The sequence below is a fragment of the Streptomyces sp. NPDC045022 genome (genome assembly GCF_056432605.1).
In genome coordinates this window covers 1-57671 of sequence record NZ_JBWKIR010000011.1, presented here as the reverse complement: position 1 = coordinate 57671, position 57671 = coordinate 1, and the positions used below count along the sequence as shown (strand labels likewise).

The following is a 57671-nucleotide window of genomic DNA, read 5'->3' as shown; positions in this document are numbered from 1 at the left end:
CGGGAAGTAGGCGGGATAGCGGATCACGAGGTGCCCGACGCGCCCGCCGTCGTCGAACTCGTGCGTCAGGAAGACCTTCTGCCACTCCCCGCCGTGCGCGTACAGCGGCGCAGGGTCATCGGGGCCGGAGAAGTACGGCACCAGGGCCTCGTACAGCGCCTGGAGCCGTTCGGCCTGGGACTCGTCGGGCCCCTCGGGCGCCGGCGGAGTGCGGTCGCGGCCCTGCCAGGCCGCCGCCGCCATCACGGTGATGACGGCGAGCAGCGGCCCGTACGGCATCAGCGCCACCACCAGGATCAGGGAGGCCACCAGGAACAGCAGCGGCCCGCGTTTGTCCTTGGGCGTGTCCGCCCACTTGCGCCGCCCGGCCGAGGCCAGCCGGCGCAGCCCGCGCGAGACGGTGATCAACGGGTGGAGGACGTCGGTGGCGCTGTCGGCCGCCGTCCGGGCCAGCTCCCGGCTCCGGGCGATCTGTGTCCGGGCGATCTGGGCGCTGTCTTTGCTCAGAATGCGGGGGAGAGGGCGCCGGACCACTGCTGTCTCCTGTGGGTGCGTACGGGCGGGACGGGCGGGACGATCAGAACTTGATGCCGCCGAGGAGGCTCGCCAGGCTCTCGCCGCCGGCCTTGATGCTGGGGGCGATGCCCGTGCTGGCGAGGTAGAAGCCGAACAGTGCCGAGGTGCATGCGTGCGAGCCCTTGAGACCGTCCTTCCTGAAGAAGAGGAAGACGATGATGCCGAGCAGCAGGACGCCTGACAGGGAGAGGATCATTTCGGGTCTCCTGGTGTCGAGAGGGGACAGTCACCATGAGTACTTCCAGGATCACAGGATGTATCCATACGATTAAAGGTGCAACTGGGTGAAATCTGGTCGATTTCGCCCGCTCGGCGGAGCCGTTCCGACCCAATTGACCAGGCATGTTGCCCCCGGTGGGGCCTGCTGCTGATCTTTACCTCGGGCACATCGGGTCATGTGCCGCGGAAGCCAGTACGCTGGCGATTCACTCGTACGGCCGCGTCCCGCTCACTGCCGTACGCTCCCAGACGTCACCGAAGTTCCGAGGAGAGGTGGTTCGGCCGATGAGTGAAGCCCCCGACCCCGAGGTCGTGGAGCTGGCGACCAAGATCTTCGATCTGGCCCGTAAGGGCGAGACCGAGGCGCTCGTGGCGTACGTCGACGCGGGTGTTCCGGCCAACCTCACCAACGACCGCGGCGACTCCCTGGTGATGCTCGCGGCCTACCACGGCCACGCCGACGCGGTGCGCGCGCTGCTTGCCCGCGGCGCGGAGGCGAACCGGATCAACGACCGCGGCCAGACCCCCCTCGCGGGAGCCGTCTTCAAGGGCGAGGCCGATGTGATCAAGGCCCTCCTGGAGGGCGGAGCCGACCCCTCCGCGGGAACGCCGTCGGCCGTCGACACGGCCCGGATGTTCGGCAAGACAGAACTTTTGGAACTGTTCGGCGTCAGCTGATCCGAACGTCCTGACCAGGTACGACACAGAAAACGGGGGAGGCGGTAAAGGGCCGCCGGAAATACGGTCGCGGCAGCACACACCGCGGGTCATCATGACGTCGTGATTCACGGACGCGATGGCCGGGCAGGTGTTGCCGCGCCGCGCGGACCGTGATGCGGCCCGCATGGGCCACCGACGAGAGGCAGAGAGAGATGGTCTACAGCAAGCAAGAGACGGCGGGCACTCCGACGTTGTGTCACGCGGCCAGGTAATCCGTGTTCCCCGGTTGCGTCGACGCTTGATGTGAGGCTGTTTCCCATGTTCGATCCGGTCATAGCGCCCAGCGGTACGCTGCTCGGGCTGCTCCAGCGCGGCCGTGGCGACGGCACGCTGCACGCGCTCACCGCCCCGCGCGCCGAAGCGCTCGCGGCCCTCAACCACTGTGTGCTGCGCGACCCCCGCCACGACTGGCAGGTGGAGAACCGCTCCCTCTACTACGCCCGGCTCTACCTCGACCTGAACGGCGAGCTGGACGCCGTCGAGGCGCACCTCTTCGACCCCGAGGACGTCCTCGACACCGACGAGTCCCGTACCGGCCTCACCCTGGCCGTTCTCGGGCACCTCGCCTCCTACGGCAGGCGGGACGCGCTCGAACTGCTGCGCAGGTACGCCGCCCACGGCTCCAACTGGGCCTGGGCCCTGGACGAGCTGGCCCTGAGGGACGACGACGCCGGCATGCGCGCCCTGGCCGCCCCCGTCCTGGCCCGATTCCCCGCCGATCCCGAGGGCGAGGCCGAGCTGGCCGCCGCCGTGCGCGACGCCTTCGAACCGCGGCCCTGGCGGCTGTGGGCCGAGGATCCGCGGGAATCGATCGCCACGCGCGTGCGTGCCGCCCACGAGACCGGCTGCTTCGACCGCTGGCAGCGGCAGATGCGGCCCACCGGCCCACGCCCCGGCTGGAGCGTACGCGCCGTGTTCGAGTGGGCCCAGCAGGGCATGGAGCGCGGCGCCGCCCTCCATGTCCCGGCCGCCCGCTGCCTGGTCGCCGTGGCCGGCCCCGAGGACCGGCCGGAGATCCTCCAGGCCGCGAGGAACGGCATGGACGGGGCCCGCTGCACCGCCCTGCGCTACCTCGCCGACAGCAACGACCCCGAGGCCCTCCTCCTGATCGAGACCGCCGTCACCGATGGAACGGCGCCCGTCGTGGAGGCGGCCGTCGACGCCTTCGAACGGATGCGCAGCGTCACCGCCGTCGACCGCGCACGCGGCTGGGCCCAGCGCCCCGACGCGCTCGGCGCCGCCGCCGGACGCATGCTCGCCTGCCGCGGCGGCACCCAGGACAGCGACCTCGTCCTCGGCGCCCTCCGTGAGGCCGTACGCGGCGAGGGCCCCGACGCACCCACCCTCTGGACCCTCGTCGACGGCGCCGGCCGCCTCGGTATCGTCTGTGCGGCGCCCGTGCTGCGCCACGTCTACCGCGAGACGGCCTCCTCCCATCTCCGCGGCCGCGCAGCCCGCGCCCTGGCCGCCACCGACCCCTCCTTCGCCACCGGCTTCGCCGTCGAATGCCTGTGGGACTGCGAGGAGACCACCCGCGAACTCGCCGCCCGGCACGCCGAGACCGGTGACACCCGGGTCGTGGAGCGACTCCGCCGCCTGGCCGCCGACCCGGCCGAGGAAGCCGAGGTACAGACAGCGGTACGCAGTCGCTTCGGACCGGACCTCGCCACCGGCTGACCGTTCGCCCGCACTCGCCGGGGCGGACGACCGCCCGTCGGGTGAACACCGGGTGACCCGCGGGTCAGGCGGCCATGACGGCCGTCTGACCTGCTCGGGTGTGCAGCGCAACGCTCATGGGACGTTCCCCGCGCGGAAAGATCGAAGTTGACGCGGCCACGTCCAGCACGGCGACAACACCCGTATGCGTGTCGTCATCGTGACCGAATCCTTTCCCCCCGATGTGAACGGCGTCGCCCACTGCGCGCTCCAGACCGCCCGGCATCTCGTAGAACGCGGTCACCTCCCGCTCGTCGTCGCGCCGGCCACAGCACCCGGCGGCACACCGGACACGGACGCCCCGTGCCCGGTCGTGCGTGTCCCCTCCCTTCCCCTCCCCGGCTACTCCCAGGTCCGCGTCGCCCTCCCCAGCCGACGCCTCGCCGCGGCGCTCACCGAGCACCGCGCGGATGTCGTCCACCTGGCCAGTCCCTTCGTCCTCGGGGTCCGCGGCATGGCGGCCGCCGCCCGCCTCGGTGTCCCCGCCGTCGCCGTCTACCAGACCGACCTGGCCGGTTACGCCCGCACCTACGTGGGCGCCGGAGAGGCGGCCGCCTGGCGGCGGATCCGCTCCGTGCACGCCGCCGCCGACCGCACCCTCGCCCCGTCCAGCGCCGCCCTCAACGATCTGCGGGCCCACGGCGTGCCCCGGGTGCGGCTGTGGCCCCGCGGCGTGGACACCGCACGTTTCCGGCCAGAGCACCGTGACGAGGCCCTGCGCCGCGAACTGGCCCCGAACGGCGAGGTGATCGTCGGCTACGTCGGCCGGCTCGCCCCCGAGAAACACGTCGAACTCCTCGCCGGGGCCTGCCGCCTGGCGGGCGTGCGGGTCGTGGTCGTCGGCGACGGACCGAGCCAGGCGCACCTCACCGAGGCCCTGCCCGGCGCGGCCTTCCTCGGCCGCCGCACCGGCGACGACCTCGCCCGGATCTTCGCCTCACTGGACCTGTTCGTGCACACAGGCCCCTTGGAGACGTTCTGCCAGACCGTCCAGGAGGCCATGGCCAGTGGCATCCCGGTCGTCGCGCCGGCCGCCGGCGGACCACTCGACCTGGTCGCCCATGGCCGCACCGGCCTGCTCGTCCCGCCGCGCGACGCCCTCGCCGTACGGGAGGCCGTCCACGCCCTGGTCGCCGACCCCGCGCGGCGCGCCGCGTACGGCGCCGCCGCCCGAACCATGGTCGAGGGCCGCACCTGGGACACCGTGGGCGACCAGCTCATCACCCACTACGACGACGTGCTCGTGGCACGGAAGACGGCGGTGGCGGCATGACCGGCCGGCCCCTGCGCATCGTCCGGCTCGCCAACTTCGTCGCCCCGGCCTCCGGCGGCCTGCGCACCGCCCTGTGGGAACTGGGCAAGGGATTCCGGGCGGCGGGCCACGAACCCGTGCTGATCGTGCCCGGCGAACGGCACACCGACCGCGACACCGAGCAGGGCCGGGTCATCACCCTGCCCGGACCGCCCCTGCCCGGCACCGGCGGCTACCGCGTGCTCACCGACAAGCGGCGCGTGGCCGCCCTCCTGGAGGAACTGGCCCCGGACCGCCTGGAGGTCTCCGACCGCACGACCCTGCGCTGGACCGGCCGCTGGGCCCGCCGCGCGCGCGTGCCCGCTGTGATGGTCTCCCACGAGACCGCCGACGGCGTGCTGCGCACCTGGGGCCTGTCCGGGAACCTGTCCCGCCGGGCCGCCGACGCCCTCAACACCCGCAGCGCGCACGCGTACTCGCGGGTGGTGTGCACGACGGAGTTCGCCGAGCGCGAGTTCCTGCGCATCGGCGCGCGGAACGTCGTACGCGCACCCCTGGGTGTCGACCTCATGGAACGCCGTCCCGCGCTGCGCGACCCGGGACTGCGTGCACGGCACGCGCGCGTGGACGAGGCGCTGCTCGTGATGTGCTCCCGGCTGTCCGTGGAGAAGCGTCCCGGCACGGCTCTGGACGCGTTGGAGACACTGTTGCGGCGTGGCCGCCGGGCGGTGCTCGTGGTGGCCGGGGACGGGCCGCTGCGGGCCCGGCTGGAGGGGCGTGCGCGGGAGCGCGGGCTGCCGGTGACCTTCCTGGGGCACGTCTTCGACCGGGCGGCCCTCGGTGCGCTCCAGGCGTCCGCCGACGTCTGCCTCGCTCCCGGGCCCGCCGAGACCTTCGGGCTCGCCGCCCTGGAGGCCATGGCGTGCGGCACGCCCGTGGTGGCGAGCGCGTCGTCCGCGCTGCCCGAGGTCATCGGGTCCGCCGGGGCGATCGCGGCCGGCCATGACGGGGCGTTCGCGGACGCCGTGGAGCTGCTCCTGGAACGCGGCGAGCACGAGCGGCGGGAGGCCGCACGCGCGCGTGCGGAGTGCTTCGGCTGGGGAACGGCCGTGGAGGCGTTCCTGGCGGCCCACGGAGCCCAGGTGCTGCGCCGCACGGACTCCCACCGCACTGTGCCCGAGGCGGACTCCCACCGCACCGTGCCGGAGGAGGTGGCATGAGACCGGTCCGGTTCGTCGCCCTCGGGGACTCACTGACCGAGGGCGTGGGTGACCCCGCCGGGGACGGCCGGCGTGGCTGGGCCGCGCTGCTGGCGGCCTCGCTCGCCCCGAACTCCGTGGACTCGGACAACGCCCCGAACTCCGTGGACTCGGACAACGCCCCGAACTCCGTGGACTCGGACAACGCCCCGAACTCCGTGGACTCGGACAACGCCCCGAACCCCGTGGACCCGGAAAGCACCGCGAACTTCGTGGACCCGGCCAGCACCGCGTCCGTGATCGCAGAGGCCGCGGAGACCGCCGTGACCGTCGAGTTCATCAACCTCGCGGTCAGTGGGGCGCAGACCCGGGACGTGCTGGAGCGGCAGGCCCCGGCCGCCCTCGACCTGCGTCCCGACCTGGCGTCGGTGGTCGTCGGCGTCAACGACACACTGCGCCACACCTTCGACATCCCACGGTGGCCGCCAACCTCGACCGGATCTACGCCGGCCTCACCGGCCGGGGCGCCACCCTGCTCACCGCCTGCCTGCCCGACCCCGGCGCGATGCTCGGGCTTCCGGGCGCACTGGCCCGCCCGCTGGCCCGTCGGCAGCGGGCGGTCAACACCGTCGTCCACGAGCTGTCCGACCGGTACGGCGCCGTCCACCTGCACGCGGCGGGCGGTGACTGGGTCAGGGACCGCACCCTGTGGAGCGCCGACCGGCTGCACCCGGGCGAGCGCGGCCACCGGCAGCTCGCCGTCCGCTTCCACGCGCTGCTCACCGAGGCGGGACACGCGACGGGGCAGCCACCCTCGCCCGCACCGGAGTTCCCCGCGCCCACCCGGGCGGCGAACCTGTGGTGGCTCGCCACCGCCGGCACCGGCTGGGTGGCCCGGCGGTGCACGGACCTGCTGCCGCAACTGCTGCGCCTCGCCGCCGACGAACTGCACCACCACGCCCGGGGTACCGGCGCCCGCCTCGACCTGCGCGCGTCGGCGGCCGTCTCAGCCGCCCTGGCGGACCTGCCGGAAGCCACCTTCGACGGCGCCGAGGCTCAGCTCCGCCGTACCGGCACGAACCGGACCGGGGTTCCCGGAACCGCCTGCCCGGCCGCCGGGAGGTCGGCGGCGCGGACCACCGCGATCACCGGGTAGCCCCCGGTGGTCGGATGGTCCGCCAGGAAGACCACCGGGCGCCCGTCCGGAGGGACCTGGACCGCACCGAGGACCACGCCCTCGCTGGGCAGCTCACCCGGCCGGGCCCGCTCCAGCGCAGGCCCCTCGGTGCGCAGCCCGATGCGGTTGCTCGCCGAGGAGACCCGGTACGCGCGCGTGGTGAGATCCCGGACCGCCCCGGCCGTGAACCAGTCGGCGCGCGGCCCCAGGGTCACCCGCAGCACGAGATCGGCCGGCGGCCGCGGCTGCGGGACGCCGTCCACGCGCGAGGGCGGCCCGGCCGGGGGGCCGAGCGGCAGCACCATGCCGTCGGCAAGCGGTGCCGGCCCCAGCCCGGACAGCAGGTCCGTGGCACGGCTGCCGAGGACCGGCTCCACGGCGATGCCGCCCGAGACGGCCAGGTAACCGCGCACGCCGGCCGTGGCCGCCCCCACCTCCAGCAGCTCACCGGCCGGCACCACGACGGGGGCGCCCCACGCGGCCGGCCGGCCGCCCACCGCGACCGGAGAGGGCGCGCCGCCGACCGCAACGGTCACCGTGGAACGGGGGCGCAGCGCGCAGCCGCTGAGGGTCGTCTCCAGGACGGCGGCGTCCGGTGGGTTGCCGACGAGCCGGTTGACGAGCGCAGCGGCGGGCGGGTCGAGCGCCCCGGAGCGGGGCACGCCGAGATGCGCGTACCCCGGCCGCCCGCGGTCCTGCACGGTGGTCAGCGCCCCGGCGCGGACGACGACGAGCGCACGGTCGGTCATGCGCCCTCCACAGGTGCGATGTCCGCGCGCGCGGTGCAGGCGATCCGGGCCCCGTTCATGCGCCCTCCGTGGACACGACGCCTACGCGCGCGTGGCCGGTCGTGCGCAGCACGGCTTCGCCGCGCACGCACGGGTGGCCCGCTCATGCGCCCTCCACCGGTACGAACCGCACGCGTACCCCCGGTGACAGCAGGGCGGCCGGTGCCCGTGCGTGGTCCCACAGCACCACGTCGGTCGTGCCGATCAGCTGCCAGCCGCCGGGCGACGAGCGCGGGTACACGCCCGTGTAGGGGCCCGCCAGGGCCACCGCACCGGCCGGTACCGCCGTGCGCGGGGTGGCCCGGCGCGGGACCTCGTAGCGTGGCGGCAACCCGGTGAGGTAGCCGAATCCCGGCGCGAAGCCGCAGAAGGCCACCGTGAACTCGGTGCCCGCGTGGATACGGGCCACCTCGGGCTCGGGCACCTTCCAGTGCGCGGCGACCTCCGCGAGGTCTGGGCCGTCGTAGCGCACGGGCAGTTCGATCAGTTCACGCGCGCGTCGAGGCGACGGCGGCACGTCGGAGGAGGTCAGTTCGGACATCCAGCGGGCCGGGTCGGCCAGGCCGTCGAGCAGGACCGTCCGTGCCGCCGGGACGATCTCGCGGACGGTCAGCGAGCCCTCCGCCCGGCGCCGCAGCAGCTCCGCGTGCAGGGCCTGCGCCTCCTGGCCCGAGGAGACCTCGACGAGCAGCGCGTCGTCACCGACGGGAAGCGCCCTCACGCGAAGGCCTCCACCCGCACTCCCGCGGCCACCAGCCGCTCGCGCACCCGGCGGGCCAGTTCCACCGCGCCGGGCGTGTCGCCGTGCAGACACAGCGAGCGGGCGCGCACCTGGATGCGCGCTCCGGAGTGTGTGGTGACCGCGCCCGAGCGCGCGAGGCTCACCGAGCGCTCCACCACGGTGTCCGGATCGGTCACCACGGCACCGTCCCGGCCGCGGGGCACCAGCGTGCCCTCGTCGGTGTACGCGCGGTCCGCGAACGCCTCCGTCACGGCCGGCAGTCCGGCCTGCGCCGCCAGTTCCAGCAGACGCGAGCCGGGCAGGCCCAGCACGGGCAGCGAGGCGTCCGCCAGGAGCACGCCGTCGATCACCGCGCGGGCCTGCTCCGCGTCATGCACGACCCGGTTGTAGAGCGCGCCGTGCGGCTTGACGTACGCCACGCGCGCACCGGCGGCCCGCGCGAACACCTCCAAGGCACCGATCTGGTAGGCCACTTCGGCCGCCAGCTCGGCAGCCGGCACGTCCATCGCGCGCCGTCCGAACCCGGCGAGGTCCCGGTAGGACACCTGCGCGCCGATCGTCACCCCACGCCCGGCCGCCAGTTCGCACACCCGGCGCATCGTGGCCGCGTCCCCGGCGTGGAATCCGCAGGCCACGTTGGCGCTGGTGACGACGGACAGCAGCTGTTCGTCGTCGGTCAGCCGCCAGCGGCCGAAGCCCTCGCCGAGGTCGGCGTTCAGATCGATCGCGGTCATGGTGTTCTCGTGTCTCCGGTTCTCGTGTCGTCCGCCGGGATCACCGGCATCAGTCGATGCCGACCAGGCGGCACTCTTCGTCGCGGGCGCCGGTCAGGAACATCCGACTCCGCGCGCGGGTGAGGCGAACGGCGGCTGGAGGCCGTCACCGCCGCCCGCGGGGCCACTGCGGCGCTGGGACCGGTCAGGCCCTCGCGGAAACGGGCGCGCGCGGTTTTCGGGTGCCACGCGTGCGCGTGCTCGTCGGTCGTGCTGACGGGCCGGTCCTCGGTACGGGGCGACCGCGTCACGCCAGCTCCCTTCCACGCGTCTCCGGAAGTCCGAGCAGCGCCAGCGCCGCGAGGCCGTAGCCGATCGCCCCGAAGACCAGCGCGCCGCCCACGCCCCAGCTGTCCGCGAGGAAACCCACCAGGGTCGGGAAGACCGCGCCCACCGCGCGGCCCGTGTTGTACGTGAACCCCTGACCGGTGCCGCGCACCGCCGTCGGGTACAGCTCGCTCAGGTAGGAGCCGAAGCCACTGAAGATCGCCGACATGCAGAAGCCGAGCGGGAATCCGAGCACCAGCAGCAGGGTGTCGGATCCGGGCGGAATGTTCGCGTACGCCAGGATGCAGATGGCCGACAGCAGGGCGAACAGCCAGATGTTGTTCCGCCGGCCGAGCCGGTCGGTGAGGTGGCCGCCGGTCAGATAGCCGAGGAACGCGCCGGAGATCAGGAAGGCCAGATAGCCACCGGTGCCGACGACCGACAGGCCGCGCTCGGACTTCAGGTACGTCGGCACCCACGTGGCCAGGGTGTAGTAGCCGCCCTGCACACCCGTGGAGAGCAGCCCCGCGAAGACCGTGGTGCGCAGCAGGCCGGGGGCGCCGTCCCGGCCCGGCCGGAAGATCGCCGCGAACGAGCCCCGCCCCGGGTCCTGTTCGCGGGCCGCCGTCGCCGTGGGCGCGTCGTGCACCCGGCGGCGCAGCCACACCACGAGCAGCGCGGGCAGCGCGCCGGTCCAGAACATCACCCGCCAGGCCAGGTCGTCGCCGACGAAGGAGAACACCAGCGTGTAGACGATCGCCGCCAGTGCCCAGCCAACCGCCCAGGCACTCTGGATCGCGCCGAGCGTACGCCCCCGGTGCCGCGCGCTCGCGTACTCGGCCACCAGGATGGCCCCGACCGCCCACTCACCGCCGAAACCGAGCCCCTGCAGCGCGCGGAAGACCAGCAGCGTCTCGTACGTGGGCGCGAAGCCGCAGGCCACGGTGAAGACCGCGTACGTGACCACTGTGATCATCAGGGCCCGGACCCGGCCCACCCGGTCCGCGACCACGCCGGCCACGGCACCGCCGACCGCGGAGACCACCAGCGTGACGGTGGTGAACAGGCCGGTCTGGGCTCTGTCCAGACCGAAGTACGCCGCGAGCGCCACCATGCTCAGGGGCAGCGTGAAGTAGTCGTAGGAATCCAGGGCATATCCGCCGAAAGCACCGGCGAAGGCGTGCCGGCCGCGCGGACCGAGGGCGCGCAGCCAGCCGAACGCGCCGTCCTCGGTGGCGTGTTCGGCCGGAGCCGGTCGTACGCCGGAGGGCGCGGACCGTCGCGGTGGGGTCGTGCTCATGGGCACCTCGCAGAAGGGAGACGGAGGGTGCTGGGACGTGAGCCGTGCGGAGCACCGTAGAGGATCGTTCAACGATCCTTCAATACCCACGTTGTTTCGTCCCGGTGTCTGCGATTGAATTCCGGGCATGGCAGAGCAGCTGGCGGGACTGGCCGACGACCGCGCCCTCCTGGGGCGTACGAGCACGGCGGAGCGCGTTTCGGACATCCTGAGGAGCCGCATCGCCGACGGGTACTTCCCGCCCGGCACCCGGTTGTCGGAGGACGGCATCGGCGGGGCGCTCGGGGTCTCGCGCAACACCCTGCGCGAGGCGTTCCGGCTGCTCACGCACGAACGCCTGCTGGTCCACGAACTCAACCGGGGCGTGTTCGTCCGGGTGCTGACCGTCGAGGACGTGCAGGACATCTACCGCACGCGCTCCCTCGTCGAGTGCGCCGTCGTCCGTGGTCTCGGCGAGCCGCCCTACCCGCTCCAGGGACTGGTCTCGGCGGTCGCCGAGGGCGACACGGCGGCCGTCGGGAATGACTGGAAGGCGATGGGTACCGCCAACATCCACTTCCACCAGGAACTGGTCGCCCTCGCCGGCAGCGAGCGCACCGGCGAGCTGATGCGCAGCGTCTTCGCCGAACTGCGGCTGGCCTTCCACGTCGTCGACGATCCGCGCCGGCTGCACGAGCCGTACCTCGCCCGCAACCGGCAGATCCTGCAGGCCCTCCAGGCCGGGGACCGGACGGAGGCGGAACGGTTGCTGGAGACCTACCTCGCCGACTCCCTGGAACGGGTCGCCGAGGTGTACCGGCGGCGAGTCGGTGACGAGGGCGGCCTCTGAGGGGAACGCCCCTGGGGGACCGGGACACGTCCCTGTGCGGCACCGCGTCCCCGTGCGGCACCGCGTCCCCGTCCGGCACCGCGTCCCCGTGCGGCACCGCGTCCCTGTGCGGCACCGCGTCCCCGTGCGGCACCGCGTCCCCGTCCGGCACCGCGTCCCTGTGCGGCACCGCGTCCTCCGCCACAGGGCGGCCAGCCCCGGACGGCCCGCACCCGAGGAGCATGCCCGACGTCCGGTCAACCCGGCACAGCCGCTCGTTTGGGACGATGTCAGACCAAGGACCTAGTCTGTGCACCGTGACTTCGCCTGCATCGACGGACAGCGTTCCGCCCCAGCTCAGCGCGGTGCCGCGCCCGGCTCCGGGTCCGGCCGCCGACGAGGGGCTGGCGCGTCGGCTGCGCGCGCTCGCCTGCACGGCGCCGCTGCACGACCTCGATGCGCGCAAGGCGAACCTGGCCGGTGAGTACTCGGTGTACGGGATGGCCGAGGTGGCACTGGCCGCCATCGACCTGGTCACGCTCAACATGGACTTCGACACCGGCGCCGACCACGAGCAGATCGTGGCCCGGCTCGTCCCGCGCATCGCCGCCCAGGCCCCGCACCGGCCCACCGCCGAGCACGAACGCGTGGCCCGCTGGGTCCTGGAGAACCTGATCAACGTCGGCAGCGTCGACCGCGGCTTCCGCGCCGTCTACGGCACCTTCGCGCCGGACGGCACCTACGTCCGCCGGGACTACGACTTCAAGCTGATCGAGGAGGTCCCCGGCCCCGGCGCCACGGTCTACCTGCGGACCACCGACGAGGCGGTCAACGTCCTGGTCGGCGCCCTCGACACCGACGTCACCAGCGCTCAGATCGCCGCCGAGGTCAAGCTCGAGGTGCTGATCAACCGCGGCCGTCTCGCCGACGCCCAGCTCGCCGCCGAACAGGCCCGCTACCGCACGGTGCAGTACTCCGAGACCCTGCGCCGCGCCCTGGACGCCACCCGGCGCAACGTCCGCGCGGTCGACTGGCTCAACACCGTGCCCGACATGATCGCCGAGGCCCTCGACCACGTGGCCGAGCGCTACCGCCACGAGAACGCCATCCTCACCAACATCCGCAAGGCCCGCGACGAGACCGAGGACCCCGAGCACAAGCGCCGCGCCGCCGAACTGGTCGACATCGTCAAGGACTGCATCCGGCGCCACACCCAGCTCCAGTCGCGCCTGCTTGAGGCCGGCCCGCTGTTCCGCGCCGAACAGGACCGCCAGGCCTTCGCCACGCCGGCGACGACGTCCGGCATAGACCTGTACGGCCATCTCGTCGCCCCTCTCCTGCCGTTGCCGCTCGAGCAGGCGATCCGGGTCACGGACGCGTTCTTCGCGAACGGCACGGGGCTGCGGACGCCGGTGTCCGTCCGGGTGACCGATCTCGTCGACCTACTGCTGACGCCGCCCGTGGAGCGGGAGCACCTGGGCGCGGAGATGCCCGAACCCGATCTCATCGCCACTCCGGACGACAGCCGCTTCAGCGAGGAGCAACTGGCTGCCGCCAGGGAGCTGCTGGACCTGCCGGCGGACGCGCCGAGGAGGTTGTCGGGGCTGCTCGCCGAGGCGCGGCGGACCGGAGACCCCGACCTGGCTTACCTCGTGGCGCTGCTGGCCGTCCACGCGGCCAGCCCCGCCGTGGGCACCGCCTACCGGCAGGGCGAGGAGAAACTGCTGTTCGCCGTGGACGACGGGACCGAGCTGGACGATCCCGAGTTCGGCGGGGCCGATCTGATCGTGGGGACCGCGTTGCTGGACGCGGCGGGGATGGCGGCGGACCGGACAGAAGCGGCATGAGTGAGCAAGAACGCGACAGGGAGTCGAAACCGTGAGCGAGCACGTCGAGTGGAGTGACACGGAGGCCCCGGCCCCGTCGGCATCCGCCGCCGTCACCCCTGCCGACGCCGCCGACGCGGCGCGGCTCGTCGCCTTCGGGCTGCAGCCCAAGCTGCAACCGGCGCGCGACCAGGAGTACGCGGAGCTGCTGCGCCGCTACCGCGACGATCCGGCGTTCGCGCGCCTCGCGGACGCCGTCGCCACCGGTCTGGGGCTCGTCGTGCTCGAGGTGTCCCCGCGCGCGGGGATGGCCGTGACCGCTGCCGAGGACTCGGTTTTCGCGGTCCGCATGGGCGACTACGCGCGTCGCACCGCCGCCGACTCCGGCGACCGGTTCCTGCACGGGCTGGCCCATCTCGCCGTCGCCGCGCTGGCGTTCCCCCGCCCGGAGGACCTGGCCGACGACACCTACTTCGGCCGGGTCACGGTCAACGGCGTCGACGCCTTCGTACGGCAGGCCTGCCGTCGCCTGGAGGAGCGAGCCGAGGAACAGGGCGAGAACACCGACCCGGCGACCGACGCGCCCGGCCTGGAGGCCGCCTGGCGGATCTGGGCCAGACGCAGCGCCACCGGTGCCACCAAGGACGCCCGCCGCCCGGCCGCCTCCACCACCGGCATCGTGGCGAAGGCCCTGGCCTTCCTCACCGACTCGGGTTTCCTGCAGCGCACCGGAGACGACAACGGCGGCACGTATCGCACCACCGCCCGCTATCAGCTCCAGGTCCGCGACATGGCCGGCAGCGCCGCCCTGGCCGAGCTGCTGGAGCTGGGCGTCGTCCCGGTCACCGACGGCACGGCGAGCCTGCTGCCCGCCGAGGAGACCGACGACCTGGAGCTGGTGGCCGACGCCGGGCTGCCCTTCCACGCGCCTTCGCATCCCTGAGAACCCCCCCGATCTGCCAGAAGACTGACGAGAGTCCGCCATGTACGAGCTGTCCCGGGTCCGCCTCTACTCCATCGGGCCCGCCGGTGCGCGCTACGCCGACACCGTGCTTGACCTGCGGGGTGTGGGCGATCCCGTGCCCGACCCGGCGCCCACGCAGGCGGAGTTCTTCGCGGAGGAGCCGTCCGGGCCGCCGCGCCGGCCCGCGCCCGCCGGCGTGCTGTTCCTGGAGAACGGCGGCGGCAAGTCCGTCCTGCTCAAGCTGATCTTCTCGGTGATGCTGCCCGGTCACCGCAACACCCTCGGTGGCGCCAGCTCCGGCGTGCTGCGCAAGTTCCTGCTCGCCGACGACTGCGGGCACGTGGCCCTCGAGTGGCAGCACGTGCTGACCGGCGAGTGCGTCGTCGTCGGCAAGGCCAGCGAGTGGCGCGGACGTCAGGTCTCCAACGACCCGCGCAAGTTCGCCGAGGCCTGGTACTCCTTCCGGCCCGGTCCCGGGCTCAGTCTGGACAACCTGCCCGTCGCCGAGTCCACCGCCGTCCGGCCGGCCGTCGAGGGCACCTCCGGTGCCCAGGGCCGCCGCCGCACCATGAAGGGCTTCCGTGACGCCCTCACGGAGGCGGGCAAGGCCTACCCGCATCTGGAGGTGCACTGGGAGGAGATCCACGACCGCTGGATCGAGCACCTCGGCGACCTCGGCCTGGACCCCGAACTCTTCCGCTACCAGCGGGAGATGAACGCCGACGAGGGGGAGGCGGCCGGTCTCTTCGCGGTCAAGAAGGACTCCGACTTCACCGACCTGCTGCTGCGCGCGGTCACCGACACCCGCGACACCGACGGCCTTGCCGACCTCGTCAGCGGCTTCGGCAACAAGCTCGGCCGACGCGCCGAACTGATCGCCGAACGCGACTTCACCGCGGGCTCCGTCGACCTGCTCGGGCGGATCGTCGAGGCCGCCGAGGCCCGTTCACGCGCACGTGACATCCACGTCGGCGCCGAGCGCCGTACCCGGACGCTGGCCCGGCGGCTGTCCGCGCGGGCCGTGCGGGAGCGGGTGCGGGCCGCCGACCTCGCCCAGCGGGTCACGGCCGCCGCGTACGCCGTCACGCATTCGGAGGGCGCGCGGGAGCGGAGCGCGCTGATCGCCGCCGAACTCGCCTACCGGCACGCCTCCCTGGCGCTCGCCGCCGCCGAGAAGTCCGCCGCCGCGCAGAAACGCGAGCTGGCCGACGCCCGCACCCTGCACTCCGCCTGGCAGGCGGCCGAGGCCGTGCTGCGCCACCGCGCCGCCGCCGACCGCGTCGCACGCGTGTCCGCCGCCATCCAGGAGGCCGAACGGGACGCGGCCCCCGCGCTCGCCGCCCGCGCCAAGGCCGCCGTGGACCTCGTACGGGCCCTGCACGCGGCCGCCGAGAGCGCCGAGGTCCTCGCCGACGAGGAGGAGGAGCGTTCCGCCGCCCTGCAGGACGTCAGCGACTGCGCGTACCGGGACTCCACCGCCGCCGCCACCGAGGCGCAGCGCGCCCGCAGCGAGACCGGGCATCTGCGCCAGCGCCTCGCCGAGGTCGAGCAGGAGACCGCCGAGGCCGTCCGGGCGGGCTGGCTCGACGACAGCTCCCCGGACGCCGACCCCGCGCGTGCCGCGCTCGCCGCCAGCGACGCCGAGAAGACCACCGTCGCCGCCTGGGACGCGGCACGCGAGGCCGCCCGCAAGGCCACCGAGCACGCGCGCGAGGCGGCCTCCGCCGAGTCCCGCGCGGAGCTGACGGCGGCCCGCGCGGCCGACGCGGCGACCGCGGCCGAGCGCACCCACGACGCCGAGCGGCGCCTGGCCGAGTCGCTGGCCACCGAGGAGCGGCTCGCGGAGCTGCTGAGCCTGCCCGGCGCACCCGTTGTGGCACGCGTGGGCGTGCCCGCACCCCGGTCGGGAGCGGACGACGGCACACGCGGCGGATCGGCCACGGACGCCGCAGCCCTGGCCGAAGGCCCGCTCACCCCGGAGGAACTCGACCGGTACGCCGACGAGTTGCGCGAACTGCTCGACGACGCCGTGTCGACCGCCGAACGGCACCTCTTCGAACTCCGCACGGCCGCCGCGGACGACGCCCGCATCCTCGGCGCCCTCGGTGACGGCGGACTGCTGCCGCCCGGCCCCGACGTGCTGGCCACCGTCGAGTTCCTCGGCGAGCACGGCATCCCCGCACTGCCCGGCTGGCGCTACCTCGCACAGGCCGTCGACCCCGCCGACCACGCGCGCGTGCTCGCCGCCCGCCCCGAACTGGTCGACGGTGTGATCATCACCGACCCGGACACGCACGCGCGTGCCCGCGAGGCCCTCGGCGACGCCGCCCTTTTGCCCCGCTCCGCCGTCGCCGTCGGCACGGCCGCCGCCCTGCTCGCCCCGCCCCCCGCCGCCGACGCCACTCCCGGTGACGTCTTCCTCGTGCCGCCGAACCCGGCCATGCACGACGAGCACGCCGCCGACGAGGAACGACAGGCCCTGCGCGCGCGGGCCAGCGAGCGCGACGAGGAGATCCGCGGCCTCGCCGCCCGGCTCGGCAAGGACCGCGAACTCGCCGCCCGGCTCGCCTCCTGGCGCACCGGCTGCCCCGCCGGGCGCCTCACCGAACTGGCCCGGGCCGCCCAGGAGGCCCGCGCGTTCGCCGAGGAGACCGAGGCCGAACTCGCCGAGGCACGGACCGTGCGCGCGGAGGCCGACGAGTCCGCCGCCGAGGCCGCACGGGTCCGCGACGAGCGGCAGGAGGCCGCGCAGAAGGCCCGCCGGGCCGCCGACGCCCTGGCCGGCCTCGCCTACCGGCTGCGCGAGCGCGCCGGCTGGCAGGTGCGACTGCGCGAACTCGCCGACGAGGCCGCCGAGTCCGAGGCCCGGGCCCAGGCCTGCCTGGAGCGGGCCCGCGCCGCCGACGAGGACCGCCGTGCCGCCCAGCGCGCCGCCGACGACGCCCGCCGCACCGCGCGCGCCCTGCGCGCCGAGCGCTCCGAGATCGCCGGCGCCCCCGACGACGTACCGGCCGGGGAAGAGAACGCCACCAAGACGTCCCTGCCCGCCCTCCGGGAGGCCTACCGGGCCGCCTCCCAGCTGTACGAGAAGGTCGGCGTCGGCGCCGACCTGCGCGCCGAACAGGCCCGCGCGGAGAGCGACGAGAGCGCCGCCCGGGCCGATCTGGACCGGCTCAGCAACAAGGTCCGCACCCGGGCCGAGCAGCTGCTGGAGTCGCCCGACGGTTCCGACGGGCCCTCCCGGCAGGCGGCGGCCGCGCGCGCCGAGGAACTGGTGCAGCTCCTGGAGACCCGCGTGTCCACCGCGAGCGAGCAGCTCGGCCGGCTGCGCGGCGAGGCCGAGCGGCACGCGCCCGAGGACGGCGGGGCGCACACCGAGCTGCCCGGGGAACTCGTCCCGCGCGACGCCGAGCACGCCCAGGCACTGCTGCGTACGGCATCGACCGAGCTAGCCGCCCGTACCGGGGCGCTGGCCGAGGCCCGCGAGGCGCACACGGAGCTGCTGGAGGCCCATCGCGCCGCCGAGGACGCGGCAGGCGGCTTCGACGAGATCGCCGCGATGCTCCGCGACCTGCTGCGCGAGCACGCCCCCGAGGAAGAGCCGGAGGAGCCGGAGCCGTACCCCGGCAGCCTGGAGGAGGCCCGGCACTCCGCCGCCGAGGCCCGCCGCTCGCTGCGTGGCTGTTCCGCCGACCTGTCCACCGCGGAGGCGGCCGTGCGCGAGGCGAGCGACGTCCTCGTCCGGCACGCCAACTCCACCCGCTACGAGCAGGTCCGCACCCCCGCCCGGCAGCAGATCCGCGAACTCCCCGCCTCCGCGCTGCCCGAGCACGCCCAGAAGTGGGCGGACGCCTTCGCGCCCCGCCTGCGCGTCCTGACCGACGAGCTGGCCCAGCTGGAGCGCAACCGGGACTCGATCGTGGACCGGCTGCGCGGTCTCGTGGAGTCGGCCCTGGCGACGCTCAGGTCCGCGCAGCGGCTCTCCCGGCTCCCGGAAGGGCTGGGCGAGTGGTCCGGGCAGGAGTTCCTGCGCATCCGCTTCGAGGAGCCCGACCAGGCCACGCTCACCGAACGGCTCGGCGAGGTCATCGACGAGGCCACGCGCGCGGCCGTGAAGAAGAACTCCGATCTGCGCCGCGACGGCATGTCCCTGCTGCTGCGGGGGGTCGCGGCAGCGCTTCAGCCCAAGGGCGTGGCCGTGGAGATCCTCAAGCCCGACGCGGTACTGCGCGCCGAGCGCGTCCCCGTCGGCCAGATGGGCGATGTGTTCTCCGGCGGCCAGCTGCTCACCGCGGCCATCGCCCTGTACTGCACGATGGCCGCGCTGCGCTCGAACGACCGGGGCCGGGACAAGCACCGGTACGCGGGCACACTGTTCCTGGACAACCCGATCGGCCGCGCCAACGCGACCTATCTGCTGGAGCTGCAGCGGGCCGTGTCCGACGCCTTGGGCGTGCAGCTGCTGTACACCACGGGCCTGTTCGACACGACGGCGCTGGCGGAGTTCCCGTTGGTCATCCGCCTGCGCAACGACGCCGACCTCAGGGCGGGCCTGAAGTACATCAGCGTGGAGGAACACCTCCGGCCCGGACTGCCCCAGCAGCCCCAGGCCGGAGCAGCGGGGCACAGCGAGATCACGGCGACACGGATGTTCAAGAAGCCGGCATAGCCGTCAGGCGTCCTCCCTCAGGAGATCCGCGCACTTCTCGCCGATCATCATGGTCGTGATGCACGGGTTGACCGCGATCAGGTCCGGCATCACCGACCCGTCGGCGACCCGCAGCCCCTCGACCCCCTTGACCCGCAGCCGCGCGTCGAGCGGGGCCGAGGGGTCGTCGTCCGCGCCCATCTTCACGGTGCAGGACGGGTGGTAGACGGTGTTGTGCGTCTTGTGGATGTAGTCGAGGAGTTCGTCGTCGGTACGGACATCCGGTCCGGGCGCCAGCTCGGCTCCCGCCCAGCCGCTCAGGGCCGGCTGCGAGGCGATCCGCCGCGCGAGCCTCAGCCCGAACGTCATCACCCGCGCATCGTGCTCGTGCGTGAAGTACCGCGGGTCCACCTTCGGCTTGTCCCGGTAGTCCCGGGTCCGCAGCCGTACCGTGCCACGTGACCTGGCCTTCGTCACGTTCGGCGTCAGGCAGAACGCGTTCTCCGAGGTGGGATAGCCCCAGCGCGCGGTGTTCATGTCGAACGGCACCGACCCGTAGTGGAACATCAGGTCGGGCCGGTCCAGGCCGGGCTCGGTGTCGTAGAAGACGCCCGCCTCCCACCACTGGCTGGAGGTGGTCGCCATGGGCCGCTCGGCCTGCCACATGATGACGCCCTCGGGGTGGTCCTGGAGGTTCTCGCCGACGCCGGGCGAGTCGACGGCGACCTCGACGCCGACCTCCCGCAGGTGCCCGGCCGGGCCGATGCCGGACAGCATCAGCAGTTTGGGGGTGTCGATCGAACCGCACGAGACGATCACCTCGCGACGGGCCCGCACCGTGCGGGTGTGCACCAGGTCGGGGCCCAGGTATGCGGCGCCCACGCACCGGCGCCCCTCCAGCACGAGCTTCTTGGCCCGCACCCCCGTCCGGACGTCCAGATTCGGACGTTTGCCGAGCACCGGGTGCAGATAGGCCACGGACGAGGACTGGCGCATGTTGTTCTCGTCGGAGTTGATCTGGAACCAGTTGGCCCCGCGCACCACCGTCTTCCCGGTGTTGAACGGGACCGTGGGTATCCCGGCCTGCGCGCACGCCTCCAGCAGCGCCACGCCGCACGGGTCCCCGCCCTTCAGCGTGCGCAGCTTCACCGGGCCGGTGCGGCCATGGTGGTCGCCGGGCGCGTCGTTGTTCTCCAGCCGCCGGTACAGCGGGAACAGGTCGGCCGCGCTCCAGCCCGTACAGCCCTGGGCCGCCCAGTCGTCCAGATCCTCCGCGGGCGCCCAGAAGGCGATACAGGAGTTGTGCGACGAACAGCCGCCCAGGACCTTCGCACGCGCGTGCCGCATGAAACTGTTGCCGGTGGCCTGCGGCTCGACCGGATAGTCCCAGTCGTAGCCGGACTCCAGCAGGCCCATCCAGCGCTCCAGTCTGAGCACGTCGTCGTCGCCGACGTCGCTCGGGCCCGCCTCCAGGACGCACACCGTCACCGAGGGGTCCTCGGAGAGCCGTGCCGCCACGACGTTGCCCGCGGTGCCGCCGCCGACCACCACGTAGTCGAACTCGTCGATGCTCATGAGCAGTGACCTCCTTGCCAGCCGGAATCGGCGGAATCAGTCGGCCGCCGGAGCGGCGAGCGGAGCGGTCGGGGCGGTGGCCGCGGCCTCCAGGCGGTGCTCGGCGAGGACGCCGGTGCGATGGCGCTGGACGAACCAGTAGTAGGCGAAGCCGCCGCCTGCGATGACGGCCACGAACAGCACCGCGCCCCAGCGCAGATACCAGTGGTAGGGCGCTGCCGCGTTGTAGACGGCTGCGCGCGGCCAGATCAGGTTGACCGTCATGACGGCGCCCCACACCACCGCGACGATGTTGACGGGCAGCCCCCAGCGGCCCAGCGAGAACCTGCCCTCGCCCGCGGGCCGCCACTTCCCGCGCAGCCGGGCCACCAGCATCGGCGCGGTGACGCCGAGGTAGGCGAGGTAGATCATGATGATGCCGATGCTGGTGACGACCGTGAAGATCTGTGGCTGGCGGATGTTGACCACGAGTATCGCCAGTGCCAGCACACCGATGATCACGGCCGGCAGTACCGGGGTCCGGAAGCGCGGGCTGACCCGGGCCATCAGCGAGGACGCGGGCAGGTTGTTGTCCCGGGCCATCGCGAACGCCAGCCGGATCGCCGCCGTGTGCACGGCCAGCGCGCACACCGTGACCGCGATCAGCACGCACCACAGCATCGCCTTGCCGGCCGTCGGGCCGAGCACGTCGAGCACGGCGTACTGCAGACCGTCCGTGGACAGCTTGTCGCCCTTGAGGCTGGAGACGCTCATCAGGGCGAGCAGCAGCACCAGGCCGCCCAGGACGAACGAGGCGACGATCGCGCGAATGATGGCGCGAGGCGCGTTGCGGGACGGGTCGAGCGACTCCTCGCCGAGCGAGGCGGCGGTGTCGAAGCCGTACATGACATACGCGGACGCCAGCGAGGCCACCAGGAAGGCGCCGAGATAGCCGGTGGAGTAACCGGCGCCGGTGTGGTTCGTCTGCATGACGACTTGAGGGCCGCGCGTGATGTGGACGGCGAACAGGATGATCAGTACAACGGTCGCGATCAACTCGATGAAGACGCCCGCCGTGTTGATCGTGGCCATCAACTTGACGCCGAAAGCATTGACGAGCGTGGTGAACAGGATCAACACGGCCGCGAGGACCACCGCGTTCGTCGCCACGTCGTACTTGCCGGTGCCGTCCCCGATGAACTGGAAGGCGGACGAGATCTGCGGCAGGGTCAGCTGATAGGCCAGCGCGACCGCCGAGATGGACACGATGGACGCGATCAACATCATCCACCCGGCGAGCCAGCCGAGATGCGGATTGCCGATCTTCTTGGACCAGTTGTAGACCGACCCCGCCACGGGGTAGCGGGCGGCCAGTTCCGCGAAGCACAGGGCCACCGTGAACTGGCCGGCGAACACCATCGGCCACGACCACCAGTAGGCGGGGCCCCCGCTGCCGTAGCCGAAGTAGAACAACTGGAAGGTGCCGGTCAGGATCGAGATGTAGCTGATCCCTGCGGCGAAGGTGTGGAAGTTGCCGAGGGTGCGCTTGAGTTCGGGCTTGTAGCCGAACTCGGCGAGTTCGGCGTCGTCGTGGTGGTGCGGTCCTGGTGATTGCTCGGTGGTCGTCATGAGCGACTCCTCTGGCTGTCAGTCGAACCAGCCCTGTGGTGCCGGCGCGGTGTTGCGCCAGATGTGCTTCGTCTCGCGGTACTCGGCGAGCCCCGCCGGTCCGAGTTCGCGCCCGAACCCGGACTGCTTGTAACCACCCCATTCGGCCTGCGGCACGTAGGGGTGGTAGTCGTTGATCCAGACCGTGCCGAGGCGCAGCCCCGCCGCGACCCGGGCGGCCTTGCCCTCGTCGCGGGTCCATACGGCGCCCGCCAGGCCGTAGATCGTGTCGTTGGCGAGCCGGACGGCCTCCGCCTCCCCGGTGAACCGCTCGACGGTCAGCACCGGTCCGAAGGACTCCTCGCGGACCACCGACATCTCACTCGTGCACTCGTCCAGGACGGTCGGCAGGTAGTAGAAGCCCGCGTCATGGCCGGGACCGGAGGGCCGGCCGCCGCCGCAGCGCAGCACCGCGCCCTCCTGGAGCCCCGTCGCGACATAGGCCTCGACCTTGTCGCGGTGGGCCGCCGAGATCAGCGGGCCGGTCTGCGCCCGTTCGTCGAACGGCCCGCCCAGCCGGATGGACCGCGCCCGCCGGACGACCTCGTCCACGAACCGGTCGTGCAGCGCGTCCTCGACCAGCAGCCGGGCCCCGGCGGAACACACCTGCCCGGAATGCAGGAACACGGCGGTCAGCGCCATGTCGGCCGCCGCCTCGAAGTCGGCGTCCGCGAAGACGATGTTCGGGTTCTTCCCGCCGAGTTCGAGCGCGACCTTCTTCACCGTGCCGGCCGCCGCCGCCATCAGCCGGCGGCCGGTCCGCAGCCCGCCGGTGAAGGAGACCAGGTCGACGTCCGGATGGTCGCCGAGCGGGGCGCCCGCCTCCGGGCCGGCGCCCAGCACCAGATTGGCCACGCCGGGCGGCAGACCGGCCTCCGCCAGCAGCCGGACCAGATGGATCGCCGTGTGGGGGGTCAGCTCGCTCGGCTTCAGCACGAAGGTGTTCCCGGCCGCGAGCGCCGGCGCGACCTTCCACGCGGTCTGCAGCAGCGGATAGTTCCACGGTGTGATCAGGGCGCAGACGCCGACGGGCTCGTACACCACCCGGCTCTCGACGCCCTCCCGGCCGGTGTCGATCACCCGCCCGGCCTCGCTCCTGATCAGCCGCCCGAAGTAGCGGAAGCAGTTGACGACGTCCTCGATGTCGTACGCGCTCTCCACCAGCCGCTTGCCCGTGTCCAGGGACTCGGCGCGGGCCATGGTGTCCTGGTCGCGGACCAGCAGGTCGGCGATCCGCAGGAGCAGGTCGCCGCGCCGCTGGGGAGACGTACGCGGCCAGTCACCGGTGTCGAAGGCGCGCCGGGCCGCCGTGATGGCCTGCACGGTGTCCTTGCCGCCCGCCTCGTCCACGACGCCGACCAGGGAGCCGTCGGCGGGACAGCGGATCTCGCGGGTGCGCTCGTCCAGGGCGCCGCGCCACGCGCCGTCGATGAAGAGGTCAGGCACGGGCGTCTCCCAGCTGGGTCAGCAGCCACTCGTGGAAGATCCCGATGTGGTGTTCGCTGGGGACCAGCACGCCGCCCCCGCGGTAGGCGCGTGAGGACATCGCCGGCTGGGTGCGCTCGCACGCCTCGAAGTCCTGGACGTTGACGCGGTGGAACAGCTCCGCGGACTTCGACACGTCCGCGCCCGACGCCACCACCTCCGGCGCGTACAGCCAGTCGCACTCCACGACCGTGCGGTCCTCGGCGAGCGGGAACATGCGGTGCAGTATGACGTGATCGGGGACGAGGTTGACGAACACGGCCGGCTTGATGGTGATGGCGTAGTAGCGGCGGTCCTGGTCGGCGCCGACCTCGGGCAGCCTGGCGAAGCCGGCGCTGCCGTCCACCGTGAAGCCCTTGATCTCCTCGCCGAACTCCGCGCCGTGGCCCACGTAGTACTGGGCCGCGTACCCGTCCGCGAACTCCGGGAGCACCTCCGTGAGTTCGGGGTGGATCGTCGCGCAGTGGTAGCACTCCATGAAGTTCTCGACGATCAGCTTCCAGTTGGCCCGCACGTCGTAGCTGATGCGCTTGCCGAGGGCCAGTCTCTCGGTGCCGTAGCGCTCGATGGCCGCCGCGTCGCCGAGCCGCTCCACGGCCGCATGCATCACCGTGTCCGCGAAGGAGGGCGGTTCGTCGGCGAGGCACACCCAGGCGTAGCCGAGCCATTCGCGCAGGGCCACCTTGATCAACCCGAACTCGACTCGATCAATGTCCGGCATCTTGATCAAGTTGGGCGCGGCGATCAACTTGCCGTCAAGGTCGTACGTCCATGCGTGGTACGGGCACTGCAGGCTGCGCCGCACCTCACCGGACTCCTCGGTGCACAGCCGGGCCCCGCGGTGGCGGCACACATTGAGGAAGGCACGCAGTGCTCCGGCGCGGGTACGGGTGATGATGACGCTCTCCCGGCCCACCTGGACGGTACGGAAGGTGCCCGGCTTGTCCAGATCCGCGCTGCGGACCGCGCAGAACCACAGGGACTCGAAGAGCTTCTCCTGCTCCAGCCGGAAGACGTCCGGGTCGGTGTAGTAGTGGCCCGGAAGCGTCGCGATGAGGCTCGGGGAGATCGGTGTCGTCGTCACGGGCGTGCTCCTGGTTCGATTGCGGCTCAGGCGGGCGCGGCGGCGAGGCGGGCGGGGTCGAACAGGCCGATCGGGTGCGCGGTGGAGCCGGTCAGCGCGAGGTCGGCCAGGATCTCGCCGACCACCGGCACGAACTTGAAACCGTGCCCGGAGAACCCGCAGGCCACGGTCACCGACTCCGGGTGGTCGGGGTGCCGGGCGATCACGAAGTGCTCGTCCGGGGTGTTGGAGTACATACAGGTGGCGGCCTTGAGGAAGGTGCCGGGCAGGTCCGGGACGCAGCGGGACATGTGGTCGGCCATGGCCCGGACCTCGTCCTCGTGTACGGTCCGGTCGATGGTCTCCGGCGTGGTGATCCGGCCCTTCCGGAAGAAGGCGACCTTGGCACCCAGCTCGGGCCCGTCGATGGCCGGGAAGCCGTACACCTGGACACCGGCCGCGTCCTCCCAGATGTAGATCGGGTGGTTGCGGGGGACGAACCGCTCGATGCCGCCGTTCGGCTGGAACCAGTACATGACCTGCCGCTCGATCGTGAACGGCACCCCGAGACCGGTGAGCAGCCGCGGCGCCCACGCGCCCGGGCAGATCACCAGCTGGGCGGCCGTGTAGGTGTTCTCGGCCGTATGGACGCGCACCCCGTCCCGGTACGGTTCCCAGCGCAGCATCGGCTCCTCGAAGTGCAGCTCGGCCCCCTGCCGGGTGGCCAGCTGCAGATGCGCGGCGACGGTGTTCTCGGGCCGGAGCAGACCGGCCTTCCTCTCGTACAGCGCCACCTCGTCGTCGTCCGGGTTCAGCGTCGGGAAACGGCGGCGGATCTCCTTGGCGTCGAGCATCTCGTGCGGCAGATCCCACTGCTGCGCCGAGCACAGCGAGCCGGAGACGGTACGTGACTCCGGGCGCCCGACCATCACACCACCACTGAGGACGGCGATCTCCCGGCCGGTGGCCCGCGCCAGGTCCTCGTACAGCTCGTAGGCGCGCAGCAGCAGCGGTACGTAGGCCGGGTCCTCGAAGTACGACTGCCGGGTGATCCGTGAACCACCGTGGCTGGAACCCCGGTTGTGCACCGGGCCGTACTTCTCCAGGCCGAGCACCCGGGCGCCGCGCGCGGACAGGTGGTGCGCGGCGGCGCCGCCCATGCCGCCGAGACCGATGACGATGACGTCGTAAGACGGTGACACGGGCGCCTCCTAGCGGCGGATGCGGGTCATCTCCGGGTCGAACAGGGGCTCGTCGGCGACCGTGGCCGGGACCTTCTCGCCGAAGTACTCGATGTACACGCCGGTGCCGGTGGCGAGGCCGGCCGGCAGCCAGGCGTAGGCGACGCAGCGGCCGAGCGTGTAGCCGTACGACGCGCTGGTCACGTAGCCGGCGGGGGCGCCGTCGACGTACACGGGCTCCTTGCCGAGGACCACGGCCGCGGGGTCGTCCAGGAGGAGCGGGGTGAGCCGGCGGGCGGGCCCGGTCAGGCTCCGCAGGGCCTCCTGGCCGATGAAGCCGTCCTTGTCCATGCGGACCGCGAAGCCGACGCCGGCCTCGAAGGGAGTGTGCTCGTCGGTCATGTCGGTGCCCCAGGCCCGGTAACCCTTCTCCAGCCGCAGGGAGTTGAAGGCGGAGCGGCCGGCGGCGACCACGCCGAGCCTCCGCCCGGCCTCCCACAGCGTGTCCCAGAGCCGGAGCCCCAGGTCGGCGGTGGTGTACACCTCCCAGCCCAGCTCGCCGACGTAGCTCAGCCGCATCGCCGTCACCGGGACGTGGCCGAGATGGGTCTGCTTCGCCCGGAAGTAGCCGAAGCCCTCATGAGAGAAGTCGTCGCTGGTCAGCGGCTGCACGAGGTCGCGGGCCAGCGGCCCCCAGACGCCGATGCAGCAGGTGCCGGAGGTGATGTCCCGGATCCGGACGTCCGCCGGCGCGTGGCGCAGCAGCCAGTCGAGGTCCGCGGGGGAGTTGGCGCCGACCTGGAAGCGGTCGGGGGCCAGGCGGGCCACGGTGAGATCGGAGCGGATGCCTCCGGTCTCGTCCAGGAGCAGGGTGTAGGTGACCGCGCCGGGCTTCTTGCGGAGGTTGTTGCTGGTCATCCGGTCGAGGAAGGCGAGGGCGCCGGGGCCGGTGACCTCCAGCCGGCGCAGCGGGGTCATGTCGTACAGCGCTACCTTCTCGCGGGTCGCCTTCGCCTCGGCCGCGGCGATCGGGGACCAGTAGCGCGCGGACCAGGCGTCGCGCTCGGGCAGGTCGCCGAGAGCGTCCACGAGCGGGGCGTTGGCCTCGTACCAGTGCGGGCGCTCCCAGCCGGTGCCCTCCAGGAAGAAGCCGCCGAGTTGCTGCTGGCGGGCGTAGAAGGGGCTGACGCGCAGGGGCCGCGGCTGCGCCATCGGCTGCAGGGGGTGGAGCACGTCGTACACCTCGACGAACTGCTGTGCACCACGTTCACGGACGTACGACGGTGAACGCTGCGCCTCCTCGAAGCGGGTGAGGTCGCACTCGTGCACGTCGAGGGACGGCCGCCCGTCGACCATCCACTCGGCCACCGCCTTCGCCACACCCGCGGAATGGGTCACCCAGACCGCCTCGGCCAGCCAGAACCCGCGCAGCTGCCGGGTCTCCCCGAGGACCGGCATGCCGTCCGGGGTGAAGGAGAAGATCCCGTTGAATCCGGACTCGATCTCCGTCTCCCGCAGGGCGGGCAGCAGCCGCCGGCAGTCCTCCCAGCTCGGCGCCCAGTCCTCGGCGGTGAACGGGTACGAGGACGGCATCTCCATGTCCTGGGCGCGCGCCTCGTCGTACGCCGGGACGGCGAACGGGTCGACCGGCATGGGCCGGTGCGCGTACGAGCCGATGCCGATGCGGTCATTGTGCTCGCGGAAGTACAGATCGCGGTCCTGGAAACGGAGGATCGGTCTGGCGGCCTCGGCCGTCGCACCGCCCAGCCCGGGAACCGGCCCCGTCTTCGCGTACTGGTGCGCGAGGGGCTGCAGCGGTACGTCGACTCCGGCCATGCGGCCGATGACGGGACCCCAGAAACCGGCCGCGGAGACGATGTGGTCCGCCGGGAAGGCGCCCCGGTCGGTGACGACCGCGGTGACCCGGCCGTTCTCCTGCTCGATGCCGGTGACCGTGTGCCGGTCCAGGAAGCGGGCGCCGCGCGCGGTGGCCCGGTCCAGCTGGGCGCGGGCCGCGAGCAGGGCCCGGGCCAGGCCGTCGTCGGGGGTGTGGAAGCCGCAGAGGACGACCGACTCGTTTAGCAGGGGCCAGAGTTCCTTGCAGCGGGCGGTGGTCACGATCTCGCCGCGGATGCCCCAGGCGGCGGCGTAACCGGCCCTGCGGTGCAGCTCGGCCAGGCGTTCGGGGGTGGTCGCGAGTTCCAGGCCGCCTACCTGGTGGAAGCAGGAGACACCGTCGACTTCGAGGGAACGGAACTTCTCGACCGTGTACCCGGCGAACTCCGCGAGCGTCTTCGAGGGGCTGGTCCGGAAGACGAGTCCGGGCGCGTGGGAGGTGGAGCCGCCCGGGGCCGGCAGGGGGCCCTGTTCGAGGACGGTGACGTCGGTCCAGCCGCGGGCGGTCAGCTCGTCGGCCAGGGAGCAGCCGACGATGCCGGCGCCGATGACGACGACACGCGGGCCCTGGGGCCGGTTCTCGACGGTACGGGGGTGGTCTTCGGGCGTGCGGGGGTCGTCTTCCGGTGCGCGGTGGTGCTCTTGGGCCGTAGTCGGGTCTTCGGGTGTGCTGGACATGCCCCTCCTTGTGGTGGCGGGGATGGCAGGTGCGGGGGAGCCGTTCAGACAGCGGGGACGCTCGGCCGCTCGGCGGCGATCGTCGTGTCCTGTCCATGCCCGGTGTGGACGAGGGTGGCGCCCGGCAGGGTGAGCAGCCGGTCCCGGACGGAGGCCTCGATGGCCGGGCGGTCGGAGTGCGAGCGGCCGGTGGCGCCCGGGCCGCCGTGGAAGAGGGTGTCGCCGGTGAAGACGGCGTCGAGGAACGGGGCGTACAAGGAGCAGCTGCCCCGGGTGTGACCGGGCGTGTGGAGGACCCTCAGCTCGATGCCCGCGACCGAGAGGACACGGCCGTCGAACAGCCGGCCGTCCGGCTTGCGGGCCGGGTGCGTGTGCGACCACAGCTCGTGGTCGCCGGGGTGCAGCAGGACGGGCGCCCCGGTCAGGAGGGAGAGACCCGGCGCCGCGTCGATGTGGTCGTCGTGGGCGTGGGTGCAGACGATGGCGGTGACCTGGCGGCCGGCGGTGGCGCGGTGGATGGCCTCGGCGTCGTGTGCGGCGTCCACGACCAGCACTTCCGCGTCGTCACCGATCAGCCAGACATTGTTGTCCACGTCGAAGGTCTGACCGTCGAGGCTGAAGGTGCCGGAGGTGACGACACGCTCCACGCGGACGGAGCCGTGCACGCCCGTGCCGTCGGCGCTCGCTCTCTGTGTCCTCACAGGACCACCACCGAGCGCAGCACCTCACCGCGGTGCATCTTGCCGAACGCCTCCTCCACTTGGTCCAGGGCGATCGTCTCGGAGACGAACGCGTTGAGGTCGAGCAGGCCGTACAGGTACTGGTCGATCAGGAACGGGAAGTCCCGGCTCGGCAGACAGTCGCCGTACCACGAGGACTTGATGGCGCCGCCCCGCGAGAAGACGTCGATCAGCGGGAGTTCGACCTTCATCTCGGGAGACGGCACCCCCACCTGGACCAGCAGGCCCGCGTGGTCGCGCATGTGGAAGGCCTGCAGAAACGTCTCGGGCCGGCCCACCGCGTCGATGGCGATGTCCACGCCGTGGCCGTCGGTGAGTTCCCGGACCGCCTCGACCGGGTCGGCACCCCGGGAGTTGACGGTGTGGGTGGCGCCGAACTTCTCCGCCTGGTCGAGTTTCCTGTCGTCGATGTCGACGGCGATGACCTTCATGGCGCCGTTCAGGCAGGCGCCCGCGATGGCCGCGTTGCCGACGCCGCCACAGCCGATGACGGCGACCGAGTCGCCCCGGCCTACGTTGCCGGTGTTGACCGCCGCGCCGTAGCCGGCCATCACCCCGCAGCCGACGAGACCGGCCGCCTCGGGGCGCGCGGCCGGGTCGATCTTCACCGCCTGGCCCGCCGCGACCAGCGTCTTCTCGGCGAAGGCACCGATGCCGAGGGCGTTGCTGAGCGGGGTACCGTCCCGCAGGGTCATGGGCTGCGCGGCGTTGCGGGAGTCGAAGCAGTACCAGGGCCGGCCACGCCGACAGGAGCGACAGCTGCCACAGGGCGCCCGCCAGGCGAGCACCACGTAGTCGCCGGGCTTCAAGTCCGTGACGCCGGGGCCGACCGCCTCGATCGTGCCGGCCGCCTCATGGCCCAGCAGGAACGGGAAGTCGTCGTTGATCGCGCCCTCCCGGTAGTGGAGATCCGTGTGGCACACCCCGCAGGCCTGCACGTCGACGAGGACCTCGCCGGGCCCCGGATCGGGGACGACGATCGTCCGCACCTCCACGGGGGCGCCCTTCTTCACAGCGACTACGGCACGGACCTCGTGTGGCACGACAAGCTCCTCTGCTGTTGCGCATTGCACGATGGGTTGCGTGATGGGGAACATACTGAGAACGGCGTCATGGGGCCGTCAAGGGGTGCGCGTTAACCCTTGGCAAAGGGAACCCGCGGGGGCGAAACCTCTCGGACACACGACGGCGCGGGGCCGGGAACGTCCCGGTCCCGCGCCGCTGTCCGTGTGCGGTGGCCGCTGCGCGCGCGTCTGGCTGCCGCCCGGTCAGAAGCCGTAGCCCATACGACGGGACAACTCGGCGGCCGCCGCCACCGTCCGCTTCGCCACCTCCGGCAGCCGCTCCGGGTTCAGCCGGTACACCGGACCCGAGACGCTGATCGCGGCGATCACCTTGCCGTCGTGCGCCCGCACCGGCGCCGCGACGGCCGCGAGCCCCAGTTCCAGCTCTTCGACGGTGACGCCGTAGCCCTGTTCGACCACGGCCTCCAGTTCCGCGCGCAGCATCGTCGCGCCGGTGACCGTTCGGTCCGTGAACCGCGGCAACTGCCGCGCCAGCAGGCCCTCGCGCAGGGTGGGCGGCATGTGCGCGAGCAGCACCTTTCCGCTGGAGGTGGCGTGCAGCGGGGTGCGTCTGCCGAGCCAGTTCTGCGCGGTGACCGACGCGGTGCCGCGAGCCTGCATGATGTTGACCGCCGCATCGTCGTCGAGCACGGCGATGTTCACCGTCTCGCCCAGCTCGTCGGCGACCTCCCGGCAGACCGGGACGCCCTCCTGGGAGATGTCCAGACGCACTGCCGCCGCCCCCGCCAGGCGCAGTACGCCGGCCCCCAGGTAGTACTTGCCGCGGTCCTTCGCCTGGGCCACCAGGCCGCGGTTCTCCAGGACGCCGAGCAGCCGGAACGCCGTGGACTTGTGCACGTCCAGCTCCTCGGCGATCTCGGTGACGCCCGCTTCGCCGTGCCGGGCAAGGATCTCCAGCACGCTCACGGCGCGGTCCACCGACTGCACCGCACTGGCCGTTCCGCGGCCGTTCTGTCTCTCCGTGGCCCTTGGGATCTCCGTGGTCTCCTCGTTGCGGTCAGGCTGCTTCTGCGTGCGGGTCATGGCTCAACTCTCACCACCTGTGGGCCCGGTTCGGGCCGCATCTGCGGGAAGCCCTTGACGCGACGGTCGTCCCGCCCGGATTCTGTTGCGCATAGCGCTAGATCGTGCGCCATGCGAAACATCATGTTACCGAAGCGTCCGGATGCCGGAAGGGTGCCGGACCACCCGGACCGATGACGGTCCGCCGCTCCCGTATCGCTTCACCAGCCCGGACCCCTTGGGTCCGGACTCCCGCCTGCATCCCTGACGCCTGCATCGAGCAGGTCCCGGACCGAGTGTCCCGGACCGAGAGGGGGGCCCGTGATTCCCGTCTGCCGCCTCGAAGACCTCCCCGAGGGCGAGTCCATCCGCGTCGAGACCACGCCACCGATCGCCGTGTTCCGCACCGAGCACGGCGAGCTGTACGCCATCGACGACACCTGCACCCACCAGGACGCGTCCCTCTCCGAGGGCTGGCTGGAGGGCTGCCTGGTCGAATGCCCCCTGCACGCCGCGTCCTTCGACCTGCGCACCGGCGAGCCGACCTGCCTCCCGGCCCGCCGCCCCGTCCGTACCCACCGCGTCACCGTCGAGGACGGCGTCGTCCACGTCCACCTCACGGCGGAGGAGGGCACGGCCGCATGAACGCCACCAAGGGCCGGTTCGGCCGGCCCGGCCGTACGGACACCCCCTGGTTCGTCACCCCCTGTCCGATCACTGCGGCATCCACCGGTCCCCACCGTCCGACCCGCGTCGCGAGGAGCCGTGCCGTATGAGGACCGTGACCATCGTCGGTGCCTCCCTCTCCGGGCTCTACGCCGCCCGTGAGCTGCGCGCCCAGGGCTTCGACGGCCGACTGGTGATCGTCGGCGAGGAGAGCCACCGGCCCTACGACCGCCCTCCACTCTCCAAGGACTTCCTCACCGGCCTCACCGACGAGGAGCAGCTGGCCCTCACCGACGCCGACGAGACCGCCGGCCTCGATGCCGAATGGCTGCTCGGCGTCCGTGCCCGCGGACTCGACACCCGCGGCCGCACCGTCCTTCTCGGCGACGGACGTACCGTCTCCACCGACGGCGTCGTCATCGCCACCGGCGCCGCCGCCCGCCGGCTCCCCGGCGACAGCCTCGCCGGCGTGCACACCCTGCGCACCCTCGACGACGCCCGCGCCCTGCGCGCCGACCTCACCCAGGGGCCCCGCCGGGTCGTGGTCATCGGCGGCGGCTTCATCGGCGCCGAAACCGCCTCCTCATGCGCCCGGCTCGGCCATGCCGTCACGGTCGTCGAGGCCGCCCCCTTGCCGCTGGTGCCCCAACTCGGCGCGCACATGGCCGCCGTGTGCGCCGCCCTGCACCGCCGCGGTGGCGTGGAGCTGGCCACCGGAACGGGAGTGGCCGGATTGCGCGGCACCGCCAGCGTCACCGGCGTCGGCCTCACCGACGGCCGCACCCTGCCCGCCGACGTGGTCATCGTCGGCATCGGTGCCGTCCCCAACACCGCCTGGTTGGTGGGCTCGGCCCTCGCCCTGCACGACGGAGTGCTGTGCGACGACGGCTGTATGACCGCCCTGTCCCAGGTGGTCACGGTCGGCGATGTCGCCCGCGTCGGCGGCACCCGGGCCGAGCACTGGACCTCGGCCACCGAGCAACCCCGGGTCGCCGTGACCAACCTGCTCGCCGGCCGCGCCCGCGAGACCCTCCGCACGGTGCCGTACTTCTGGTCCGATCAGTACGGCACCCGCATCCAGTTCGCGGGCCGGTACCGCGACGGCGACACCGTCCGTGTCACCGAGGGCCGGATCACCGACGGCCTGCCCGGTGAGGCCGGTTTCCTGGCCCGATACGAACGGGACGGCCGTACCGTCGCCGTGCTCGCCGTGGACCGTCCGCGTGCCTTCATGCGGGCCCGGCGCGAACTCCAGCGGGAGGAGCGGCAGCGTGTCGAGCCGGCGGCGCTCTGACGGACGGCACGGGGGACGGCACAGGCTGGCGAGACCGGTGCGGCAGGGCCGCCCGGACGACAGCCGTCCGGCCCGGCTCCACCGGTCAGCTCGGTGGGGCAGCCCCGTTCCGTCCGGGTGGGGCAGCCCGTTCCGTCCGGTTCGGTCCTGCTCCGCGCCGCTTCTGGTCAGGGGTGCGACAACTGTCCGGTGCCGCCCCGCCGGCGTATCCGCCCCGGCTCGCCCAGGCCCGCCCGCTCCTTGATCCGGCGGGCGCGCCGCTCCGGCCGGAGCGCCCGGGCCGTGCTGCTCGGCTCGGAGACCACGCCGTACCGCTGGCTCCACACCTGACGGGTCACCCATACGTCGACCACGGCCCAGGTGGCCACCACGGTGCTCGCCACACTGCTGATCACCATGGGGAGCGCCAGCCAGGACCCGGCCATCGTGCACAGGAACGCCACCATTGCCTGGATCAGCGTCACTGCGATGATGATGACCGCGCGCACCGCCGCCGTACGCACCGGATCAGGCACCGGGTGCCGTCGCGCGGGCTCCTCGACCCACAACGGCCGGGATATCTGCTGCTGTTCCTCGCCCATGGACATTCCGGCGCGCCCAGGCGCCGTAATGTCGCGATCCAGCGCCTCGAGGCTCCGCCGCGCCGCCGAGCGTTCCGTCACGCTCTCCTCGGGCGCCTCGCGCCGCTCCGCCAAGCCCATCACCCTGTCACTCCCCACCGCCGGCAGACCGCTCGCCCCGGCGTCCGAAGACTCCGACTCCCCAGTGGCTGCCCGGCTTGCGCTGTTTTACGCCGCCAGGATGCGGGATGCGGCTCCTGTGGCCCATTCCGCCCCCATCTCCCGTAGGTAAGGACGAACGAGATCGCGCGAAGATTCCCGAACGGCGAAAGAATCCAGCCAACCGCCCGCGCGCACCACCGAGTCCGATCCCGGCACAACCCGCCGAATCACGGTGGCAATCTCCCGTAATGGCCGGACAACTCACCATGTCCCGACGCTCTTACGGAAGTTCGCCCTCCGGACATGTCTTCGAGTTAACTGCGAGGCGGTAGTAGGCTCGCGCCGTTTGTTGACGCACATGTGTACCCCCGACCGGCGGGGGTCGAGCTGGGGGAGGCCATGCGCTTTCGCGGGAAGTCGATCCGCCGGAAGATCGTGGCGCTGCTTCTCGTGCCGCTGGTGTCCCTGACCGCCATCTGGGGCTTCGCCACGGTACTGACGGGGCGTGAGGTCGCCCGGCTCTTCCAGGTGTCCGATGTCGTGCAGGACATCGGTTATCCCACCGAGGACACCGTCCGCGTCCTGCAGCAGGAGCGTCGCCAGACCCTCGTCTACCTCGCCGATCCGCGGGCCGCCGACGCCCTCTCCGCGCTGCACCGCACCCGCAACGCCACCGACCGGGCGATCGCCGAGATCCGGAAGAACGCCAAGGATCACGACGACGGCATGGACTCGGACGACAACGAGCGCCTCACCGCCGTCCTGGACGCCTTCGACGGTCTCGGCCCCCTTCGCCGCAGCGTCGAGGACGGCACGGTGACCCGGGCCCGGGCCTTCGGCCTCTACAACCACCTCGTCGACCCCTGCTACACGCTGCTCGCCGCCATCGACGGCATCGACGACGTCGAGATGGACAAGCAGGCCCGCGCCCTGGTCAACATCACCCGCGCCCGCGAACTGCTCTCCCGCGAGGACGCCCTCCTCGGCTCCTCCCTCGTCGTCGGCCGGCTCACCCGCGGCGAGACCCGGGACATCTCGGGCCTCGCCGCCCAGCGCACGCTGCTGTACGACATCAGCCTGCCGCTGCTGCCCGCCGCGGAACGCGAACGCTACGAACGCTTTTGGAAGAGCGCCACCACCGCCCCGCTGCGCGTGGCCGAACAGTCGGTCCTCGGCACGGACTCCGGCACGCCCCACGGGGTCACCGCCAAGAGCTGGGACTCCGCCGCGGCCGGCGTCCTCGACCAACTCGGCACCCTCGACGACCAGGTGGACGACCGCTTCCAGGACCGTATGCGGCCCGTGGCCGTGGGCGTCATCGTGCAGGCCGCCGTCGCCGGCCTGCTCGGCCTGATCGCCCTCCTGGTCTCCCTCGTCCTCTCCGTCCGGGTGGGCCGTGTCCTCATCCGCGACCTGAGGCAGCTGCGCCTGGAGGCGCACGAGGCCTCCGGTGTCAGGCTGCCCAGTGTGATGCGCCGTCTGTCGGCCGGGGAAGAGATCGACGTCGAGACGGAGGTGCCACGGCTCGAGTACGACAAGAACGAGATCGGCGAAGTGGGCCAGGCCCTCAACACCCTCCAGCGCGCCGCCGTCGAGGCCGCGGTCAAGCAGGCGGAACTACGGGCCGGGGTCTCAGAGGTCTTCGTCAACCTCGCCCGCCGCAGCCAGGTGCTGCTGCACAAGCAGCTCACACTGCTCGACACCATGGAACGCCGGACCGAGGACACCGACGAACTCGCCGACCTGTTCCGCCTGGACCACCTCACCACGCGCATGCGCCGCCACGCCGAGGGCCTGGTGATCCTCTCCGGCGCCGCGCCGTCCCGGCAGTGGCGCCGGCCCGTGCAGCTGATGGACGTCGTCCGCGCCGCCGTCGCCGAGGTCGAGGACTACGAACGCATCGAGGTACGGCGTCTGCCGCGCATCGCCGTCACCGGCCCGGCCGTCGCCGACCTCACCCACCTCGTGGCCGAACTCCTGGAGAACGCCACGGTCTTCTCGCCGCCGCACACCGCCGTCCAGGTCCTCGGCGAGCGGGTCGCCAACGGTTTCACGCTGGAGATCCACGACCGAGGACTCGGTATGACGGCCGAGGCGCTCCTGGACGCCAACCTGCGCCTCGCCGAGACCCCCGAGTTCGAGCTGTCCGACACCGACCGGCTCGGCCTGTTCGTGGTCAGCCGCCTGGCCCAGCGGCAGAATGTCCGCGTCTCCCTCCAGCCGTCGCCCTACGGCGGCACCACCGCCGTCGTCTTCGTCCCCGACACGCTGCTCACCGACGACGTCCCGGACACCAACGGCATCGGCTTCCGCCTCGACCGGGAGCGCACGGCGAGGGAGCTGGGGCAGGCGGCGAGCCGCGCCGCCGGGCGGCCCCAGGCAACGGTGCAGTTGCCGGGTCTGCCGACCTCCCTGCTGGACGGCCCCGTCGAGCTGGAGTCGCCCGTCGATCTGGACGCCCTCGACTTCCCCGGTGTCCTGGCGGACGAGGACAGCGAGCGCGGTGGACTGTTCCGCCCCCGCCGCTCCCTCGACGGCACCGAGGACCAGACGGCCGCCCTCCCCTCGCGTGAGGAGCCCGGCGACCGAGGTCCCGTGCCGCTGCCGCGGCGGCAGACGCCCAAGCTGGTCAGCTCGCACGGCAAGCCCGTCACCGACCAGCGCTCCCGCCGCGCGGAACCGGACCAGCAGCCCTCCGGCGGCCCGCGCCGCACCGACACGGGCGGACTGGCCCCGCTGCCCGCCCGGCGCCGCGGTGCGGCCCCCCGGCGCCCGGCCGAAGTCACCGACCGCCTGGGCGAGCCCGGAACCACTGCGGCCGGAGGGGTCGGCGAGACGTCCGAGCCCCCTGCGCTGCCCAGACGAACCCGGCCCAAGGCGCTCTCCTCCGGCGGCCCGGGCGGCCCGCCGCCATCCGGCGGCGATGCAGCCCGGAGCGGTGACCACACCGCCCCGCCCACCGGCGAGACGGCCGCGGAACCGGGCACCGGGCTGCTGCCCCGGCGCGTCCGCCAGGCCAGCCTGGCCCCCCAGCTCAAGCAGGACACCGAACGGCGCGCCCAGCGCGAGGCCCAGCCCGCCGACCGCGATGCCGACGAGGTCCGCAGCCGGATGGCCTCCCTCCAGCACGGCTGGCAGCGCGGCCGTGAGGAGAACGCCGCGGGCGACGGGACCCGGAACGGCACGGCACAACGAACGACTAAGGGGGACGGTCGATGACCGCACCGAAGGCGACCGACCACACGACGGTGAACAAGGGGGAGCTGAACTGGCTCCTGGACGACCTCGTCGACCGGGTCGCCAGCATCCGCAAGGCCCTCGTCCTGTCCGGCGACGGGCTGCCCACCGGGGTGTCCAAGGACCTGACCAGGGAGGACAGCGAGCATCTGGCCGCCGTCGCCTCCGGCTTCCACAGCCTCGCCAAGGGAGTGGGCCGCCACTTCGAGGCGGGCAGCGTGCGGCAGACGGTGGTCGAACTCGACGACGCCTTCCTGTTCGTCACCGCCGCTGGTGACGGCAGCTGCCTCGCCGTCCTCTCCGACGCCGACTCCGACGTCGGGCAGGTCGCCTACGAGATGACGCTGCTGGTCAAGCGGGTCGGCGTGCATCTGCGCGCCGCCCCGCGTACCGATCTGCCCGCAGGCGGGTAGTGGGATGACATGAGCGGAGACGGTCAGGGAAGAAACCACTGGTTCGACGACGAGGCCGGACCGGTCGTCCGTCCCTACGCCATGACGCGCGGGCGCACCACGAGTGCGGCCCAGCACCGCCTCGACCTCATCGCGGTGGTCGTCACGGAGCCCGACGCGGGTGACTCGGAAGCGGACCCGACGCTGGCCCCCGAGCACATGGAGATCGTCGGACTCTGCCGGGACACGCCGCAGTCGGTCGCCGAACTCGCCGCGGAACTCGACCTGGCCATCGGCGTGGTCCGCGTGCTCATCGGCGATCTCGTGCACGCGGAACTCGTCCATGTCACGCGTCCGGTACCCCCGGCGGAACTGCCGGACGAGAGTATTCTGCGCGACGTGATCAACGGCCTCCGGGCGCTGTGACCGGCGCGGAAGCGGAGTACTGACGTGACAGGCTGGCAGTTCTGGGTCGACCGAGGCGGCACCTTCACCGACATCGTCGCGCGTCGCCCGGACGGCCGGCTGCTCACGCACAAACTGCTGTCCGACAACCCCGCCCTCCCACACTCCGGGCTGCGCTCGAGTGGGGGGACCACCATCGCCGACGCGGCCGTCGCCGGCGTACGCGAACTCCTCGGCGGCTCCCAGGAGCCTGTCGAGGCGGTCCGCATGGGCACCACGGTCGCCACCAACGCCCTGCTGGAACGCAACGGCGAACGCACCCTCCTCGTCATCACCCGCGGCTTCCGCGACGCCCTGCGCATCGCCTACCAGAACCGCCCCCACATCTTCGCCCGCCGCATCGAACTGCCCGAACTGCTCCACGAACGGGTTGTCGAGGTGGACGAGCGCGTCGCCGCCGACGGCACCGTCCTGCGCGCCCCCGACCTGGACGCCCTCGCGGGTCCGCTCCGGCAGGCGTACGACGACGGAATCCGCGCGGTCGCCGTCGTCTGCCTGCACAGCCACCTGTACCCCGCCCACGAACAGGCGATCGGTGACCTTGCCGCCCGCACCGGTTTCCCGCAGATCTCGCTGTCCAGCGAGGTCAGCCCGCTGATGAAGCTCGTCCCGCGCGGGGACACCGCCGTAGTCGACGCCTACCTCTCGCCCGTGCTGCGCCGCTACGTGCGGCACATCGCCGACGAGCTCGACGGCGTACGGCTGATGTTCATGCAGTCCAACGGCGGGCTCACGGAAGCCGGACAGTTCCGCGGCAAGGACGCAGTCCTCTCCGGCCCGGCCGGCGGCATCGTCGGCATGGCACGCATGTCGCAGCGCGCCGGCTTCGACCGCGTCATCGGCTTCGACATGGGCGGAACCTCCACCGACGTCTCCCACTTCGCCGGCGAGTACGAGCGCGTCTTCACCACGCAGATCGCGGGCGTCCGGCTGCGCGCCCCCATGCTGGACATCCACACCGTCGCCGCCGGCGGCGGCTCCGTCCTGCACTTCGACGGCTCCCGCTACCGGGTCGGCCCCGACTCCGCCGGCGCCGATCCGGGCCCCGCCTGCTACCGCGCCGGCGGCCCGCTCACCGTCACCGACGCCAACGTGATGCTCGGCCGTATCCAGCCCGACCACTTCCCGGCCCTGTTCGGGCCCGGTGGCGACCAGCCCCTGGACCCCGCCCTGGTCAGCGACCGGTTCACCGCTCTCGCGCGCGAGATCCACGAACGGACCGGCGACGACCGCACCCCGGAGCAGGTGGCCGAGGGCTACCTGCAGATCGCCGTCGCCGACATCGCCAACGCCGTGAAGCGGATCTCGGTCCAGAAGGGCCACGATGTCACCCGCTACGCCCTGACCACCTTCGGCGGAGCCGGCGGCCAGCACGCGTGCCGGGTCGCCGACTCGCTCGGCATCCGCACCGTCCTCGTGCCCCCCATGGCCGGCGTCCTCTCCGCGCTCGGCATCGGTCTCGCCGACACCACCGCCATGCGCGAGCAGTCCGTCGAGGCACCCCTGGAGGCGGCGGCCATGCCCGGCATCCGCAAGACCGCCGCCGACCTCGAGGCCGCCGCCCGCACCGAACTCCTCGACGAGGACGTCCCGGCTGACGGCATCCAGATCACCCGCCGCGCCCAGCTGCGCTACGACGGCACCGACACCACCCTCACCGTCGAGCTGGCCGAGCCCGACGCCATGAAGCGCGCCTTCGAAGAACGTCATCGCGCCACCTACTCCTTCACCCTCGATCGCCCGGTCGTCGTCGAAGCCCTCTCCGTCGAAGCCACCGGCATCACCGCACCCCCCGACCTCTCCGCCCTCGCCCCGTACGAGGGCCGGCCCGCCGCGCCCGAGACCGTCCGCCTCCACACCGGCGGCGCCTGGCGCGACGTATCCCTCCACCGCCGCGAGGCCCTCCCTCCCGGCGAGACCGTCACCGGTCCCGCGATCATCACGGAGGCCAGTGCGACGACCGTCGTCGACGACGGCTGGCGGGCCGCGGCGACCGACGACGGGCATCTGGTCATGGAACGCACGGCGATTACGCAGAGTTCCGAAATCGGCACAGAAGTCGACCCGGTCCTGCTCGAGGTCTTCAACAACCTCTTCATGTCGATCGCCGAACAGATGGGCGCCCGGCTGGAGTCCACGGCCCAGTCCGTCAACATCAAGGAACGCCTGGACTTCTCCTGCGCCCTGTTCGATCCGGACGGAAACCTGGTGGCCAACGCGCCCCACATCCCCGTCCACCTGGGCTCCATGGGCACCAGCGTCAAAGAGGTCATCCGCCGCCGCGGCACCGCCATGCGGCCGGGCGACACCTACGCCGTCAACGACCCGTACCACGGCGGCACGCATCTGCCCGACGTCACCGTCATCACCCCCGTCTTCGACACCGACCGGGCGACGGACACGGGGAGTGAGCCGACGATCCTCTTCTACGTCGCCTCACGTGGCCACCACGCCGAGATCGGCGGCATCGCGCCGGGCTCCATGCCGGCCCGCAGCCGCACCATCGAGGAGGAGGGCGTCCTCTTCGACAACTGGCTCCTCGCCGAGAACGGCCGCTTCCGCGAGGAGGAGACCCGTCGCCTGCTCACCGGGGCGCCCCACCCCTCCCGCAACGTGCGGACCAACCTCGCCGACCTGCGCGCGCAGATCGCCGCCAACCAGAAGGGCGTCGACGAAGTACGGCGCATGATCGACGAGTTCGGCCTCGACGTCGTCCAGGCCTATATGCGGCACGTCCAGGACAATGCCGAGGAGGCCGTCCGCCGCGTCATCGACAGGCTGGACGACGGGGAGTACGCCTACCGGACCGACTCGGGCGCCGTCATCCGCGTCCGCGTGCGCGTCGACCGCACCGAGCGCCGGGCGGCCATCGATTTCACCGGCACCTCCGCACAGCTGGCCACCAACTTCAACGCCCCCCTCGCGGTCGTCAACGCGGCCGTCCTGTACGTCTTCCGGACCCTGGTCGCCGACGACATCCCGCTCAACGACGGCTGCCTGCGACCCCTGGACATCGTCGTGCCGCCCGGCTCCATGCTCGCGCCCGAGCCGCCCGCCGCCGTCGTCGCGGGCAACGTGGAGACCTCTCAGGCCATCACCGGCGCCCTGTACGCCGCGCTCGGCGTTCAGGCCGAGGGCTCCGGGACCATGAACAACGTCTCCTTCGGCAACAAACGCCACCAGTACTACGAGACCGTCGCCTCCGGATCCGGAGCGGGCGACGGCTTCCCCGGCGCCGACGTCGTACAGACCCACATGACCAACTCCCGGCTCACCGATCCCGAAGTCCTGGAGTGGCGGTTGCCGGTCAGGCTCGATGAGTTCGCCGTCCGGCGGGGGAGCGGCGGCGCCGGACGGTGGCACGGCGGCGACGGGGCCGTGCGCCGCATCCGGTTCCTCGAACCCATGACCGTCTCCACGCTCTCCCAGCACCGCCGCGTGGCCCCGTACGGCATGGCGGGCGGCGAGCCCGGAGCGCTCGGTGCCAACCGCGTGGAGCGGGCCGACGGCACGGTCAGCGACCTCGGCGGAAGCGGATCCGCGGAGGTCCGCCCCGACGACGTACTCGTCATCGAAACCCCCGGTGGCGGCGGCTACGGCCGGCCGTCCCCGGACAACCATCGAGCAGGAGAAGAGACCGATGATCTTCGGGCGTTCTGAGCGCGGCAAGCCCCCGGTCGAGCCCGTCACGCTCAAGATCCTCGTGGCCGGCGGCTTCGGCGTGGGCAAGACGACCCTCGTCGCCGCGGTCAGCGAGATCAGGCCACTGCGCACCGAGGAACTGCTCACCGAGGCGGGGCGCCCGGTCGACGACACCAGCGGGGTGGAGGGCAAGCACACCACCACCGTGGCCATGGACTTCGGCCGCATCACCCTGCGCGAGGATCTGGTGCTGTACCTCTTCGGCACGCCCGGGCAGGAACGGTTCTGGTTCATGTGGGACGAGCTGTCCGAGGGCGCGCTAGGCGCTGTCGTCCTGGCCGACACGCGCCGCCTGGAGGACTGCTTCGCGGCCGTCGACTACTTCGAGCGGCGGTCCATACCCTTCGTCGTGGGCGTCAACTGCTTCGAAGGAGCCGCCCGTTATCCGGCCGACACCGTCCGCCAGGCCCTGGACCTGGACGACGACGTGCCCGTCCTGCTGTGCGACGCGCGCGACCGGGAGTCGGTCAAGGAGGCGCTCATCGGCGTCGTCCAGCACGCGATGGACTACGCGGCCGACAGCCGCCAGACCGTCAGCACCTGAACCACGGGTTCGGCCCGTACCCCCGCCGAGCGGGGTACGGGCCGAGGCCCGGCGAGGAGCACTCACGCGCGCGTACGGCGCATGCCCGGTGCCCTTGCGTGCGGCAGTCCTACTCGCCCTCCTCCAGCCAGCCGAGGCTCTTCTCCACGGCCCTGCGCCAGTTGCGGTACTCCCGGTCGCGTACCGACGCCTCCATGGCGGGCGCCCACTCCGCGTCCTTCCGCCAGTGCGACTTCAGCTCGTCCAGGTCGTTCCACACACCCGTCGCCAGCCCTGCCGCGTAGGCGGCACCGAGACAGGTGGTCTCGGACACCCGGGGCCGGATCACCGGCACGCCCAGCACGTCCGCCTGGTGCTGCATGAGCAGGTTGTTCTTGGTCATGCCACCGTCGACCTTGAGGGTGGTGATCCGTACCCCGGAGTCCTGGTACATGGCGTCCACGACCTCCCGGGTCTGCCAGCTCGTCGCCTCCAGCACCGCGCGCGCGAGGTGCGCCTTCGTCACATACCGGGTCAGCCCGGTGACGACCCCGCGCGCGTCGGAGCGCCAGTAGGGCGCGAACAGGCCCGAGAACGCGGGCACGATGTAGGCGCCGCCGTTGTCCTCGACGCTCGCCGCGAGTGTCTCGATCTCGTCGGCGCCGCGGATGATACCCAGCTGGTCGCGGAACCACTGGACCAGGGCGCCCGTTATCGCTATGGAGCCCTCCAGGCAGTACACCGGCGCCTCCCCGCCGATCTTGTAGCCCATCGTCGTCAGCAGCCCGCTCTTGGACGGCACCGGCCGGCTGCCGGTGTTCAGCAGCAGGAAACTGCCGGTGCCGTAGGTGTTCTTGGCGGTACCGACGTCATAGCAGGCCTGCCCGAACACGGCGGCCTGCTGGTCGCCGAGCGCGGATGCCACGGGCACTCCGGCGAGCTGCCCGGCCGCGGTGCCGTACACCTCGGCGGAGGACCTGATCTCGGGCAGCACCGCTTCGGGGACGTTCATGGCGGACAGGACGGAGGGGTCCCACTGGAGGGTGTCCAGGTTCATCAGCATGGTGCGGCCGGCGTTGGTGACGTCGGTGACGTGCCGGCCGCCGTCGGTGCCGCCGGTGAGGTTCCAGATCAGCCAGGAGTCGATGGTCCCGAAGGCGATCTCGCCGCGCTCGGCCCGCTGCCGCAGGCCGGGCACGTGGTCCAGCAGCCAGGCCGCCTTGGGTCCGGAGAAGTAGCTGGCCAGCGGCAGCCCGGTCTGCTCGCGGAAGCGGTCCTGGCCGTCCGTGCCGCCCAGTTCGTGGCACAGGGCGGCGGTGCGGGTGTCCTGCCAGACGATGGCGTTGTGCACGGGCTTGCCGGTCGAGCGGTCCCACAGGACCGTGGTCTCCCGCTGGTTGGTGATGCCGAGAGCGCTCAGCTGGTCGGCGCGCAACCCGGCCTTCGCGAGCGCCCCGGCCACCACGGCCTGCACCTTGGACCAGATCTCGGTGGCGTCGTGCTCCACCCAGCCGGGCCTGGGGAAGATCTGGCGGTGCTCACGCTGGTCGACGGCGACGATGGCGCCACTGTGGTCGAAGACGATGCAGCGGCTGGATGTGGTGCCCTGGTCGATGGCGGCGACGTACTTCTCGGCGGTGTCCGTCATGGCTGTCCCATCGGTCGCTGGGTCGGGACGCTGGGCAGAGGGCCGGGTGAAGGCCCGCTCGGGGCCGGGCGGACCGTCTGCGGGGTCAGAAGGCCACGTTGTAGATGAGGCCGGCGAGCGTTCCGCCGATGAGCGGGCCGACGACCGGTATCCAGGCGTAACCCCAGTCGGAAGTGCCCTTGTTGGGGATCGGCAGGAAGGTGTGCACGACGCGCGGGCCGAGGTCGCGGGCCGGGTTGATGGCGTAGCCGGTGGGACCGCCGAGGGAGAGCCCGATACCGACGACGAGCAGCGAGACGATCAGCACCGTGGTGCCGGACTCGCCGAGCCCCTTCGTCAGCCCGAAGGCGAGCACGGGCAGCACCAGCGCGATCGTCGCGATGATCTCGGTGACGAGGTTGGCGACCGGGTTCCGGATCTCGGGGATGGTCGAGAAGATACCGAGGGTCGGCACCGGCTCGTCGGCCGTGCCCTCGGTGGTGCCCTCTTTGCACACGTTGGCCTGGAACTGCGCGAGGTACACCAGGTAGGCGAGGACGGCACCCAGCATCGCGCCGACGATCTGGCCCAGCAGATACACCCACACCTTGCCCCACTTGCCGGTGTCCACCGCGATGCCGATGGTGACCGCGGGATTGAGCTGGCCGCCGGAGAGGGGAGCGGCGGTGTACGCGCCGGCGAGCACGCCGAAGCCCCAGCCGAACGCGATCACGACCCAGCCCGAGGCCCGCGCCTTGGAGTACCTGAGGGTGACGGCGGCGCAGACTCCGGCGCCGAACAGGATCAGGATCGCTGTACCGATGATCTCGCCGACGAAAATGTCTCCGTTGCTCATGGCGGCTCCCTTGGCGCCGGTGGGGGCGATCAGCCCCGGCCCTCCGTGCAGGAACGGTTCCCTTGGCGACTTCAGCCGAAGCGGGCCGTGGAACAGGACAGACCCGTGGCGCAGCGCCTGATAACGCCGAGAATGTACGGCGATGTCGGCTGACACCGGGAAGTGTTCACCGGCGCCCCGGGGGCGTCAAGGTTGCCGACGGCGACGGTGACAGCGGCTCACCCCCTGGGCCCGCACCGCAGGGACACCTCAACCGACGTACAGGGGAAGGCGGTTCACCACCGTGGTTCGGCGGCCGCGTACCCGGCCTGGGCCGGTGCCGCCCCCGAGCCGCCGCGCCGGACCTCGTGGCCGGACAGCCCGGCACGGCCGAGCACCCAGCTCGCGCCGTTCAGCGCCTTGGCCGCCTTCTTCAGCGGAGCGAGGTGGGCGGCGGCCTGGCGGTGATCGCTGACGCCGCCCGGGGCGCACACGACAGTCGCGAGGGAGAGCGTGACCGGCCGGCCGCCCGCCGACCAGGGGGCGTCGAGCACGGCGGCGACCAGCGGATCGAGCGCCTCCTCCGCGGCGAGCACCAGGAAGTCGTCCCCACCGATGTGCCCCACGCGCGCGTACCCCGCCCCGACCGCCTGCTGCAGCGCTCGACCCACCGACCGGATCAGCTCGTCACCCGCCGCGAAACCGGCACCGTCGTTGACCTGCTTGAAGTGGTCGATGTCCAGCCAGCTGAGCGCGAACGCCCGCCCGTCCGCGATCCACCGGTCCACCTCACCCGTGATCGCGTCCGAACCGGGCAGCCGGGTCAGCGGATTGAGCCCGGCCGCCTCCTCGACCCGGCTCTCGGCCAACGCCCGCACGAGGTCCGCGAGCCGTACGACACCCACGCACCGGCCGCGCCCGTCCACCACCGCCACATCGTCGGACGTCCGGTCCCGGCCGCCGACCGCGACGACGTCCAGTACCTCCCAGGCGGTGGCGTCGGCGCCGACCGTCCGGGGTGCGTCCCCGAGCTTGAAAGCCGGCCGGTCGGCGTACAGGGCATGCCCGTAGCGGCCCGACATCGACAGCAGGAACCGCGAGCGGTGCACCGAGCGGACGGGCCTCCCGGTCTGGTCCACCAGCAGCACACCGGAGACGTCCGGCGACCCGGTCAGCAGAGCCCGTACCTGCCCCGCCGAAGCCGTCACCGGCAGGACGGCGGCCGGGCGCACGAACTCCCGTACCGAAGGCCCTGACCGGGGCATGACCAGGGAAGCCGGTGAGCGGGGCGGAACGTACACGTCCGCCGCCGGGATCCGGGCCGGAGGCGCGAACAGCTGGCCCTGGGCCAGTTGCGCGCCTGCCGACACCGCCGCCGCGCACTGCAGTTCGGTCTCCACGCCCTCCACCGCGGCCAGGGCACCCAGTTCCTCGCACAGCGTGCGCATCGCCCGCACCGCGGCCGGCCGGGCCAGCAGCGAGGCGTCGAGCTTCACCAGGTCGGGCGCGAGGTCGGTGAGCAGCCTGAGCGGTACGTCGCCGTCCCCGATGCCGTCCGCGCAGATCCGGAACCCCTGTTCGCGGAGCGCGGCAACCGCGTCCAGCAAGGCCCGCTGCGGCACGTGCGTGTAGGGCGGGACGATGTCGAGCGTCACCTCCCAGGGCATACGTCCCACCGCGCGTACGGCGTTGTGCAGGGGCGTCAGACCGCCGAGATCGGCAAGTGTGGCCGCGAAGACGTTCAGGTGGAGCGGCAGCAGCGTCTCTTTGCGTGTCGCCGCACGGAGGGCCAGGACCGTCAGCGTGCCGTCCAGTTCGGGGTCACGGCGGGCCTCGGCCAGGATGTCACCGGCCTCCGGGCGGGCGAGTATCTCCAGTGCGGCGACCGCGCCCGTCCTCAGGTTGACCACTGGCTGGAAGGCGAAGCGGAGAGTATCCGTCCAGGAGTGCACGGCAGCATGATGGCGCCGCCCGCATGCGCCCAGGCCCAGTTCATGAGACGTTCACGCAGGATTTCGAGGTGATCACAGAGCGTGAAGGTACCCACCATGCCCTCCGCCGCACGACGCGCTCCGGGATTCCGGTCAGCTCATCGCGACCACCGCCGATCCATGCCCGAACAGCCCCTGGTTGGCGGTGATGCCCACACGCGCCCCGGCGACCTGCCGGTCACCGGCCGTGCCCCTCAGCTGCCAGGTCAGCTCGCAGACCTGGGCGATGGCCTGGGCCGGCACCGCCTCACCGAACGAGGCCAGCCCGCCGCTGGTGTTGACGGGTATGCGGCCGCCCGGGGCCGTCGCGCCCTCGCGCAGCAGTTTCGCGCCCTCGCCCTCGCCGCACAGCGCCAGATCCTCGTACCACTGCAACTCCAGCGCGGTGGACAGGTCGTACACCTCGGCCAGGTCCAGGTCCTCGGGGCCGATACCCGCCTCCTCATAGGCAGTCCTGGCGATGGACGCCCGGAAGGGCTCGGCCGGGGGCTCCACCGCGATCGCGGAGTCCGTGGCGATGTCGGGCAGGTCCAGTACCGTGTTCGGGAAACGAGGGGTCACCGTCGACACCGCCCGGATCCGTACCGGCCGGGGCACCCCATGGCGGTGTGCGAACTCCATGCTGGACAGCACCAGGGCCGCGCCGCCGTCGGAGGTGGCGCAGATGTCGAGCAGCCGCAGCGGATCGGCGACCACCGCGGAGGCGGCGACCTCCTCCACGGTGATCCGCTTGCGGTAGCGGGCGTACGGGTTCAGCGCCCCCAGCGCCGCGTTCTTCACCTTCACCAGGGCGAAGTCCTCCGGTGTGTCCCCGTGCACCGTCATCCGTCGCCGGGCGTACAGCCCGAAGTACGCCGGATTCGTCGCGCCCAGCAGGCGGAAGCGCAACCAGTCCGGATCGTCGGGACGGTCTCCGCCCGCCGGCCGGAAGAACCCCTTGGGCGCGGCGTCCGCCCCGACCACGAGCACGACGTCCGCGAGCCCCGCGAGGATCTGCGCCCGCGCCGTGGCGATCGCCTGTGCCCCTGACGCGCAGGCCGCGTACACACTGGCGACCCTGGCTCCCTGCCAGCCCAGGGCCTTGGCGAACGTAGCTCCCGCCACATATCCGGGATACCCGCCGCGCACTGTGTCCGCGCCCACGATCGACTGGACGTCCCGCCATTCCAGACCGGCGTCCGCGAGCGCCGCGCGGGCCGCTGCCGTGCCGTACTCGACGAAGCCGCGGCCCCACTTGCCCCACGGGTGCATTCCCGCGCCGAGCACCGCCACGTCCACCGTCATGCCGTCACCCCCGTCGGCCGCCAGTGCCAGATCGTCCAGGTCGTCTCCGTGTCCTCGTGGAGCACCCCGGGGACGACCTCCACCTCCATGCCCACCGTCAGATCGGCGACGGTGATCCCGGGAGCCGCCTGTCCCAGCACCACGATCCGCTCCGACTCCAGCTCCACCGCGATCAACGCGTACGGCTGCCAGGAAAGTTCCGGGTCGCTCACATAGGGTGACGGGGGGCGGTACCGGCTGTCGGTGTACGACCAGATTCGCCCCGTTCGGGACAGCGGCACCTCCTCCAGGGCGCCACCCACGCAGTACGGGTTGCGGCAATGAGCGTCCTCGCGCGGAAAGAAGACCGAGGCGCAGGACGAGCAGCGGGTGCCCAGCAGCCGGAAGCCGTCCCCCTCGCCGGTGAACCAGCCGACGACCCCCGGTGTGCGTGTATGCGGCAAAGTTCCTCCCTGTGCGTAACCTGACGCAGCGTCAGAACTTTGCCATGAGTCACCGCCGAAGGACAGGCCGTCGCTGTGAACCGTGCGTCCTCTTCCGGCGTCCTGGTACAGGAGAGGCGGCCGGGATCGACGGGGGTGATTCCGGCCGTCCCTTCTGATCCCCGTCGTTCCTTGCGCGTCACTGCCGGAAGACGTCCTTCTCCTGATCGGATACAGTCCGCGCGTGTCCGAAATTCAGCACCGAACTGCCAACTCCGCGCCGGACTCGTACTGTTCGAGCTGCGGAGCGCCCTATGGAGAAGGCGTTTCCGGCTGGCCGCGCACCTGCCCGAACTGCGGGACGATCGCCTACCGCAATCCGCTGCCGGTCGCGATCGCGCTCCAGCCCGTGTACGACACCAAGGGCACGGCCCTGGTCGTCATCACCCGAACCATCGCCCCCGCGCGCGGAGGCACGGCCCTGCCCGGTGGTTACATCGACGACCGGGAGGACTGGAAGCAGGCCGTCGTACGGGAACTCAAGGAGGAGACCGGTATCGACGCGGCCGCCCGCGACGTGCGGCTCGTGGACGCCATGAGCTCGCCCGACGGGCATCTGCTGCTGTTCGGACTCCTCCCGGAACGCCCGGCCGACGGACTCCCGCCGTCCGACCCCACGGCCGAGACCGAGGGCTGGCACTTGCTGCGCAGGCCCGAGGAACTCGCCTTCCCGCTGCACACCGTGGCCGTACGGGCCTGGTTCGAGGGCCGGTACATCTGAGCCGTGGCTCAGGGGAACTTCCCGTACGTGGCGCGGCGTAGACCCCACGAGGCGCGGCTCAGCCCAGCCCCCGTACGCGCACCGGGCAGGGCGGCTCACCCGTGCCGTCCTCCCGCTCCCGGGTCACCACCACCCGTGGGCCCTGGCGGCGGGCGACGTAGCGTTCCATCTCCGGATCGTCCCACCCGTCGCCCGCGTCCAACACCACCAGACCGCCTCCCGTCCGGCCAAGCGCGGGTGCCCACACCTCCAGCTCCAGCCCGCCGTCGGCGCCCCGTACGGGCACGACAGCTCCCGCGCGCGCGAACACGGGTATCCGTGACAGCGGCGCGTCGACCAGAACCTGAGCCGGTCCCTCGTACGCCTCCTCCGTCACCGTGTCGTACCAGCGGCCCCGCGGCAGCTGCACCGCACGCCGGTCGGCGCCGGGGTCCAGGACCGGAGCCACCAGCAGGCTGTCACCGAGCAGAAACGTGTCCTCGCAGTCGCGCAGCGCCCGGTCCTCCGGCGCTCCCCACCACAGCGGTCGCACATAGGGCGCACCCGTCCGCCGGGCCAGCTGTGCCAGCGTCACGAAGTACGGCAGCAGCCGCCGACGCTCGAGCAGCGCCACGCGCGCGTGCTCCAGAACCTCGGCACCGAACTCCCAGGGCTCCGCGCGCCCCGCCCGCGAACTCGCTTGCGTACGGAAAAGCGGCAGGTAGGCGCCGAGCTGGAACCACCTCAGGTACAGCTCCGGCGACGGGCTGCCGTCGGAACCGCCCACGTCCGGACCCGAGTACGGCACCCCGCACAGCCCGAGCCCCAGCACCAGCGACAGGGACGCCCGCAACCCGGGCCAACCCGCCGCCAGGTCCCCCGACCACGTGCCCCCGTACCGCTGTGTTCCCGCCCAGCCGGAGCGCGAGAACAGGAAGGGCCGCTCCTGCGGCGACAGTTCGCGCAGCCCTTCGTAACCCGCCTGCGCCATGCACAGGGCATACACGTTGTGCGCTTCACGGTGGTCGCCGCCGCGTCCCTCCAGCGCATGCCGGGCCGAACGCGGCAACGTCCGCTCACCGAAGGCGTTGAACGAGGTCGGCTCGTTCATGTCATGCCAGAACCCCGCGAAGCCCTGATCCAGCCGCTCCTCGTAGAGCCCGCCCCACCACTTGCGCACGCGCGCGTGCGTGAAATCCGGGAAGACCGACTCGCCGGCCCACGTCACTCCCCGCACCGTGCGCCCCGACGCGTCCCGCACGAAGGCGTCCATGGCCGAACCGCTGTCGTACACGGCGTTGCCCGCCGCGGCCCGCACACCCGGATCGACGACCGACACCAGCCGGATCCCGTCCCGGCGCAGTTCGTCGGCGAGCACCGCCAGCTTGGCGAAACGCTCGCGGTCGACGGTGAACACCTGGTGGTCGTCGTAGTGGTCGATGTCCAAGTGGACGGCGTCCAGCGGCAGACCGTGCTCCTGGTAGCCCGCGACGACCCGGCGCACCTCCTGCTCGCCGCCGAACCCCCGCGCGTGATGGTGGCCGAGCGCCCACGCTGGCGGCGCCGCGGGCGCCCCTGTCAGCGAGGCCCACGTATGCAGCACGCGCGCGGGAGGGCCCACCATCACCCAGCACCGCAGCGGACCACCATCCATCCGCACCTCGCAGCACCCTGCCCGGTCGTGCCCGGACCCGGCGCCCTCCTCGCCCTCCCGCAGCACCACCGTGCCGTCCCACGTGGTGTCGTGGAACACCAGATGGGTGCCGGCATCGGCCACCACCAGCTGCACCGGCATGGTCAGGTACAGCGGATCGTCACCGGGCCCGGACGCGCGGCCCGGATCGGTGTTCCACAACCGATACGTGCCGCCCCGCAGCCGGGGCCCCGACGCCCGCCCTCCCAGGCCGAAGAACCGGGCGTCCGCCGTCACCTCCGACCGTTGCATCCACCGTGCCGCGCCCCCGCCGACCGGCTCCCACCACCGCGGCGGCAGTTCCCGCCGCAACGTCACCCCGCCGGGCGTGCAGACCTGCACCGCGCCGTGCCGTGACACGACGACCGTCACCCGCTCGGCGACCACCCGCCAGCCACCGTCCTTGTCCGGCTCCAGCACGGCTCGCGGATCAGGCTCCGGACTGCTTCCCGCGAGCGCGTACGACGGCAGCGGACCGGCCCCGTCCCACCCCCAGAAGACCGCTCCGTTCACCGCGACGGTGATCCGCAGCTCGGACCGGCTGAAACGGATCAACCCGCCCCCCGGCCCCGGCTCCACACCCTGCACCTGCCCCGGGACCCGCGCCCGCTCGGCTCCCCGCTGTGGCAGCGCGGCGGCGTCGATACGCCTCCTGCGCCACGCGGCCCGTACGGTACGCAACCCCCGAGCCGCCCGCCCCGAACCGACCACACTCACCGAACGCACCAGGTCACGACCGTCCATGCTGCTCACCCTGCCATTGAGCGCCCCACGCCCGCGTGTCGTTCAACTGCCGTTCATCCGTGAAGGGACCACATCTTCACGACACGGACTATGTGGGGCGCACCCTGGTGTAGAAGTCGATCACATGGCATCGTCCCTGTCAGCCGCGTCACGCGCACACCCCAGCCCGTGCGCGGACCGACGCACACGACGCGCACAGTCCGGGAGCCGCCCCATGTTGACCGCGAACCCCCAGCCGCTCTGGCAGCCCGATCCCGAGCGGATCGCCCAGGCGCGTATCACCCAGTTCCAGGCATGGGCCGCCGAACACCACGGCGCGCCGGCCGAGGGCGGCTACCCGGCTCTTCACCGGTGGTCCGTCGAGCAGCTGGACACCTTCTGGACAGCCGTCACGCAGTGGTTCGACGTACGATTCTCCGCCCCCTACGCGCGCGTGCTGGGCGAGCGCTCGATGCCAGGCGCCCAGTGGTTCCCCGGGGCCACCCTGAACTACGCCGAACACGCCCTGCGCGCCGCGGACGACCGCGCGGACGAACCCGCCCTCCTGTATGTGGACGAGACGCACCAACCATGCCCGGTGACCTGGTCCGAGCTGCGCCGCCAGGTCGGCTCCCTGACCGCCGAGCTCAGGGCCCTCGGCGTACGCCCCGGCGATCGCGTCAGCGGCTACCTCCCCAACATCCCGCAGGCCGTCGTGGCCCTCCTCGCCACGGCCGCCGTGGGCGCCGTCTGGACCTCCTGCGCCCCCGACTTCGGCGCCCGCAGCGTCCTCGACCGATTCCAGCAGGTCGAGCCCGTCGTCCTCTTCACCGTCGACGGCTACCGATACGGCGGCAAGGAGCACGACCGCCGCGAGATCGTCACCGAGCTGCGCCGCGAGCTGCCCACCCTGCGCGCCGTCGTCCACATCCCGCTCCTCGGCACCGAGGCCCCGGAGGGCGCCCTGGAGTGGTCGGCGCTCACGGCAGGGGACAGCGAACCCGTCTTCGAACCGGTCCCGTTCGACCACCCTCTGTGGGTGCTGTACTCCTCCGGCACCACCGGTCTGCCCAAGGCCATCGTCCAGTCCCAGGGCGGCATCCTCGTCGAACACCTCAAGCAACTCGGACTGCACTGCGACCTCGGCCCCGAGGACCGTTTCTTCTGGTACACCTCCACCGGCTGGATGATGTGGAACTTCCTCGTCTCCGGCCTGCTCACCGGAACGACGATCGTCCTGTACGACGGCAGCCCCGGCTACCCGGACACCGGCGCCCAGTGGCGGGTCGCCGAACGCACCGGAGCCACGCTCTACGGCACCTCGGCCGCCTACGTCATGGCCTGCCGCAAGGCCGGCGTCCACCCCGCACGCGACCACGACCTGTCCAAGGTGCGGTGCGTCGCCACCACCGGCTCGCCCCTGCCGCCCGACGGCTTCGCCTGGCTGCACGACGAGGTCCGCGACGACCTGTGGATCGCCTCCGTCAGCGGCGGCACCGACGTCTGCTCCTGTTTCGCCGGAGCCGTACCGACCCTCCCCGTGTACACCGGCGAACTCCAGGCGCCCGGCCTCGGCACCGATCTGCAGTCGTGGGACCCGAGCGGCGAGCCCCTCATCGACGAGGTCGGGGAACTGGTGGTCACCAACCCCATGCCGTCCATGCCGATCCACTTCTGGAACGACCCCGACGGCAGCCGCTACCACGACAGCTACTTCGACACCTACCCCGGCGTCTGGCGCCACGGCGACTGGATCACCGTCACCTCACGCGGCTCAGTGATCATCCACGGCCGCTCCGACTCCACCCTCAACCGGCAGGGTGTACGCATGGGCTCGGCCGACATCTACGAAGTCGTCGAGCGACTCCCCGAGATCAAGGAATCCCTCGTCATCGGCATCGAACAGCCCGACGGCGGTTACTGGATGCCGCTGTTCGTGCACCTCGCACCGGGCGCCACCCTGGACGAGACACTGCTCAACCGGATCAAACAGGCCATCCGCGAACAACTCTCACCCCGGCACGTGCCCGACGAGATCATCGAGGTGCCCGGCATCCCGCACACCCTCACCGGCAAGCGCATCGAGGTCCCCGTCAAGCGCCTCCTGCAGGGCACACCGCTGGAAACGGCCGTCAACCCCGGATCCATCGACAACCTCGCCCTGCTCGGGTTCTACGAGGAACTCGCCCGCAAGCGCGCCTGAGCCGACCAAGGCGCCACCGCACGCACCCCGGAACTCGCCGAGCCCAGCCGTGAGACCGGGACCGCCACCCACTTCCGCCGCTTGCCCCCAGTGCTGACCTGCGCGGTCGACCGCACCGCCCGACTCACGACCTCCTGCGGCACCCCCGTTGTCAGTGCCGCCGGTTACGGTGAGTGAGCATTGATCGACTGCGCATCAGGGGGAAACATGGCGCACACCGACCAGACCATGCGACGCGTCCTGCGCCGCGAGATCGCCGGCACCATCGGCCTGCTCACCGACGAGCACGACTTCCGCGCCATGCGGCGCTACCGCAGCTTCACCTTCGACGACCACGACACCTACCTGCGGCAGGTAGAGGCCGTCCTCCGGACCCGCGCCGCCCAGGGCACCCACACGACGCTCGCCCTGTTCGACCCGGAGGACTACGCCGCCTACTGCGCGAAAACAGGCCTGGATCCGGAAGCCCCGACCAGCCGCACCCGCTTCACCGCGGAACTCGCGACCACCGGTCCCACCATTCCCTACGACGGCCGGCCCCTCGCCACCCTGCTGCCCGCCCTCGTCGACGAAGCCGTACGCCAGGCCACCTGGGAGTACGCCACCACCCTCCTGACCCGACTCGGCCCCTGCGCCACCTGCGGCGAGGACATCGGCAGGGCGGCCTTCACCCGCGCTTCCGAGCTCCTGGCCCGCATCCTCGACACAGCGCCGCCCGGCGACCGGCACCTGGTGTGCAGCGTCTCAGGACCACCGGACACGCTCCTATCCGTCCTGCACGGCGACCAGGACGCCCAGGGGGACACCCGACTCGACGAGGCGGAGGCCCTCGAATTCACCAGCGTCCTCGCGCTCGGCCTCGCCACCCGCAGCCCCGGCGGACTCGTCATGCGCACCAGCGCCACCGGCGCGGCCGACCAGGTCTACGGCTGGCGGCTGCGCGCCGGCGGACTCGAACCACTCACCGCCTCGGAAGTCTTCGACGCCTACTGCACCGACGTCGAATCCGGCGACCTCATCTCCCCGGAGTCGGGCGTCGACTACGGCACGCCGCCCGAGCTCGGAGACGAGAACACGGCACCGGGACACCGCCACTGAACGCACGCCGAAGGCGAGCCGAGCGCGCCAGGGGCGCCCCACCCGAAGGCGGGGCGCCCCTGAACTCCCGGCACACCACCGGTACGGCTACTCGCCGGACAGCACCGCCTGGGCCGCGCCGCGCGCCTCCTCGGCGCCGTCCGCCGCGCGCGCGGCCGCCGCGGCCCGCTCGCACTGCGCCAGCGTGTACTTCGCCAGCGTCGCCCGGACGTACGGAATGGACGCCGCGCCCATGGAGAGGGAGGTGACACCCAGACCGGTCAGCACACAGGCCAGCAGCGGGTCCGACGCGGCCTCACCGCAGACGCCGCAGCTCTTGCCCTCGGCCTTGGCCGCCTCCGCGGACAGGGCGACCAGGTCGAGCAGCGCCGGCTGCCACGGGTCCTGCAACCGCGAGACGGCACCCACCTGCCGGTCCGCCGCGAACGTGTACTGCGCGAGGTCATTGGTCCCCAGCGACAGGAACTCGACCTCCTGCAGGATCGAACGCGCCCGCAGCGCGGCGGAGGGGATCTCCACCATGGCCCCGAACTTGGCGTGCAGCCCCGCCTCGCGACAGGCGTCCGCGAACGCCTTCGCGTCCGCACGGTCGGCCACCATGGGCGCCATGACCTCGAGGTAGACGGGCAGCCCCTCGGCGGCCTTCGCCAGCGCGGTGAGCTGCGTGCGCAGGATGTCGGGGTGATCGAGCAGCGTGCGCAGGCCACGGACGCCGAGCGCGGGATTCGGCTCGTCCGCCGGCGTCAGGAACTCCAGCGGCTTGTCCGCACCCGCGTCCAGCACGCGTACGACCACGCGACCCTCGGGGAACGCCGCCAGCACCTGCCGGTAGGCCTCCACCTGCTTCTCCTCGGAAGGAGCGTTCCTGCTGTCGTCCAGGAAGAGGAACTCGGTACGGAAGAGACCGACACCCTCGGCCCCGGCCTCCACGGCCGCCGGCACGTCAGCCGGGCCGCCGACGTTGGCCAGCAGCGGCACCTTGTGCCCGTCCGCGGTCGCACCCGGCCCGGTCGAGGCGGCCAGCGCGGCCTTGCGCTCGGCAGCCGCGGCCCGAAGCACCGTCTTCTTCTCCTCGCTCGGGTTCACGAAGACATCACCGGTGCTGCCGTCCACGGCGACGACAGTGCCCTCGGCCAGCTCACCGGCACCCGGCAGCGCCACGACGGCCGGCACGCCCAGCGCGCGCGCCAGGATCGCGCTGTGACTGGTCGGACCGCCCTCCTCGGTCACGAAACCCAGCACCAAAGACGGGTCGAGCAGCGCCGTGTCGGCAGGAGCCAGGTCCCGCGCCACGAGCACATAAGGCTGGTCGCTGTCCGGGACACCCGGCATCGGAACGCCCAGCAGCCGGGCGACGATGCGATTGCGCACGTCATCCAGGTCGGCCACCCGACCGGCGAGATACTCACCGGCGCCGGCCAGCAGCTCCCGGTAGGCCGCGAACGCGTCGTACACCGCACGCTCGGCCGTGCTGCCGACGGCGATCCGCCGGTCCACGTCAGCCATCAGCTCGGGGTCCTGGGCCATCATGGCCTGCGCCTCGAGCACCGCCTGGGCCTCGCCCCCCGCCAGATTGCCGCGCGCCATCAGGTCGGCGGCCACGGCGTCCACGGCCTGGCGGGCACGCCCCTGCTCGCGCTCCGCGTCCTCGGCGGGGATCTGCTTTGCCGGCGGCTCCAGCACCGCCGTACCCATGTGCCGAACCTCGCCGATGGCCACTCCATGGCTCACGCCGACGCCTCGCAGCGTTGTCTCCATCTCACCGTCTCCGATAGTGCGGCGGGTCCCGCCGCCGCGGTGGTTGTCCTGTCCGCCGTCCCGAGACGGCACTGCCGTCAGCTCCAGGCGAAAAGACTGTCGCCGGCCTTCACGTCACCGCTGTCACGGAGGTCGGAGAGGGACTCGGCCGTGGCTTCGAGCGCGATGACGGGGCACACCGGGGACTTGCCGGCGGCCTGCACCGCGGCGGGGTTCCAACGCACGATGGTCTGTCCGCGCGTCACGGTGTCGCCCTTGTTGACGAGGAGCTCGAAGCCCTCACCATTGAGCTGGACGGTGTCGATACCGAGATGCGTGAGCACGCCGTGTCCGCTGCCGTCCACCACGACGAAGGCGTGCGGGTGCAGGGAAACGATGACGCCGTCCACGGGCGCCACGGCCTCGGAGGGCTCACGCACGGGGTCGATCGCGGTGCCCGGGCCGACCATGGCCCCGGAGAAGACCGGATCCGGCACTGCGGCCAGTCCGATGACACGTCCAGGGAGAGGGGACGTCACGGTGGTCATGGGAAGCCTCCCAAGGAGTGGAGCTGCTTACGGGCCGTCACTGTCTGTACCGGACGACACTGAGCAGCAGGGTATGTCATGTGAAGTAGCGGTTCCGGATAGAAGCTACCAGCTAGTGGTCTAGACCACCAAGCCAGCGGATTTGCACCGGCTTCAGGGCTCCGTGTACAGTCGTACTCCTGCTTGGGGCGGAGGGGCGCGACAGCGTCCTCGCTCGGCAGAACCCAAACTCGTCAGATCCTATCTCTGGATCTCCTTCTGCGTGCTCGCAGGGGGGTGGTCAGAGAGACGGAAAAACCCTGGTAGAGTGTGAAACACCGAAGGGAAGCCCGGAGGAAAGCCCGAGAGGGTGAGTACAAAGGAAGCGACCGTTCCTTGAGAACTCAACAGCGTGCCAAAAATCAACGCCAGATATGTTGATA

43 protein-coding genes and 1 pseudogene (1 of these 44 running past the window's edge) are annotated in these 57671 nt (G+C 72.1%); 19 read left to right on the top strand and 25 right to left on the bottom strand.

The window, feature by feature from the left end:
* A protein-coding gene (locus AC07C1_RS20810; RefSeq protein ID WP_478940965.1) for a P-loop NTPase family protein crosses the window boundary here: on the bottom strand, positions 1 to 534 show its 5' end (the start). The gene continues 1095 nt to the left of window position 1, outside the view; the window shows 534 of its 1629 coding nt (coding positions 1-534); it begins with the start codon at positions 532 to 534; its stop codon lies off the left edge, out of view.
* Positions 535 to 577: 43 nt separating this feature from the next.
* Positions 578 to 772 (bottom strand): hypothetical protein, encoded by a 195-nt coding sequence (locus AC07C1_RS20805; RefSeq protein ID WP_258781179.1) that lies wholly within the window; start codon positions 770 to 772, stop codon positions 578 to 580.
* A gap of 308 nt (positions 773 to 1080) precedes the next feature.
* Here AC07C1_RS20805 and AC07C1_RS20800 point away from each other — a divergent pair, with 308 nt between their 5' ends.
* The 5 genes and pseudogenes from AC07C1_RS20800 to AC07C1_RS20780 all read left to right on the top strand — a co-directional run.
* Entirely contained in the window at positions 1081 to 1473 is a 393-nt protein-coding gene (locus AC07C1_RS20800; protein ID WP_478940963.1) for an ankyrin repeat domain-containing protein, read from the top strand.
* Between the two features lie 300 nt (positions 1474 to 1773).
* Positions 1774 to 3192: a HEAT repeat domain-containing protein gene (locus AC07C1_RS20795; RefSeq protein ID WP_478940961.1), complete on the top strand. Its 1419-nt coding sequence runs from the start codon at positions 1774 to 1776 to the stop codon at positions 3190 to 3192.
* A gap of 184 nt (positions 3193 to 3376) precedes the next feature.
* The gene (locus AC07C1_RS20790) at positions 3377 to 4504 is read left to right on the top strand and encodes a glycosyltransferase family 4 protein (RefSeq protein WP_478940959.1); all 1128 of its coding nucleotides are present in this window, start codon (positions 3377 to 3379) and stop codon (positions 4502 to 4504) included.
* A complete protein-coding gene (locus AC07C1_RS20785) occupies positions 4501 to 5703 on the top strand; it encodes a glycosyltransferase (protein ID WP_478940957.1) in 1203 nt (400 codons plus the stop codon). Before AC07C1_RS20790 ends, AC07C1_RS20785 begins: the two co-directional genes overlap by 4 nt.
* Positions 5700 to 6709: pseudogene (locus AC07C1_RS20780) on the top strand (SGNH/GDSL hydrolase family protein); the annotation flags it as partial. The gene AC07C1_RS20785 and the pseudogene AC07C1_RS20780, both read left to right, overlap by 4 nt.
* 29 nt (positions 6710 to 6738) lie before the next feature.
* Here AC07C1_RS20780 and AC07C1_RS20775 read toward each other — a convergent pair.
* From AC07C1_RS20775 to AC07C1_RS20760, 4 genes are all read right to left on the bottom strand, one after another.
* Positions 6739 to 7608 carry a 5-oxoprolinase subunit C family protein gene (locus AC07C1_RS20775; protein ID WP_478940955.1) on the bottom strand — a complete coding sequence of 290 codons (870 nt, stop codon included), beginning with the start codon at positions 7606 to 7608 and terminating at the stop codon, positions 6739 to 6741.
* A 142-nt stretch (positions 7609 to 7750) separates the two neighbouring features.
* On the bottom strand, positions 7751 to 8368 hold the full coding sequence (locus tag AC07C1_RS20770; RefSeq protein WP_478940953.1) for a 5-oxoprolinase subunit B family protein: 618 nt from the start codon (positions 8366 to 8368) through the stop codon (positions 7751 to 7753).
* On the bottom strand, positions 8365 to 9123 hold the full coding sequence (locus AC07C1_RS20765; protein WP_478940951.1) for a LamB/YcsF family protein: 759 nt from the start codon (positions 9121 to 9123) through the stop codon (positions 8365 to 8367). The genes AC07C1_RS20770 and AC07C1_RS20765 overlap by 4 nt, the downstream gene beginning before the upstream one ends.
* Positions 9124 to 9409: 286 nt before the next feature.
* The gene (locus AC07C1_RS20760) at positions 9410 to 10729 is read right to left on the bottom strand and encodes an MFS transporter (protein WP_478940950.1); all 1320 of its coding nucleotides are present in this window, start codon (positions 10727 to 10729) and stop codon (positions 9410 to 9412) included.
* Positions 10730 to 10856: 127 nt separating this feature from the next.
* Between AC07C1_RS20760 and AC07C1_RS20755 the strand changes: the two genes are divergently transcribed.
* The 4 genes from AC07C1_RS20755 (at position 10857) to AC07C1_RS20740 (ending at position 18996) form a co-directional block, all read left to right on the top strand.
* Entirely contained in the window at positions 10857 to 11558 is a 702-nt protein-coding gene (locus AC07C1_RS20755) for a GntR family transcriptional regulator (protein ID WP_478940948.1), read from the top strand.
* Between the two features lie 296 nt (positions 11559 to 11854).
* Positions 11855 to 13384 (top strand): hypothetical protein, encoded by a 1530-nt coding sequence (locus AC07C1_RS20750; RefSeq protein WP_478940946.1) that lies wholly within the window; start codon positions 11855 to 11857, stop codon positions 13382 to 13384.
* 31 nt (positions 13385 to 13415) lie between these two features.
* Positions 13416 to 14306, top strand: a complete 891-nt coding sequence (locus AC07C1_RS20745) for a hypothetical protein (RefSeq protein ID WP_478940944.1) — start codon at positions 13416 to 13418, stop codon at positions 14304 to 14306.
* Positions 14307 to 14346: 40 nt separating this feature from the next.
* Positions 14347 to 18996, top strand: a complete 4650-nt coding sequence (locus AC07C1_RS20740) for a hypothetical protein (RefSeq protein WP_478940942.1) — start codon at positions 14347 to 14349, stop codon at positions 18994 to 18996.
* 3 nt (positions 18997 to 18999) lie between these two features.
* Here AC07C1_RS20740 and AC07C1_RS20735 read toward each other — a convergent pair whose 3' ends face one another.
* The 9 genes from AC07C1_RS20735 to AC07C1_RS20695 all read right to left on the bottom strand — a co-directional run bounded on the left by AC07C1_RS20735 (position 19000) and on the right by AC07C1_RS20695 (position 31348).
* Positions 19000 to 20550 carry a GMC family oxidoreductase gene (locus AC07C1_RS20735; RefSeq protein WP_478940940.1) on the bottom strand — a complete coding sequence of 517 codons (1551 nt, stop codon included), beginning with the start codon at positions 20548 to 20550 and terminating at the stop codon, positions 19000 to 19002.
* A gap of 36 nt (positions 20551 to 20586) precedes the next feature.
* A complete protein-coding gene (locus AC07C1_RS20730) occupies positions 20587 to 22158 on the bottom strand; it encodes an APC family permease (protein ID WP_478940938.1) in 1572 nt (523 codons plus the stop codon).
* A gap of 18 nt (positions 22159 to 22176) precedes the next feature.
* Positions 22177 to 23643, bottom strand: a complete 1467-nt coding sequence (locus tag AC07C1_RS20725) for an aldehyde dehydrogenase family protein (RefSeq protein ID WP_478940936.1) — start codon at positions 23641 to 23643, stop codon at positions 22177 to 22179.
* A complete protein-coding gene (locus AC07C1_RS20720; RefSeq protein ID WP_478940934.1) occupies positions 23636 to 24766 on the bottom strand; it encodes an aromatic ring-hydroxylating oxygenase subunit alpha in 1131 nt (376 codons plus the stop codon). The genes AC07C1_RS20725 and AC07C1_RS20720 overlap by 8 nt, the downstream gene beginning before the upstream one ends.
* Positions 24767 to 24792: 26 nt before the next feature.
* Positions 24793 to 25947 (bottom strand): N-methyl-L-tryptophan oxidase, encoded by a 1155-nt coding sequence (gene solA, locus AC07C1_RS20715; protein ID WP_478940933.1) that lies wholly within the window; start codon positions 25945 to 25947, stop codon positions 24793 to 24795.
* A 9-nt stretch (positions 25948 to 25956) separates the two neighbouring features.
* Positions 25957 to 28500 (bottom strand): GcvT family protein, encoded by a 2544-nt coding sequence (locus AC07C1_RS20710; RefSeq protein ID WP_478940931.1) that lies wholly within the window; start codon positions 28498 to 28500, stop codon positions 25957 to 25959.
* Between the two features lie 44 nt (positions 28501 to 28544).
* Complete coding sequence (locus AC07C1_RS20705; protein ID WP_478940929.1) at positions 28545 to 29201, bottom strand: MBL fold metallo-hydrolase; 657 nt, start codon at positions 29199 to 29201, stop codon at positions 28545 to 28547.
* Complete coding sequence (locus AC07C1_RS20700) at positions 29198 to 30283, bottom strand: S-(hydroxymethyl)mycothiol dehydrogenase (protein WP_478940927.1); 1086 nt, start codon at positions 30281 to 30283, stop codon at positions 29198 to 29200. The genes AC07C1_RS20705 and AC07C1_RS20700 overlap by 4 nt, the downstream gene beginning before the upstream one ends.
* A 225-nt stretch (positions 30284 to 30508) precedes the next feature.
* Positions 30509 to 31348 (bottom strand): IclR family transcriptional regulator, encoded by an 840-nt coding sequence (locus AC07C1_RS20695; RefSeq protein WP_478940925.1) that lies wholly within the window; start codon positions 31346 to 31348, stop codon positions 30509 to 30511.
* Between the two features lie 300 nt (positions 31349 to 31648).
* On the opposite strand from AC07C1_RS20695, the gene AC07C1_RS20690 reads away from it, so the two are divergent.
* Both AC07C1_RS20690 and AC07C1_RS20685 read left to right on the top strand, forming a co-directional pair.
* Positions 31649 to 31972, top strand: a complete 324-nt coding sequence (locus AC07C1_RS20690; RefSeq protein WP_478940923.1) for a bifunctional 3-phenylpropionate/cinnamic acid dioxygenase ferredoxin subunit — start codon at positions 31649 to 31651, stop codon at positions 31970 to 31972.
* Positions 31973 to 32099: 127 nt separating this feature from the next.
* Positions 32100 to 33287, top strand: coding sequence for an NAD(P)/FAD-dependent oxidoreductase (locus tag AC07C1_RS20685; RefSeq protein WP_478940921.1), 1188 nt, complete (start codon positions 32100 to 32102; stop codon positions 33285 to 33287).
* Positions 33288 to 33454: 167 nt separating this feature from the next.
* On the opposite strand, the gene AC07C1_RS20680 is transcribed toward AC07C1_RS20685, so the two are convergent.
* The gene (locus AC07C1_RS20680; RefSeq protein ID WP_478941310.1) at positions 33455 to 33988 is read right to left on the bottom strand and encodes a hypothetical protein; all 534 of its coding nucleotides are present in this window, start codon (positions 33986 to 33988) and stop codon (positions 33455 to 33457) included.
* 420 nt (positions 33989 to 34408) lie between these two features.
* Between AC07C1_RS20680 and AC07C1_RS20675 the strand changes: the two genes are divergently transcribed.
* From AC07C1_RS20675 to AC07C1_RS20655, 5 genes are read left to right on the top strand one after another with little or no spacing between them, the layout of a single operon-like run.
* The gene (locus AC07C1_RS20675; RefSeq protein WP_478940920.1) at positions 34409 to 37228 is read left to right on the top strand and encodes a sensor histidine kinase; all 2820 of its coding nucleotides are present in this window, start codon (positions 34409 to 34411) and stop codon (positions 37226 to 37228) included.
* The gene (locus AC07C1_RS20670; RefSeq protein ID WP_478940918.1) at positions 37225 to 37659 is read left to right on the top strand and encodes a roadblock/LC7 domain-containing protein; all 435 of its coding nucleotides are present in this window, start codon (positions 37225 to 37227) and stop codon (positions 37657 to 37659) included. The genes AC07C1_RS20675 and AC07C1_RS20670 overlap by 4 nt, the downstream gene beginning before the upstream one ends.
* 9 nt (positions 37660 to 37668) lie before the next feature.
* Positions 37669 to 38064, top strand: a complete 396-nt coding sequence (locus AC07C1_RS20665; protein WP_478940916.1) for a DUF742 domain-containing protein — start codon at positions 37669 to 37671, stop codon at positions 38062 to 38064.
* Positions 38065 to 38088: 24 nt separating this feature from the next.
* Positions 38089 to 41763 carry a hydantoinase B/oxoprolinase family protein gene (locus AC07C1_RS20660; RefSeq protein ID WP_478940914.1) on the top strand — a complete coding sequence of 1225 codons (3675 nt, stop codon included), beginning with the start codon at positions 38089 to 38091 and terminating at the stop codon, positions 41761 to 41763.
* The gene (locus AC07C1_RS20655) at positions 41744 to 42349 is read left to right on the top strand and encodes a GTP-binding protein (protein ID WP_478940912.1); all 606 of its coding nucleotides are present in this window, start codon (positions 41744 to 41746) and stop codon (positions 42347 to 42349) included. The genes AC07C1_RS20660 and AC07C1_RS20655 overlap by 20 nt, the downstream gene beginning before the upstream one ends.
* Before the next feature lie 109 nt (positions 42350 to 42458).
* Here the strand turns inward: AC07C1_RS20655 and glpK are convergent, their stop codons facing one another.
* The 5 genes from glpK to AC07C1_RS20630 all read right to left on the bottom strand — a co-directional run bounded on the left by glpK (position 42459) and on the right by AC07C1_RS20630 (position 48508).
* The gene (gene glpK, locus AC07C1_RS20650) at positions 42459 to 43976 is read right to left on the bottom strand and encodes a glycerol kinase GlpK (RefSeq protein WP_478940910.1); all 1518 of its coding nucleotides are present in this window, start codon (positions 43974 to 43976) and stop codon (positions 42459 to 42461) included.
* A gap of 85 nt (positions 43977 to 44061) precedes the next feature.
* On the bottom strand, positions 44062 to 44811 hold the full coding sequence (locus tag AC07C1_RS20645; protein WP_478940909.1) for an MIP/aquaporin family protein: 750 nt from the start codon (positions 44809 to 44811) through the stop codon (positions 44062 to 44064).
* Between the two features lie 275 nt (positions 44812 to 45086).
* Positions 45087 to 46742, bottom strand: a complete 1656-nt coding sequence (locus tag AC07C1_RS20640; protein WP_478940907.1) for an EAL domain-containing protein — start codon at positions 46740 to 46742, stop codon at positions 45087 to 45089.
* A gap of 132 nt (positions 46743 to 46874) precedes the next feature.
* Positions 46875 to 48065, bottom strand: a complete 1191-nt coding sequence (locus AC07C1_RS20635) for a lipid-transfer protein (protein WP_478940905.1) — start codon at positions 48063 to 48065, stop codon at positions 46875 to 46877.
* Positions 48062 to 48508 carry a Zn-ribbon domain-containing OB-fold protein gene (locus AC07C1_RS20630; RefSeq protein WP_478940904.1) on the bottom strand — a complete coding sequence of 149 codons (447 nt, stop codon included), beginning with the start codon at positions 48506 to 48508 and terminating at the stop codon, positions 48062 to 48064. The genes AC07C1_RS20635 and AC07C1_RS20630 overlap by 4 nt, the downstream gene beginning before the upstream one ends.
* Positions 48509 to 48731: 223 nt before the next feature.
* Here AC07C1_RS20630 and AC07C1_RS20625 point away from each other — a divergent pair, with 223 nt between their 5' ends.
* Positions 48732 to 49268, top strand: a complete 537-nt coding sequence (locus AC07C1_RS20625; protein ID WP_478940902.1) for an NUDIX domain-containing protein — start codon at positions 48732 to 48734, stop codon at positions 49266 to 49268.
* A gap of 58 nt (positions 49269 to 49326) precedes the next feature.
* Here the strand turns inward: AC07C1_RS20625 and AC07C1_RS20620 are convergent, their stop codons facing one another.
* Positions 49327 to 51684: a glycoside hydrolase family 31 protein gene (locus AC07C1_RS20620; RefSeq protein WP_478940900.1), complete on the bottom strand. Its 2358-nt coding sequence runs from the start codon at positions 51682 to 51684 to the stop codon at positions 49327 to 49329.
* 214 nt (positions 51685 to 51898) lie between these two features.
* Here AC07C1_RS20620 and AC07C1_RS20615 point away from each other — a divergent pair, with 214 nt between their 5' ends.
* Entirely contained in the window at positions 51899 to 53866 is a 1968-nt protein-coding gene (locus AC07C1_RS20615; protein ID WP_478940898.1) for an acetoacetate--CoA ligase, read from the top strand.
* Positions 53867 to 54073: 207 nt separating this feature from the next.
* On the top strand, positions 54074 to 54964 hold the full coding sequence (locus AC07C1_RS20610) for a hypothetical protein (protein WP_478940896.1): 891 nt from the start codon (positions 54074 to 54076) through the stop codon (positions 54962 to 54964).
* A gap of 87 nt (positions 54965 to 55051) precedes the next feature.
* Here the strand turns inward: AC07C1_RS20610 and ptsP are convergent, their stop codons facing one another.
* The 3 genes from ptsP to AC07C1_RS20595 form a co-directional block, all read right to left on the bottom strand.
* Positions 55052 to 56722: a phosphoenolpyruvate--protein phosphotransferase gene (gene ptsP, locus AC07C1_RS20605; protein WP_478940894.1), complete on the bottom strand. Its 1671-nt coding sequence runs from the start codon at positions 56720 to 56722 to the stop codon at positions 55052 to 55054.
* Between the two features lie 77 nt (positions 56723 to 56799).
* Positions 56800 to 57249 (bottom strand): PTS sugar transporter subunit IIA, encoded by a 450-nt coding sequence (locus AC07C1_RS20600; RefSeq protein ID WP_478940892.1) that lies wholly within the window; start codon positions 57247 to 57249, stop codon positions 56800 to 56802.
* 240 nt (positions 57250 to 57489) lie between these two features.
* Positions 57490 to 57671 (bottom strand): hypothetical protein (locus AC07C1_RS20595; protein WP_478940890.1); only part of this gene is annotated, 182 nt, incomplete at its 5' end.

Excerpts from the sequence above, each read along its gene's own strand:
- AC07C1_RS20800 (WP_478940963.1), top strand. The coding sequence starts at position 1,081 with ATGAGTGAAGCCCCCGACCCCGAGGTCGTGGAGCTGGCGACCAAGATC.
- AC07C1_RS20685 (WP_478940921.1), top strand. The coding sequence starts at position 32,100 with ATGAGGACCGTGACCATCGTCGGTGCCTCCCTCTCCGGGCTCTACGCC.
- AC07C1_RS20635 (WP_478940905.1), bottom strand. The coding sequence starts at position 48,065 with ATGACGGTGGACGTGGCGGTGCTCGGCGCGGGAATGCACCCGTGGGGC.
- AC07C1_RS20795 (WP_478940961.1), top strand. The coding sequence starts at position 1,774 with ATGTTCGATCCGGTCATAGCGCCCAGCGGTACGCTGCTCGGGCTGCTC.
- AC07C1_RS20615 (WP_478940898.1), top strand. The coding sequence starts at position 51,899 with ATGTTGACCGCGAACCCCCAGCCGCTCTGGCAGCCCGATCCCGAGCGG.
- AC07C1_RS20645 (WP_478940909.1), bottom strand. The coding sequence starts at position 44,811 with ATGAGCAACGGAGACATTTTCGTCGGCGAGATCATCGGTACAGCGATC.
- AC07C1_RS20790 (WP_478940959.1), top strand. The coding sequence starts at position 3,377 with ATGCGTGTCGTCATCGTGACCGAATCCTTTCCCCCCGATGTGAACGGC.
- AC07C1_RS20805 (WP_258781179.1), bottom strand. The coding sequence starts at position 772 with ATGATCCTCTCCCTGTCAGGCGTCCTGCTGCTCGGCATCATCGTCTTC.
- AC07C1_RS20695 (WP_478940925.1), bottom strand. The coding sequence starts at position 31,348 with ATGACCCGCACGCAGAAGCAGCCTGACCGCAACGAGGAGACCACGGAG.
- AC07C1_RS20775 (WP_478940955.1), bottom strand. The coding sequence starts at position 7,608 with ATGACCGACCGTGCGCTCGTCGTCGTCCGCGCCGGGGCGCTGACCACC.
- AC07C1_RS20735 (WP_478940940.1), bottom strand. The coding sequence starts at position 20,550 with ATGAGCATCGACGAGTTCGACTACGTGGTGGTCGGCGGCGGCACCGCG.
- AC07C1_RS20710 (WP_478940931.1), bottom strand. The coding sequence starts at position 28,500 with ATGTCCAGCACACCCGAAGACCCGACTACGGCCCAAGAGCACCACCGC.
- AC07C1_RS20600 (WP_478940892.1), bottom strand. The coding sequence starts at position 57,249 with ATGACCACCGTGACGTCCCCTCTCCCTGGACGTGTCATCGGACTGGCC.
- AC07C1_RS20785 (WP_478940957.1), top strand. The coding sequence starts at position 4,501 with ATGACCGGCCGGCCCCTGCGCATCGTCCGGCTCGCCAACTTCGTCGCC.
- AC07C1_RS20755 (WP_478940948.1), top strand. The coding sequence starts at position 10,857 with ATGGCAGAGCAGCTGGCGGGACTGGCCGACGACCGCGCCCTCCTGGGG.
- AC07C1_RS20760 (WP_478940950.1), bottom strand. The coding sequence starts at position 10,729 with ATGAGCACGACCCCACCGCGACGGTCCGCGCCCTCCGGCGTACGACCG.
- ptsP (WP_478940894.1), bottom strand. The coding sequence starts at position 56,722 with ATGGAGACAACGCTGCGAGGCGTCGGCGTGAGCCATGGAGTGGCCATC.
- AC07C1_RS20675 (WP_478940920.1), top strand. The coding sequence starts at position 34,409 with ATGCGCTTTCGCGGGAAGTCGATCCGCCGGAAGATCGTGGCGCTGCTT.
- AC07C1_RS20655 (WP_478940912.1), top strand. The coding sequence starts at position 41,744 with ATGATCTTCGGGCGTTCTGAGCGCGGCAAGCCCCCGGTCGAGCCCGTC.
- AC07C1_RS20765 (WP_478940951.1), bottom strand. The coding sequence starts at position 9,123 with ATGACCGCGATCGATCTGAACGCCGACCTCGGCGAGGGCTTCGGCCGC.
- AC07C1_RS20730 (WP_478940938.1), bottom strand. The coding sequence starts at position 22,158 with ATGACGACCACCGAGCAATCACCAGGACCGCACCACCACGACGACGCC.
- AC07C1_RS20670 (WP_478940918.1), top strand. The coding sequence starts at position 37,225 with ATGACCGCACCGAAGGCGACCGACCACACGACGGTGAACAAGGGGGAG.
- glpK (WP_478940910.1), bottom strand. The coding sequence starts at position 43,976 with ATGACGGACACCGCCGAGAAGTACGTCGCCGCCATCGACCAGGGCACC.
- AC07C1_RS20620 (WP_478940900.1), bottom strand. The coding sequence starts at position 51,684 with ATGGACGGTCGTGACCTGGTGCGTTCGGTGAGTGTGGTCGGTTCGGGG.
- AC07C1_RS20665 (WP_478940916.1), top strand. The coding sequence starts at position 37,669 with ATGAGCGGAGACGGTCAGGGAAGAAACCACTGGTTCGACGACGAGGCC.
- AC07C1_RS20610 (WP_478940896.1), top strand. The coding sequence starts at position 54,074 with ATGGCGCACACCGACCAGACCATGCGACGCGTCCTGCGCCGCGAGATC.
- AC07C1_RS20680 (WP_478941310.1), bottom strand. The coding sequence starts at position 33,988 with ATGGGCTTGGCGGAGCGGCGCGAGGCGCCCGAGGAGAGCGTGACGGAA.
- AC07C1_RS20740 (WP_478940942.1), top strand. The coding sequence starts at position 14,347 with ATGTACGAGCTGTCCCGGGTCCGCCTCTACTCCATCGGGCCCGCCGGT.